Origin of the sequence: Methanocorpusculum petauri, assembly GCF_026891975.1 — an archaeon.
Lineage (GTDB): Archaea > Halobacteriota > Methanomicrobia > Methanomicrobiales > Methanocorpusculaceae > Methanocorpusculum > Methanocorpusculum petauri.
Genome location: NZ_JAPTGB010000004.1, coordinates 57,672 through 112,894 on the forward strand (window position 1 = coordinate 57,672; position 55,223 = coordinate 112,894).

At 50.9% G+C, this 55,223-nt stretch carries 63 protein-coding genes (1 of these 63 only partly in view); 33 read left to right on the top strand and 30 right to left on the bottom strand.

Going from position 1 to position 55,223, the window contains the following annotated elements:
* The 6 genes from pyrH to O0S10_RS02560 all read right to left on the bottom strand — a co-directional run.
* Positions 1 to 376: the 5' portion of a UMP kinase gene (gene pyrH, locus O0S10_RS02535; RefSeq protein ID WP_268924329.1), read on the bottom strand. It extends 329 nt beyond the left edge of the window; the window shows 376 of its 705 coding nt (coding positions 1–376); the start codon lies at positions 374 to 376; its stop codon lies off the left edge, out of view.
* A gap of 126 nt (positions 377 to 502) precedes the next feature.
* Positions 503 to 2,044 carry a sodium:solute symporter family protein gene (locus tag O0S10_RS02540; RefSeq protein WP_268924330.1) on the bottom strand — a complete coding sequence of 514 codons (1,542 nt, stop codon included), beginning with the start codon at positions 2,042 to 2,044 and terminating at the stop codon, positions 503 to 505.
* Between the two features lie 185 nt (positions 2,045 to 2,229).
* Positions 2,230 to 3,246 (bottom strand): DUF3089 domain-containing protein, encoded by a 1,017-nt coding sequence (locus O0S10_RS02545; RefSeq protein WP_268924331.1) that lies wholly within the window; start codon positions 3,244 to 3,246, stop codon positions 2,230 to 2,232.
* Between the two features lie 44 nt (positions 3,247 to 3,290).
* A complete protein-coding gene (locus tag O0S10_RS02550) occupies positions 3,291 to 4,115 on the bottom strand; it encodes a TatD family hydrolase (RefSeq protein WP_268924332.1) in 825 nt (274 codons plus the stop codon).
* A gap of 1 nt (position 4,116) precedes the next feature.
* Positions 4,117 to 4,440: a dihydroneopterin aldolase family protein gene (locus O0S10_RS02555; protein WP_268924333.1), complete on the bottom strand. Its 324-nt coding sequence runs from the start codon at positions 4,438 to 4,440 to the stop codon at positions 4,117 to 4,119.
* Positions 4,441 to 4,450: 10 nt separating this feature from the next.
* A complete protein-coding gene (locus tag O0S10_RS02560; RefSeq protein ID WP_268924334.1) occupies positions 4,451 to 6,589 on the bottom strand; it encodes a minichromosome maintenance protein MCM in 2,139 nt (712 codons plus the stop codon).
* A 94-nt stretch (positions 6,590 to 6,683) separates the two neighbouring features.
* Here O0S10_RS02560 and O0S10_RS02565 point away from each other — a divergent pair, with 94 nt between their 5' ends.
* From O0S10_RS02565 to O0S10_RS02575, 3 genes are all read left to right on the top strand, one after another.
* Positions 6,684 to 7,121 carry a hypothetical protein gene (locus O0S10_RS02565; protein ID WP_268924335.1) on the top strand — a complete coding sequence of 146 codons (438 nt, stop codon included), beginning with the start codon at positions 6,684 to 6,686 and terminating at the stop codon, positions 7,119 to 7,121.
* Positions 7,122 to 7,166: 45 nt separating this feature from the next.
* Positions 7,167 to 7,622, top strand: a complete 456-nt coding sequence (locus O0S10_RS02570) for a hypothetical protein (RefSeq protein WP_268924336.1) — start codon at positions 7,167 to 7,169, stop codon at positions 7,620 to 7,622.
* A 63-nt stretch (positions 7,623 to 7,685) separates the two neighbouring features.
* The gene (locus O0S10_RS02575; RefSeq protein WP_268924337.1) at positions 7,686 to 9,200 is read left to right on the top strand and encodes a catalase; all 1,515 of its coding nucleotides are present in this window, start codon (positions 7,686 to 7,688) and stop codon (positions 9,198 to 9,200) included.
* A 180-nt stretch (positions 9,201 to 9,380) separates the two neighbouring features.
* On the opposite strand, the gene O0S10_RS02580 is transcribed toward O0S10_RS02575, so the two are convergent.
* Complete coding sequence (locus O0S10_RS02580) at positions 9,381 to 10,214, bottom strand: hypothetical protein (RefSeq protein WP_268924338.1); 834 nt, start codon at positions 10,212 to 10,214, stop codon at positions 9,381 to 9,383.
* Positions 10,215 to 10,398: 184 nt separating this feature from the next.
* On the opposite strand from O0S10_RS02580, the gene pdxS reads away from it, so the two are divergent.
* Entirely contained in the window at positions 10,399 to 11,274 is an 876-nt protein-coding gene (pdxS, locus tag O0S10_RS02585) for a pyridoxal 5'-phosphate synthase lyase subunit PdxS (protein ID WP_268924339.1), read from the top strand.
* Between the two features lie 6 nt (positions 11,275 to 11,280).
* Positions 11,281 to 11,847: a pyridoxal 5'-phosphate synthase glutaminase subunit PdxT gene (pdxT, locus tag O0S10_RS02590; protein WP_268924340.1), complete on the top strand. Its 567-nt coding sequence runs from the start codon at positions 11,281 to 11,283 to the stop codon at positions 11,845 to 11,847.
* A 175-nt stretch (positions 11,848 to 12,022) separates the two neighbouring features.
* Here the strand turns inward: pdxT and O0S10_RS02595 are convergent, their stop codons facing one another.
* Entirely contained in the window at positions 12,023 to 12,703 is a 681-nt protein-coding gene (locus O0S10_RS02595) for a hypothetical protein (RefSeq protein ID WP_268924341.1), read from the bottom strand.
* A 133-nt stretch (positions 12,704 to 12,836) separates the two neighbouring features.
* Between O0S10_RS02595 and O0S10_RS02600 the strand changes: the two genes are divergently transcribed.
* Positions 12,837 to 13,253: a PaaI family thioesterase gene (locus O0S10_RS02600; protein ID WP_268924342.1), complete on the top strand. Its 417-nt coding sequence runs from the start codon at positions 12,837 to 12,839 to the stop codon at positions 13,251 to 13,253.
* A 128-nt stretch (positions 13,254 to 13,381) separates the two neighbouring features.
* Here the strand turns inward: O0S10_RS02600 and O0S10_RS02605 are convergent, their stop codons facing one another.
* Positions 13,382 to 13,771, bottom strand: coding sequence for a hypothetical protein (locus tag O0S10_RS02605; RefSeq protein ID WP_268924343.1), 390 nt, complete (start codon positions 13,769 to 13,771; stop codon positions 13,382 to 13,384).
* A 403-nt stretch (positions 13,772 to 14,174) separates the two neighbouring features.
* Between O0S10_RS02605 and O0S10_RS02610 the strand changes: the two genes are divergently transcribed.
* The 4 genes from O0S10_RS02610 (at position 14,175) to O0S10_RS02625 (ending at position 18,233) form a co-directional block, all read left to right on the top strand.
* A complete protein-coding gene (locus tag O0S10_RS02610; RefSeq protein ID WP_268924344.1) occupies positions 14,175 to 15,164 on the top strand; it encodes a glycosyltransferase family 2 protein in 990 nt (329 codons plus the stop codon).
* On the top strand, positions 15,161 to 16,141 hold the full coding sequence (locus O0S10_RS02615; RefSeq protein ID WP_268924345.1) for a glycosyltransferase family 8 protein: 981 nt from the start codon (positions 15,161 to 15,163) through the stop codon (positions 16,139 to 16,141). Before O0S10_RS02610 ends, O0S10_RS02615 begins: the two co-directional genes overlap by 4 nt.
* Positions 16,142 to 16,152: 11 nt before the next feature.
* The gene (locus O0S10_RS02620; RefSeq protein WP_268924346.1) at positions 16,153 to 17,025 is read left to right on the top strand and encodes a LicD family protein; all 873 of its coding nucleotides are present in this window, start codon (positions 16,153 to 16,155) and stop codon (positions 17,023 to 17,025) included.
* 422 nt (positions 17,026 to 17,447) lie between these two features.
* Positions 17,448 to 18,233 carry a KilA-N domain-containing protein gene (locus tag O0S10_RS02625; protein WP_268924347.1) on the top strand — a complete coding sequence of 262 codons (786 nt, stop codon included), beginning with the start codon at positions 17,448 to 17,450 and terminating at the stop codon, positions 18,231 to 18,233.
* A gap of 70 nt (positions 18,234 to 18,303) precedes the next feature.
* Here O0S10_RS02625 and O0S10_RS02630 read toward each other — a convergent pair whose 3' ends face one another.
* Positions 18,304 to 18,786, bottom strand: coding sequence for a phosphopantetheine adenylyltransferase (locus O0S10_RS02630; protein ID WP_268924348.1), 483 nt, complete (start codon positions 18,784 to 18,786; stop codon positions 18,304 to 18,306).
* A gap of 257 nt (positions 18,787 to 19,043) precedes the next feature.
* Here O0S10_RS02630 and O0S10_RS02635 point away from each other — a divergent pair, with 257 nt between their 5' ends.
* The 6 genes from O0S10_RS02635 to O0S10_RS02660 all read left to right on the top strand — a co-directional run bounded on the left by O0S10_RS02635 (position 19,044) and on the right by O0S10_RS02660 (position 24,173).
* The gene (locus tag O0S10_RS02635) at positions 19,044 to 19,820 is read left to right on the top strand and encodes a substrate-binding periplasmic protein (RefSeq protein WP_268924349.1); all 777 of its coding nucleotides are present in this window, start codon (positions 19,044 to 19,046) and stop codon (positions 19,818 to 19,820) included.
* A gap of 90 nt (positions 19,821 to 19,910) precedes the next feature.
* Complete coding sequence (locus O0S10_RS02640) at positions 19,911 to 20,435, top strand: gamma carbonic anhydrase family protein (RefSeq protein WP_268924350.1); 525 nt, start codon at positions 19,911 to 19,913, stop codon at positions 20,433 to 20,435.
* Positions 20,422 to 21,717, top strand: a complete 1,296-nt coding sequence (locus tag O0S10_RS02645; protein ID WP_268924351.1) for a CoB--CoM heterodisulfide reductase iron-sulfur subunit A family protein — start codon at positions 20,422 to 20,424, stop codon at positions 21,715 to 21,717. The genes O0S10_RS02640 and O0S10_RS02645 overlap by 14 nt, the downstream gene beginning before the upstream one ends.
* A gap of 47 nt (positions 21,718 to 21,764) precedes the next feature.
* Complete coding sequence (mtnA, locus tag O0S10_RS02650; protein WP_425438306.1) at positions 21,765 to 22,739, top strand: S-methyl-5-thioribose-1-phosphate isomerase; 975 nt, start codon at positions 21,765 to 21,767, stop codon at positions 22,737 to 22,739.
* 3 nt (positions 22,740 to 22,742) lie between these two features.
* Positions 22,743 to 23,447, top strand: coding sequence for a DUF116 domain-containing protein (locus tag O0S10_RS02655; RefSeq protein WP_268924353.1), 705 nt, complete (start codon positions 22,743 to 22,745; stop codon positions 23,445 to 23,447).
* Complete coding sequence (locus tag O0S10_RS02660; protein ID WP_268924354.1) at positions 23,448 to 24,173, top strand: DUF116 domain-containing protein; 726 nt, start codon at positions 23,448 to 23,450, stop codon at positions 24,171 to 24,173. It begins immediately after the preceding gene.
* Between the two features lie 25 nt (positions 24,174 to 24,198).
* On the opposite strand, the gene O0S10_RS02665 is transcribed toward O0S10_RS02660, so the two are convergent.
* Complete coding sequence (locus O0S10_RS02665) at positions 24,199 to 24,363, bottom strand: hypothetical protein (RefSeq protein WP_268924355.1); 165 nt, start codon at positions 24,361 to 24,363, stop codon at positions 24,199 to 24,201.
* A 137-nt stretch (positions 24,364 to 24,500) separates the two neighbouring features.
* Between O0S10_RS02665 and O0S10_RS02670 the strand changes: the two genes are divergently transcribed.
* On the top strand, positions 24,501 to 25,712 hold the full coding sequence (locus O0S10_RS02670) for a hypothetical protein (protein WP_268924356.1): 1,212 nt from the start codon (positions 24,501 to 24,503) through the stop codon (positions 25,710 to 25,712).
* Positions 25,713 to 25,763: 51 nt separating this feature from the next.
* Positions 25,764 to 26,384: a hypothetical protein gene (locus tag O0S10_RS02675; protein ID WP_268924357.1), complete on the top strand. Its 621-nt coding sequence runs from the start codon at positions 25,764 to 25,766 to the stop codon at positions 26,382 to 26,384.
* 70 nt (positions 26,385 to 26,454) lie between these two features.
* Here O0S10_RS02675 and O0S10_RS02680 read toward each other — a convergent pair whose 3' ends face one another.
* Positions 26,455 to 27,210 (bottom strand): TrmB family transcriptional regulator, encoded by a 756-nt coding sequence (locus O0S10_RS02680; protein ID WP_268924358.1) that lies wholly within the window; start codon positions 27,208 to 27,210, stop codon positions 26,455 to 26,457.
* Between the two features lie 102 nt (positions 27,211 to 27,312).
* Here O0S10_RS02680 and O0S10_RS02685 point away from each other — a divergent pair, with 102 nt between their 5' ends.
* From O0S10_RS02685 to O0S10_RS02695, 3 genes are all read left to right on the top strand, one after another.
* A complete protein-coding gene (locus O0S10_RS02685) occupies positions 27,313 to 28,536 on the top strand; it encodes an MFS transporter (protein WP_268924359.1) in 1,224 nt (407 codons plus the stop codon).
* Positions 28,537 to 28,571: 35 nt separating this feature from the next.
* On the top strand, positions 28,572 to 28,805 hold the full coding sequence (locus O0S10_RS02690) for a hypothetical protein (protein WP_268924360.1): 234 nt from the start codon (positions 28,572 to 28,574) through the stop codon (positions 28,803 to 28,805).
* Between the two features lie 80 nt (positions 28,806 to 28,885).
* On the top strand, positions 28,886 to 30,883 hold the full coding sequence (locus tag O0S10_RS02695) for a thioredoxin domain-containing protein (protein WP_268924361.1): 1,998 nt from the start codon (positions 28,886 to 28,888) through the stop codon (positions 30,881 to 30,883).
* Between the two features lie 9 nt (positions 30,884 to 30,892).
* Here the strand turns inward: O0S10_RS02695 and O0S10_RS02700 are convergent, their stop codons facing one another.
* The 9 genes from O0S10_RS02700 to O0S10_RS02740 all read right to left on the bottom strand — a co-directional run bounded on the left by O0S10_RS02700 (position 30,893) and on the right by O0S10_RS02740 (position 38,000).
* On the bottom strand, positions 30,893 to 31,294 hold the full coding sequence (locus O0S10_RS02700) for a hypothetical protein (protein ID WP_268924362.1): 402 nt from the start codon (positions 31,292 to 31,294) through the stop codon (positions 30,893 to 30,895).
* A gap of 113 nt (positions 31,295 to 31,407) precedes the next feature.
* Complete coding sequence (locus O0S10_RS02705; RefSeq protein WP_268924363.1) at positions 31,408 to 31,860, bottom strand: hypothetical protein; 453 nt, start codon at positions 31,858 to 31,860, stop codon at positions 31,408 to 31,410.
* Between the two features lie 88 nt (positions 31,861 to 31,948).
* Positions 31,949 to 32,584 carry a hypothetical protein gene (locus O0S10_RS02710; RefSeq protein WP_268924364.1) on the bottom strand — a complete coding sequence of 212 codons (636 nt, stop codon included), beginning with the start codon at positions 32,582 to 32,584 and terminating at the stop codon, positions 31,949 to 31,951.
* A 92-nt stretch (positions 32,585 to 32,676) separates the two neighbouring features.
* The gene (locus tag O0S10_RS02715) at positions 32,677 to 33,600 is read right to left on the bottom strand and encodes a hypothetical protein (protein ID WP_268924365.1); all 924 of its coding nucleotides are present in this window, start codon (positions 33,598 to 33,600) and stop codon (positions 32,677 to 32,679) included.
* 100 nt (positions 33,601 to 33,700) lie between these two features.
* Entirely contained in the window at positions 33,701 to 34,321 is a 621-nt protein-coding gene (locus tag O0S10_RS02720; protein WP_268924366.1) for a hypothetical protein, read from the bottom strand.
* A gap of 96 nt (positions 34,322 to 34,417) precedes the next feature.
* Positions 34,418 to 35,068 (bottom strand): hypothetical protein, encoded by a 651-nt coding sequence (locus O0S10_RS02725; RefSeq protein WP_268924367.1) that lies wholly within the window; start codon positions 35,066 to 35,068, stop codon positions 34,418 to 34,420.
* A gap of 118 nt (positions 35,069 to 35,186) precedes the next feature.
* Positions 35,187 to 36,152, bottom strand: coding sequence for a hypothetical protein (locus tag O0S10_RS02730; protein ID WP_268924368.1), 966 nt, complete (start codon positions 36,150 to 36,152; stop codon positions 35,187 to 35,189).
* 90 nt (positions 36,153 to 36,242) lie between these two features.
* Positions 36,243 to 36,596, bottom strand: a complete 354-nt coding sequence (locus O0S10_RS02735) for a hypothetical protein (RefSeq protein WP_268924369.1) — start codon at positions 36,594 to 36,596, stop codon at positions 36,243 to 36,245.
* Positions 36,597 to 36,668: 72 nt separating this feature from the next.
* Positions 36,669 to 38,000: a zinc metalloprotease gene (locus tag O0S10_RS02740; RefSeq protein ID WP_268924370.1), complete on the bottom strand. Its 1,332-nt coding sequence runs from the start codon at positions 37,998 to 38,000 to the stop codon at positions 36,669 to 36,671.
* A gap of 220 nt (positions 38,001 to 38,220) precedes the next feature.
* Here O0S10_RS02740 and O0S10_RS02745 point away from each other — a divergent pair, with 220 nt between their 5' ends.
* The 4 genes from O0S10_RS02745 (at position 38,221) to O0S10_RS02760 (ending at position 41,832) form a co-directional block, all read left to right on the top strand.
* The gene (locus O0S10_RS02745) at positions 38,221 to 38,676 is read left to right on the top strand and encodes a hypothetical protein (RefSeq protein WP_268924371.1); all 456 of its coding nucleotides are present in this window, start codon (positions 38,221 to 38,223) and stop codon (positions 38,674 to 38,676) included.
* Complete coding sequence (locus tag O0S10_RS02750) at positions 38,673 to 39,548, top strand: winged helix-turn-helix transcriptional regulator (protein ID WP_268924372.1); 876 nt, start codon at positions 38,673 to 38,675, stop codon at positions 39,546 to 39,548. The genes O0S10_RS02745 and O0S10_RS02750 overlap by 4 nt, the downstream gene beginning before the upstream one ends.
* A gap of 153 nt (positions 39,549 to 39,701) precedes the next feature.
* On the top strand, positions 39,702 to 39,920 hold the full coding sequence (locus tag O0S10_RS02755) for a cation transporter (RefSeq protein ID WP_268924373.1): 219 nt from the start codon (positions 39,702 to 39,704) through the stop codon (positions 39,918 to 39,920).
* A gap of 31 nt (positions 39,921 to 39,951) precedes the next feature.
* Complete coding sequence (locus O0S10_RS02760; RefSeq protein ID WP_268924374.1) at positions 39,952 to 41,832, top strand: heavy metal translocating P-type ATPase; 1,881 nt, start codon at positions 39,952 to 39,954, stop codon at positions 41,830 to 41,832.
* A gap of 217 nt (positions 41,833 to 42,049) precedes the next feature.
* Here O0S10_RS02760 and purB read toward each other — a convergent pair whose 3' ends face one another.
* The 4 genes from purB to O0S10_RS02780 all read right to left on the bottom strand — a co-directional run bounded on the left by purB (position 42,050) and on the right by O0S10_RS02780 (position 44,499).
* Positions 42,050 to 43,393 (bottom strand): adenylosuccinate lyase, encoded by a 1,344-nt coding sequence (gene purB / locus O0S10_RS02765; RefSeq protein WP_268924375.1) that lies wholly within the window; start codon positions 43,391 to 43,393, stop codon positions 42,050 to 42,052.
* 77 nt (positions 43,394 to 43,470) lie between these two features.
* The gene (locus O0S10_RS02770) at positions 43,471 to 43,818 is read right to left on the bottom strand and encodes a HepT-like ribonuclease domain-containing protein (RefSeq protein WP_268924376.1); all 348 of its coding nucleotides are present in this window, start codon (positions 43,816 to 43,818) and stop codon (positions 43,471 to 43,473) included.
* 2 nt (positions 43,819 to 43,820) lie between these two features.
* The gene (locus O0S10_RS02775) at positions 43,821 to 44,144 is read right to left on the bottom strand and encodes a nucleotidyltransferase family protein (protein ID WP_268924377.1); all 324 of its coding nucleotides are present in this window, start codon (positions 44,142 to 44,144) and stop codon (positions 43,821 to 43,823) included.
* A gap of 82 nt (positions 44,145 to 44,226) precedes the next feature.
* The gene (locus O0S10_RS02780; protein ID WP_268924378.1) at positions 44,227 to 44,499 is read right to left on the bottom strand and encodes a hypothetical protein; all 273 of its coding nucleotides are present in this window, start codon (positions 44,497 to 44,499) and stop codon (positions 44,227 to 44,229) included.
* Positions 44,500 to 44,707: 208 nt separating this feature from the next.
* On the opposite strand from O0S10_RS02780, the gene O0S10_RS02785 reads away from it, so the two are divergent.
* The 4 genes from O0S10_RS02785 (at position 44,708) to O0S10_RS02800 (ending at position 48,115) form a co-directional block, all read left to right on the top strand.
* Positions 44,708 to 45,463, top strand: a complete 756-nt coding sequence (locus tag O0S10_RS02785; RefSeq protein ID WP_268924379.1) for a glycosyltransferase — start codon at positions 44,708 to 44,710, stop codon at positions 45,461 to 45,463.
* 14 nt (positions 45,464 to 45,477) lie between these two features.
* Entirely contained in the window at positions 45,478 to 46,998 is a 1,521-nt protein-coding gene (locus O0S10_RS02790; RefSeq protein ID WP_268924380.1) for a glycosyltransferase family 39 protein, read from the top strand.
* Positions 46,999 to 47,442: 444 nt separating this feature from the next.
* Positions 47,443 to 47,589 carry a hypothetical protein gene (locus tag O0S10_RS02795; RefSeq protein WP_268924381.1) on the top strand — a complete coding sequence of 49 codons (147 nt, stop codon included), beginning with the start codon at positions 47,443 to 47,445 and terminating at the stop codon, positions 47,587 to 47,589.
* 4 nt (positions 47,590 to 47,593) lie between these two features.
* Positions 47,594 to 48,115 carry a GNAT family N-acetyltransferase gene (locus O0S10_RS02800; RefSeq protein WP_268924382.1) on the top strand — a complete coding sequence of 174 codons (522 nt, stop codon included), beginning with the start codon at positions 47,594 to 47,596 and terminating at the stop codon, positions 48,113 to 48,115.
* A 121-nt stretch (positions 48,116 to 48,236) separates the two neighbouring features.
* Here O0S10_RS02800 and thiD read toward each other — a convergent pair whose 3' ends face one another.
* A complete protein-coding gene (gene thiD / locus O0S10_RS02805; RefSeq protein ID WP_268924383.1) occupies positions 48,237 to 49,073 on the bottom strand; it encodes a bifunctional hydroxymethylpyrimidine kinase/phosphomethylpyrimidine kinase in 837 nt (278 codons plus the stop codon).
* An 82-nt stretch (positions 49,074 to 49,155) separates the two neighbouring features.
* On the opposite strand from thiD, the gene O0S10_RS10560 reads away from it, so the two are divergent.
* Together O0S10_RS10560 and O0S10_RS10565 are read left to right on the top strand one after the other, a co-directional pair.
* Positions 49,156 to 49,881, top strand: a complete 726-nt coding sequence (locus O0S10_RS10560) for an AIR synthase related protein (protein WP_425438303.1) — start codon at positions 49,156 to 49,158, stop codon at positions 49,879 to 49,881.
* Positions 49,881 to 50,492: an AIR synthase-related protein gene (locus O0S10_RS10565; protein WP_425438304.1), complete on the top strand. Its 612-nt coding sequence runs from the start codon at positions 49,881 to 49,883 to the stop codon at positions 50,490 to 50,492. The genes O0S10_RS10560 and O0S10_RS10565 overlap by 1 nt, the downstream gene beginning before the upstream one ends.
* Positions 50,493 to 50,551: 59 nt before the next feature.
* On the opposite strand, the gene O0S10_RS02815 is transcribed toward O0S10_RS10565, so the two are convergent.
* The 4 genes from O0S10_RS02815 to O0S10_RS02830 all read right to left on the bottom strand — a co-directional run bounded on the left by O0S10_RS02815 (position 50,552) and on the right by O0S10_RS02830 (position 52,948).
* Positions 50,552 to 50,986, bottom strand: a complete 435-nt coding sequence (locus O0S10_RS02815) for a GyrI-like domain-containing protein (RefSeq protein ID WP_268924384.1) — start codon at positions 50,984 to 50,986, stop codon at positions 50,552 to 50,554.
* A 21-nt stretch (positions 50,987 to 51,007) separates the two neighbouring features.
* A complete protein-coding gene (locus O0S10_RS02820; RefSeq protein ID WP_268924385.1) occupies positions 51,008 to 52,048 on the bottom strand; it encodes a radical SAM protein in 1,041 nt (346 codons plus the stop codon).
* 158 nt (positions 52,049 to 52,206) lie between these two features.
* Complete coding sequence (locus O0S10_RS02825) at positions 52,207 to 52,374, bottom strand: hypothetical protein (protein WP_268924386.1); 168 nt, start codon at positions 52,372 to 52,374, stop codon at positions 52,207 to 52,209.
* Between the two features lie 25 nt (positions 52,375 to 52,399).
* A complete protein-coding gene (locus O0S10_RS02830) occupies positions 52,400 to 52,948 on the bottom strand; it encodes a methylated-DNA--[protein]-cysteine S-methyltransferase (protein ID WP_268924387.1) in 549 nt (182 codons plus the stop codon).
* 145 nt (positions 52,949 to 53,093) lie between these two features.
* Between O0S10_RS02830 and rbr the strand changes: the two genes are divergently transcribed.
* Both rbr and O0S10_RS02840 read left to right on the top strand, forming a co-directional pair.
* Positions 53,094 to 53,636, top strand: a complete 543-nt coding sequence (gene rbr, locus O0S10_RS02835) for a rubrerythrin (protein WP_268924388.1) — start codon at positions 53,094 to 53,096, stop codon at positions 53,634 to 53,636.
* Between the two features lie 20 nt (positions 53,637 to 53,656).
* Complete coding sequence (locus O0S10_RS02840) at positions 53,657 to 55,006, top strand: glutamate synthase-related protein (RefSeq protein ID WP_268924389.1); 1,350 nt, start codon at positions 53,657 to 53,659, stop codon at positions 55,004 to 55,006.
* The last annotated feature ends 217 nt before the right edge of the window (positions 55,007 to 55,223 follow it).

Here is a 55,223-nt window from a genome sequence, read left to right on the forward strand (position 1 = left end):
CGGCAACCGCGTCGGTGGTCTGGCCGGGCGTGACTCCGCCCATCACGACGATTTTTCCGGTCAGGGCGAACTCCTTTGCGTCCAGATAGGACTCGGCGACCCGCGGATATGCGTACTCGCCAAGGGCTGCAATCAGGAGTTTTGCGTTGATACGGGTGATGAGAATACCGAACTCGTCCGACGATGCTTCGTCAAGTCCGATATCGCGGCACACAGTGATATACCTGCGGGCTTCCCCTCCCCCGCCGACCACGGCAAATACCTGATGTCCGGCTTTGACCAGCGTTTTCAGTGCATCCGCCCACTCCATCAGCCGATGAGTGTCAAGTGTTGGTACAAGAACCGATCCTCCCACAGAGATTACAACCCGCGTCATGAAAATTCCTTATCTATTTGTTCGGTCTTTGCATATATGTTCTATTGGGTTACCGTTTATCTTCCCGCCAAACGGACGCGGGATCGGACAAAGAATGTTTTCGGAAAAAAAAGAATTTTTTAAGGATTATTTGCTGAGTTCTTTGGGATGCAGGTATGGGCCGGTATAAGTTTCCTCCAGTGCCGCATCCGAATTCTTCTGGGTCAGGAGACTCACCACCACCATTGCGATGATGGCAAGCGCCAGCGCATAGATCGAAAAGTGCATCGGAAGTTTTTCGACGAACTGATAGTAGTAGCCAAACCCGATCGAAGCGATTAACCCGACCGCCATACTCGCAATTGCGCCGGCAGCGGTTGCACGCCGCCAATACAGGCCGGCAATTAACGGGACGGCAAATGAACAGAGCATGAGGCCGATACCCAGCCAGATCAGGAAGGCCAGCATCTCCGGCGGGTTGATAGCGAGAATCAGTGAAATGACGGCTGCAATCAGCACACAGATCTGACTGATCCGGACGACCTGCCGTTCGCTTGCGTTCGGACGAAGCATGGTCTTGAAGATGTTCCACGAAAATTCTGTACCCACCGTAAGCATCAGCCGGTCGGTGGTGGACATGACCGCAGACAGCACAATGACCGCAAACAGTCCTGTGATGAAGATGCCGGGAGCTGCCGCCTGAATGCCGTACATTAGTGCGAAGTCGGGAGCATTTGTTGCCGCGATGGCATCAAGTTTCCCCTCTTCTGCCATGACGCGAACACCCATGCCGGAGATCTTGACCAGCAGCATAATCACCAGATAGATTCCGAATGCAACGAGCGGGGCCCATTTGAAGTAGGAGATCTTCTTCGCCGCAAAAACATTGGACATGACGTGCGGCGCACAGGCAAGTCCGATTATCAGGAGAATGCCGAACGAGAAGAGGAACTCGGGCGTACAGTAGGCATACGCTGCATAGGCGTTCGGGAATGCAGGCATGACAAGGTTCGGATCAATCGAGGCGAGAACCGTATTAATGTGCTCAATGCCCCCTGCGTAGCTGAGAATGAACGGCGAGACAAGCAGAACGCCGAAGATGAGAATCAGTCCCTGCACAAGTCCTGTCCAGGATACGGCATACAGACCGCCGATCACGGTGTATGCCGTTATGATAATTCCTGAGATCAGGAGCGCCTGCCAGTGTTCCAGGCCAAACACCCAGATAAGAACAATACTGATTGCCGTGTACTGACCGACGAGATAGACCAGGCTGACCGCAATGCTTGCCAGAGCAGAGAGGGCACGAAGTTCTTTGTTGTTCTCGTATCTGAGGGCGAAGTAGTCCTCAAGGGTCATGCATCCTTTTTCCCGCCCGATTTTGTTGAGTTTGGAGCCGAAGAAAATAATACAGAATGCGGCTGCAAGGGGCACGAAGATCTGTTCCCAGATTCCCGGCCAGCCTGATGCATAGCCAAACCCGCTGGTACCAACGAGCGTCATACCGCTGCAGATGGAACAGACGATCAAAAGCGTGAACAGCCAGAATCCGAGACTTCTGCCGGCAAGCATGTAGTCTTCTGAGTTTTTGATCTTTTTCGATGCCCACACACCGATACCGAGCAGTACCACAAAGTAAATGATGATGAGTGCGAGAGTGACCAGCGTACTTCCTTCACTAAGTCCCATTGATTACTCCTCCACCACCTTGGGGAAGGTGAGACCCCAGAGGATGAGAAGGATGAACACAATGACAATCGTGCCGCCCACTGTCAGCACGGTGATGTCAGGTAATCCAAGTATCATACCATAAGAGTGTTAGGTGTTGTCATATAACATATTCGGTTTGATACGGGATTGTGAAAAAAGATGTGTCAGGCTGCTGACATTTCCGCAAAGTATGCCGCGGTTCGTTCAGCAACGTTTTCTTTGAGATTTTCGTAGAAGAAGTAGTAGTCATAGACATGGTACACGCCTTCGGCGAACAGTTCCGGCAGGGAGTACTCGGTCGGGTCGGGGGAGTCGGCAATGAGGACAACAGATCCGTTGACCTCCGCGAGGTATGCTCCGGTAAAGTCCGGGATCTCTGCTGATACTGTACCGTTATTGTAGAAAAATACAGCTCCTTCGTTTTCAGAAGCATTCGCGTAGGTTTCATCGGTTTTCCAGTTCAGCGGGTTTATGCCGATTGCCCCGGGCATGGCAATCGTGTTTTTACCGGAGGTGGTTCTTCCCTGCGTGTTGTAGGTAACGATCACGCCGGTATCGGTTTCTCCGGCGGCTGCTTTGAGCTGAGGATACTGGGCAAGTTCAAACTCTGCGATGGTGTAGCCGATAGGGTATGCGGCGATGAGTTTGTTTTGGAGTTCCGGATCCACGAAGAGATCGATCATCAGCTGTTTGATCCGGTATGATCCCTGCGAGTGGCCGGCAAGGATGAACGGTTTTCCGTTGTTGTAGTTTTCCAGATAATACCGGAATGCGGTTTTCACATCCTCGTAGGCACGTTTTTCAGCGATATACTGATCGTGTGTCCAGGTACCGTTTCCAAGCATTGAGTACAGACCGGTCTGCCGGTAGAAGGGGGCGTAGATGTTTGCTGTATCGGCAAAGACACCTTTCTTCATCAGAACGTCGGTGATCGCCCCGTTCCGGAGATCGGGGTCGCTGGTGTTCATCGCATCGACGTAGAGTGTTTTGAACAGCGTCGGGTAGAGGTAGAAAACATCGACCGGTTTTTCTTCGGAGGTATCCGGCAGGTACGCCCAGTTTTCTGCCAGAGCGTAGTCAAGCGGCTGAAGAGGATCTTCTTCTGCGGGCGGTGCAGTGATACAGCCTGCGGTGATGACAACGAGAACGAGTACCGGTATAAGGAGCAGACGGGTGTTCATCAGAAAAGGATAGGTCGTATGGTGGGATAAGGGCTGCTTACCCGTCACACCACAAACGGTACACCGTAAATCTTCTCCGGCACGGCGGAGTGTACCCGCCACATATCCTCGGAGGTCACGGATCCTTCCTGGAGCATCCGCTGCATTCTGCGGGGAACGGACCGCGGTCCGTTCACCGCCCCCGGCCGTGCGAGATCATCCATGTAGTCGCTTTCCAGGGTGAACTCGCGCTTTTCTGCGAACCAGTCAGCAAGGAAGGGTTCGCGAACCGTGACGGACGGGTGAAGCGGCGTTTCGCAGGTGGCAAAGTGTTTGACGACGCGGGCCGGATTCATGCCGGCAACTTTTGCGAGTTCAACCACGTCCGCACAGGCACCGCTTTCGGCGTGAATCTGCAGTGCACAGTCCAGCTCACCCGCAAGGGTGAGAGCATGGGAGAGCACGCGGTTGGAGGCGTCCCAGACCTCCGGTTCTACCGGATAATGGGGACGGCCTGACTTGAGGCCGATGGCATGCCCTTCGGCGACGTACGCTGCGGCAAGGTCCAGTGCCCCGCACATGAGAGCCTCGGCCTCGCCGAGGCTCATGCGGGTGCAGAGCTTTCCAATCTCTGCCGGATGCACCCCGCAGATCGGATAACAGATACAGCCTTCGGCACGGACGGCGTTTGCGGTTTCAAGCAGCTCGTCAAACACAGGCCGGAACTCCGCAGGCCGTGTCGGAAATATCTCGTGCGACCAGGAGGGAAGCGACACGAGAACGATGTGCGTCCCGCCCGAACGCATGAACTCCTTCACCACTCCGGGTCCCACGCCCGTCCGGCGATTGATGTGGAAATGGTCGTCGAGGATAGGAAAGGATACCTGCATCTTACTCAAGAATTTTCATCATGGGATAGCCGTTCTCAAACTTCAGCTGGGCGCGGCAGGTTGCATCGCCGAACTTCGTTTCAATCACCGCATGGTACATCGCGCCGGTCAGTTCGGAGTAGCCGAACGGATTCTCGTTCATGAGAGAGCGGTCAAGATGCACTTCGATGTAGGTTACATAGGGCTGAAGCGAGACGGCGCTTTCAATTGCTGCCTCGACTATGTCGGCGGTTGATCTGCTGATGGGTGTTCCCACAAACTGGTGGTAGAGTGCACCGAGTTTAATCGCTGCTTCAAACACTGCATTTTCTCTGTCGGTTGCCATGGGTTGTTCCTCAAAGTAGTTTTACGGTATCATTTCTGGGCGTAATAATATCGCCCTGACGCTTCATTTTGTCCAGAAGTTTTTCGACCTCGTCTTTGCCGTAATGGTGCTGGCTGACCATCGTGTCGATCACTTTGTCCAGTTTGGCGGAACCCCCGCCTTCGGCAAGAACCTTGATGGTCTCGCGAAGGACGCGGGTCATGTCGCGGCTGGATTTACTGATGCCGGTTGCGACTTTGTCGATGTCGATCTGACCGGTTGCGGGGTCGTATGCCACCTGTCGGAGACAGGTGTCCACGATCTTGACCACCCGTTTTGCGTCATCGACATCAATTTCATCCGCAAGCCGGACGCGGGCGCTGGCCTCGGCAAGGCGGACGAGTGCTTCCAGCTGGCGGGCGGTGACCGGTACGGGTTTGTCGGAATCAATTGCAACACCGCGAAGGCTCTGGTAATACTGTACAAGAATCTCTTTTGCATCATCGGTGAGCATCGGAAAACAGTTCCGCTTTGCGTAGGCGAGATACTTACGGAGCAGCACTGCATCGATCTCGGGCATCACGGGGGCGAGTTCGCGTTTGAAGTACTCGTCGTCCGCTCCCGGGATCGGATGTTTTTTGTGGTGCATAATCTTTTCTCCCGCCATGTGGGACTTTAAGATGTGGTTTGCAATGTTTAAGTCGCGAACCGCATCAGGTTTGTCCTTCATGATGAAGATGAGATCAAACCGGGAGAGCAGCGACGGCGGCATATTGACCTGTTCTGAGATGTTGGTGAACTCGTCGAACCGTCCCATTTTCGGGTTGGCTGCACCGAGAAGCGAGCAGCGGGTACGGAGAGTTGCGTTGATGCCGGCTTTGGCGACTGAGATGGACTGCTGTTCCATTGCTTCGTGGAGCGAGGAGCGGTCGTCTCTTTGCATCTTGTCCATCTCATCAACGGCGGCGATTCCTTTGTCGGCAAGCACGAGTGCTCCGGCTTCCAGGGTCCACCGCCCGTCGCCGAGGTCGTCTTTGACGGCGGCGGCGGTGAGACCTGCGGAGGATGCGGATTTGCCGGAGGTGTAGATGCCGCGGGGGGCAAGTTTGATGACGTAGCGGAGAAGCTGGGATTTTGCAATACCCGGGTCACCAACGAGAAGAACATGAATGTCGCCCCGGAGACTGCTGCCGTCCGGCATTTCCTTGGCAATGCCGCCAAACATCTGCAGTGCAATTGCTTCCTTGACTTCGTCGTTTCCGTAAATGGTCGGGGCAATGGATCGGGCGATTTTGCCGTACACGGCCGGGTCGGTTGCCATCTCTTTGATGGTTTCCTCGTCTTCTTCGCTGATGTTGACCTCTTCAAACTCTTTGATGGAGATTTCGATGGAGTTGCATTCCACAAAGAGATCAAAGACGGTGCTTTTCTGGCCGCCGGTGATTCTCTGGACACTCCTGAGAATGCCGTTGACGATGACACGGTCGCCGGGAGAGACGATACCGCAGAGGTCGTCAACAACATCGATGTCGATGTTCTGCGGCTGTTCGCCGCCGCGGAGTCCTTCAGGGGTTTCCTGAATACGGAGTTTCTGGGAGTCGATGAAGGTGGATTTGTTCTGGACGAGTTCGAGTTTTTTCTGGGTACATTCGGCGTTGCCGCAGACGTCGGGTTCTGTGTAGGTGCCGTAGTCCTGGGCTTTGTAGGTGAAGTGTCCTGCGGCGCAGCGGAATGCGCCGATAACGAGCCGGGGCCGAACTTCGGTTACGCGGCGGATGATGCCGTCAACGCTGATGAATTTGTTGATGTGTTCGGCACGAATGTCCCGGATCTGGGTTTTTCGCGGGAGACGGATGAACCGGATGTTGATGCCCGAGATAACATCTTCTGAGGTGTCGTTTCCTTCGCGGTCTTTGCGGCTGATGAGGTGGGCGGTGCGGATGGCGTCACGGATGTCTTCGAGGGTTTTTCCGGGACGTTCCAGCAGTTCGTCGGCGAGAATTGTTCCGGTTTTGCCGTAGCCTTCGAGGACGTCGTAGCCGATGGTGAGGGATTTGGTGTACGGGTATTCCCGGGCGAGTTTGTTGAGTTCGGTTTTGTATTTCTTTTTCAGAAACACCGCCCATTCTTCGGAACGATCAATGATTTCGAGTTCTGCCAGATATCTCACCTCGTGGTTATGTGGTTTGGTGCGTGAGGTTATGAGGATTTGGAATGTCCCGGCTGTACAAATGTTTATCCATGCGTTCGTCCTAAAATCCCGTATGAAGTACGGGGTGCTGACTGTTCTTGTTCTGCTTCTGACTGTGGGGGTGCTGTCGGCAGGTTGTGTGGGATTGGACTCTCCGGTCACAGAACCGCTTGCCGGAGATCCGGTTCTGGGAGAATGGATCGGAAACAAACAGACCACCCAGATCGATTCCGGTACTGGTGATATTTTGAAGATTTCCGAGAATTATAAAGTCCGGGTTCAGGCGGACGGCAGAGGTACTCTTACCTATCATTATGATAAGCGGGGCAGTTCCTCTTTTGATTATTCTTTCTGGGGGGATGTTACCGTTTCCAAAGAGGACAACGTCTATACGATTGGCGGATCTTCAGAGGGAGCGTATGTGATGACACTTTCTGCGGACGGTTCTGCGATGATGATGATGATGATACCGGACGGTTCGGAGATTTTTCTTCAGAAAGATGCGTCCTGAAATATCTGTGCAAACGTTTATTGCTGTTCTGATCCTAGATCCCATATGAGATATTTTTCCCAGATTGCCTGTGTTCTGTTCCTCATAGCCGTAGTGTTTGCCGCCGGCTGTATTGAAACGAACACACCCGGAACGCCGACACCGACACCTGCCTCCAATCCGCTTGCCGGAGATCCCGTGGTCGGTGTGTGGACCGCGAGCGAACAGGTAACGCAGAGTGATTCTGGTACGGGTAAGACCACGGAAATCACCACGGACTATACCATCACCATTTTGTCGGACGGCAGCTGCACGGTTGTCTCTGATTGCAATAAGAAGAAAGGTTTCTCCTCCGTCTCCAATCTCGTCTCGACGGACGGAACCGTTTCCAAAAATGAAAACGTCTATACGATTGAAGCCCAGCTGCAGAGGAAGTTTGTGGTGACGCTTTCTGCGGATGGTTCTGCTGTTCTGACGACGCCTGACGGTTCGGAACTTCCTCTGCAAAAGAGTGAAGTCTGATCCTTCCCTCATTTTTCCTTCACCCGAACCTATAATAACCTGCAGTTCCTATTTTCCCATACGATGAATCCATCCGAACACAAGAAACTCACCAACGAAGTCGGTGCTCCGGTTGCCGAAAACGAGCATTCGATAACGGCGGGGGAACGCGGTCCGGTCATGCTTCAGGATGTGTGGCTGCTGGAAAAGCTCGCCCACTTTGACCGCGAGGTCATTCCCGAGCGCAGAATGCATGCGAAAGGATCAGGGGCATATGGTACCTTTACGGTTACGCACGACATCTCGCAGTACACAAAAGCAAAAGTTTTCCAGCCCGGCACAACGACCGAGGTCTTTGTGCGGTTCTCCACCGTTGCCGGCGAGCGGGGAGCAGCCGATGCGGAGCGGGATATTCGCGGGGCTGCCTGTAAGTTTTACACCGAAGACGGCAACTGGGATATGGTCGGCAATAATACGCCGGTGTTCTTCATCCGCGATGCTCACAACTTCCCGGATCTGAACCGTGCGGTGAAACGCGATCCGAAAACAAATCTGCGGTCAGCCCAGAACAACTGGGATTTCTGGACACTGCTGCCGGAGTGTTTCCATCAGATAACGGTCGTGATGTCCGACCGCGGTATTCCTGCAAGCTACCGCCACATGCATCTTTTTGGCAGTCATACCTTCAGCTTCTACAATACGGAGAACAAGCGGGTCTGGTGCAAGTTCCATTTCAAGACGCAGCAGGGAATCAAGAACCTGACGGATGCGGAGGCGGAAGCCCTCATTGCAAAGGACCGCGAGAGTCACGGCCGGGATTTGTTTGAGGCTATTGAACGCGGCGAGTATCCGCGCTGGACGCTGTATGTGCAGATCATGACCGAGGAGCAGGCGAAGAATCATTCTGAGAATCCGTTTGACATTACGAAGGTCTGGCGACACGCGGAGTATCCGCTGATTGAAGTGGGTGTTCTTGAACTCAACCGCAATCCGGAGAATTATTTTGCGGAGGTTGAGCAGGCGGCGTTTTCTCCGGCCCATGTGGTGCCGGGTATCGGGTTCAGTCCTGATATTCTTTTGCAGGGAAGGTTGTTTGCATATGGTGACGCCCAGCGGTACCGGCTCGGCGTGAACTATAATCAGATCCCGGTTAACCGTGCGAAGGTTGCGGTTCATGATTATCACCGTGACGGAAAAATGCGGGTTGACGGGAATTACGGCGGGACTCCGGCATATACGCCGAACAGCGGAGGGTTCTGGACTGCGCAGCCTGAGGTGATGGAGCCTGCGCTGGATATTTCGGGTGCTGTGTACGCATTTGATCCGGCTCAGGACCCCACCGACGACTGTTTCCGTGCGGGCGGAAATCTCTGGCGGATTCTTGCCGAGGATAAGAAGCAGCTTCTGATCGAGAACACGGCAAGAAATATTGCGCCGTGTACGGAGAACATCAAGTACCGCCATGCGGTTCATTGTGTCTGGGCGGATGCCGAGTACGGTGAGCGGATGACGAAGGCACTGGGGCTGGATGCGGCACGGGTCGCCGAGCTTGCGAAGGGGGATCATGCGTCCCTTGTTGCGGCAACGATTCCTGCGTGAAATTTTTTTCAAATTTTTTTCTCCGGAGAAGATTTGTTCGAGCAAAAATTTTCCGAATAAAAAATATGCTGACTTTGATTGGCTGCGTGCATGGTTACGTGAAGAACCAAAGCCAAGGGCTCTCAAAAAATATTTGGACTTTTGGATCAAAGCCCTGCCCACGCAAACTAAAATTTTTTCTCAATATTCCGGGAACTCGTCGATGATGCGGTAGACCTCGCGTCCGGTCTGTTTGTTGATGGTCATGACAACATTAATTGCGGCAAGTTCTTTGATGAACGCACCGTCCTGGTCGGTACAGTGCAGAAGTTCCTTCATGGGTTCGGCAAGATGGGCGTGCCAGTCGTCCATCATGTTCCGGAAGGTGGTAAGGGCGGATGCAGAAAGGTCAGAGCTTTCCCGCACCTGTTCCGGACAGCGCGGGTTGCCTTCTGCTTCATAGCGGTAGAGTACTTTGCCGGAAGCCGCATCGAAGACTTCCAGAAACAGCCGCAGTTCTTTCTGCACAAATCCGATTCCCGCTCCGCAGGGAATTTTTGGATCGGTCTCGGCGTTCCAGAGTTCTGCGGGGATGCCGTTTGGAAATGCCGGACATGTCCGCCATCCGCTTCTGCCGAAGTGATGAACGCATACGCCGCAGATACGGCTTAGAAGAATGGTGTCGTTTTTCTGCGGGACAGGATCGATCTGTTCGGCCAGCGTTTCCGCCCAGGCGAATCGGGAGAAGTCAAAGACGCCGCGGCGGATGGGGATGCAGTGGATTTCTGCAAGCAGGTCTGCGGTGAGGAGGGCAGGAGCGTCCGCAGGTGTTTCAGTGAGAATGGTAAGGTTCCCGTCTGCAAAGAGGGTTCTTGTGAGCAGGAGGCAGGTCAGGCCTCCGGTCCCGTCGTAGTAACAGTAGGCGAGAAAACTGTTGGCGGCAGAGTCGGGGGCGTTGCGATGCCCCGGGACGGGGCCGTCGAAGAGGAGGTACTGTTTGTGAAGTGTGGCAAACCGGAATCTGGCAAACTGCATCTGAGATACAGATTGGTTGTGGAAAATGATAAATGCGGGGCTTGTTTTCGGTTGGAAATCGTCCGGATTTCAAGAAAATATCTGGCACTTCCGGAAGTCTCATATTATCTCAGCAAAATAAATGTAATCCATTCTACGGCGGAATACGTTCAGCCGTCTGAACACAATATTTGAAGTGATATTTATGACAGAAAACCGTCCGAAACTGAACAAAGAACTCGCACAAATGCTGAAAGGCGGAGTCATTATGGATGTGACGACTCCGGAGCAGGCAAAGATCGCAGAGGACGCCGGAGCATGTGCGGTTATGGCGCTGGAGCGTATTCCTGCGGATATCCGTGCGGCAGGCGGCGTGTCCCGGATGAGCGATCCGAAGATGATCAAGGGCATTCAGGCTGCTGTGTCTATTCCGGTGATGGCAAAGGTTCGTATCGGCCATTTTGTGGAGGCACAGATTCTTGAGGCAATTGAGATCGATTACATTGATGAGAGTGAAGTCCTGTCCCCCGCAGATGATGTGTACCACATCGATAAGACGCAGTTTCAGGTGCCGTTTGTGTGCGGTGCAAGAAATCTCGGCGAGGCGCTCCGTCGCGTTGCGGAGGGTGCGACGATGATCCGAACGAAGGGCGAGGCGGGAACCGGCGATGTGGTGCAGGCTGTGCGTCACATGCGTACGATGCAGAGCGAGATCCGTCAGGTTGTGGGGATGCGCAGCGATGAGTTGTATGAGGCGGCAAAGCAGTTCCAGGTTCCGTATGATCTGATCCGGTTTGTGCATGAGAACGGGAAACTGCCGGTGGTGAATTTTGCGGCGGGCGGTGTTGCAACTCCTGCGGATGCGGCGCTGATGATGCAGCTTGGCGCGGAAGGTGTGTTTGTGGGTTCGGGTATCTTTAAGTCGGGTAATCCGGCAAAGCGTGCGGCGGCTATTGTGAAGGCCGTGACGAACTATAATAATCCGCAGATGCTGGCTGAGCTTTCCGAGGATCTCGGTGAGGCGATGGTCGGTATTAATGCGGAAGAGATTGCGGTTCTGATGGCGGAGCGGGGCCAGTAAGGTTCTATGCGGATTGGTGTTCTTGCTCTTCAGGGGGCGTTTGCTGAGCATGCGGCGCGGCTTTCGTCCCTGGGGGCGGAGACGTTTGAGATCCGGAAGGCTGCGGATCTTGACGGGCGGTTTGATGGTCTGGTGATTCCGGGCGGCGAGAGCACGACGATGACGAAGCTTCTGCATGATCTCGGATTGTTTGAGATTCTGCGGGAGCGAATTTCCGGCGGTCTTCCGGTGATGGGTACGTGTGCGGGTCTGATCGTTCTTGCAAGACGCGTTGAGGGAGGTGTTCCCTGTCTTGCGACGATGGATATTACGGCGGTGCGCAATGCCTACGGGAGACAGCTGGGAAGTTTTGAGACGGTCGCACCGTTTGCGGGTGTGGGCGAGGTGCCGATGACGTTTATCCGGGCGCCCTGTGTCCGTGATCCGGGAGAAGGCGTTGCGGTTCTTGCCGAGGTGGACGGCCGTATTGTTGCGGTGCGGGAAGGAAATCAGCTGGCACTTGCGTTTCATCCGGAGCTTGATGCGGATACGCGGATTCATGAGTTCTTTCTGGCAATGGTTGCGGGGAACTGATTTCGTTTTTTTTTGTTTTTGCTTTTTTTGGAGATTTTTTTGTGAATCATTTTTGTTGGGGTAATCCACGAAAAACATATGCTGAGTTTTTCTGGAACGTATGTGAGGTGAATTGCGGGCATCCGCAGCATGGGTCCGGATACGGTATCAGCAAAAAAGAAAAAAATGAATGTGTTTAGTCTCTGCGGAGCAGGACAACAGCACCGACTGCACCCAGCAGACCGACAAGTGCAAGTCCCATCGGGGATTTGGTCGGGGTTGGTGCCGGAGTCAGGGTGACTTCAACAACTGAGGTCTCGCCGCTTCCGGGCATCATGACCGGTTCGGTTGCTGTGTTGTAGCCGCTTGCAGATACTCTGACCTGCGTGATCGGGGTTGCGGTGGAGTACACCGGGAACTCTGCCTGACCGTCTTTGATTGTTCCGGTATAGGCAACTGTGCCGGAGACGGAGATAAGTTCAACGGTTGCTCCTTCAACACTGCATTTTACCTGAATCACACCGCGATCGCCGCCGACCGACTGAGCCGGGACAAGGTTCACGGTAACTTCACTGGTTTCGCCTTTTGCGGGCATGGTGACTGCAGCGGTTGCGGTTTCATAACCGTCTGCGGAAACCTTTACTTCTTTGTACGGGGTTGCGGTCGTGTACACGGAGAACTCTGCCTGACCATTGGTTACGGTCTGCGGTTCGCTTTCATCGCCGTTAATTGAAACTAATACTGCGGTTGCGCCGTCAACGTTGCATTTCAGCTGAATGACGCCACGGTCACCGCCGACTGAATCATTTGCCGAGGCGGCACCGATAAAGAGTGCCAGAACAACTGCGGCAATAAGAACCATCATTACTTTTTTCATTGGATTTTCCTCCACAGTCCAGGTACTGGCTGGTTGGGTAGGTTTACTATATTCTTCGATAGCATGTAAATGTTTCTCCTTCGAAAGAAATAACGGGAAATCCTTTTTGTTCTATCCCGCACATACGATTTGTATGCATCCCTATGTGGAAAAAATAGCATCCATAGGATCCAAGGCAAATCCTACGTTTCAGACACTTGGAATTGAACCTGTTTCCTGGGGAGAGGGAAAAGCTGTTCTGAAGATGACGGTAACACCCGCTCTGCATAACGGGGTCGGGTTTTTGCAGGGAGGATTTTATGTGATTCTGGCGGATGAGGCGATTGCTCTGGCGATTCTTGCGGTTGCGGGAGATGAGGAGGGAACTGCAACTATTTCGGAGACGACGAGTTTCCTTCGCGGGGTGTGCGAGGGGGAGATTTATGGTGTGGCGACTATCATTCGGAAAGGCCGGAGGATTGTGTTTGCGGAGGGGGAGGTGCGGAAAGGGTCGCCGGATGGAGAGCTTCTGTCACGGACGGTTGTGTCGTATACGATGACGAAGGCGTGAGATAATTTCCGGTTTTTTTTTCGTTTTTTTTGGAAGGCCTCTGCGGGGGTATTGAAAATAGTGCCGCGAAATTTTTTTCGGGAGTGTGATCCGGAATAAAAAATGATGATGAGGGGGGCCCGGCCGGGTTATTCTGATTTGTCATCGAGGGAGGTTTTGATCAGGAGTTTGATGGTGTGTTCGTTGCTTTCGATGATTCTGAGGAGGAGTTCGCGTTCCTTTTGGATCTGGTCGAGGGTTGCGGCGATCTGTGTTTCAAGATGCCGGAAGTTTTCTTTCATGCTGCGGAGTTCGTCTTCAAGGCCGGTGATGGTCTGCTGCAGCTGTTCTATTTTCTGAAAGGTTGTTTCATCAGTTGCGGCACTGCCGCCGATTTCTATCCAGTGTTTGCAGGCTCCGTTTATTTCGGAGGTCCGGTCATGGTTGTTTTCCGCAGCAAGCCGGTCAATGTTTTTCCGGATACTGTCCGGCATGCGGAAGTTTATGGAGGTTGAGGATTCCTGAGAGGTGCGGGCCATGTAGTACTACTCTGCATCCCGGTGTGTATTAGTTTGAGCAAAATAATGCAACACAGTAATTGTGATGAATACATATTATTGTAAAGTAATATTTTATTAAAAATAATATAATATTAAAATTAATATGATATTAAAATCTGGTGTATCTGTCTGGTACAAGGAAACACACGAATGGTTTTCAGGAACTGCATCCTGCGATTTTGTTGCATGATGGTTATACGGGAGGGACAGGAGAAGATCGACGATAATTCTCAACAAGTTGTTTGAAAGAACAGGAGCTGCCGGCCCCATAGCGTGGCCAAACTGTCTGTGAGGTCCGGCTCTGTTTTTTTCGCTGTGGCGATATATGAAATTTTCTTTCGCGGGGAGCGTGAGCTTTCGCGTTTTTGTCTGGAATCAAGGTATGAGTTCTGCAAAGTCAGTTGAGGTTGAGCGGTTGAGTACGGAGACAGCACCCCTGTTTTCGGTAATTATGCCGGTGTACAATAAGGAACCGTATATCCGGGATACGATTGCGTCAGTGCTTGCGCAGACGTGTTTGTCGTATGAGGTGGTGATGATCGGCGGGGTGTCTTCGGACAATACGGATGGGATCTGCCGGGAGTTTGCGGCGGCAGAGCCGGAGAGGTTCCGGTTTGTGGTGCAGTCGGGGAAGGGCGCGGCGAATGCGAGAAACGATGGTATCCTTGCGGCCCGCGGGAGGTATGTGGCGTTTCTGGATGCGGATGATCTCTGGGTACCGGAGTATCTGGAAGTGATGGAGCGGCTTATTGCAGATTTTCCGGAGGCGATCTTTTACGCGGGCGGACATCGGTGGCAGTATCCCGACGGGTTTGGTACGAACAGGATTATGCCATGTCCGCGTGGCTACATAGATTACTTCCAGCTGAGTATGGATTATGACGGCCTTGGGATTCTCACGTCGTGGATTGTGTACGAGCGAAAGGCGGTGATCGATGTTGGTCTCTTTAAGACGGACTATATTATTGGGGAGGATGCCGATCTCGCAACCCGCATGGCTCTTTTTGGAAAAGTTGCCTATGAGCCGAAACTTCTCGGAACCTACATGGCGGAACTGCCGGGTTCTCTGTGTAAGTACAGTAAGGGATTTTCTGTTCCGGTACCGGGCGAGCCGGAACTGTTTGAGGCGGAACGAACACCGCAGATTGTGGAGTATCACGAGAGATGGATTTTGTCAACGGTTTTGCAGAATCTGGATCGCGGGTATCCGAAAGAGGCGCGTTCACAGCTTGACCGGGTTACGGTCGGGTGGGCAAAGAAGAAACGAATGCTTAGGATGCTTTCCTATCTGCCGACGCCGCTCTGCGTGTGGGTTCATCAGTGCTACAACAAGTATGTGTGGCGGAGAAAGTGGGAGGGGGATAAGCAGTGAATCTCGATCGGCTGCATGTGATGTTTGGCATGTGGGATTTGGCCGATCCGTACAATCAGCACATCGGCGTTACGATAACCTCTCTTGTGATGAACTGTTCCCTGCCGGTAACGGTACATCTGTTGTACGATGAAAATCTGCATAAGGACTCTCCCGAGTATCAGGAAAATCAGCTGAAATATCAGCAGATGGAAGAGATGTTCGGGGTTGAGATTTGCTATCATCACATTGAGCTGCCTGCATATGTTCTCAATCATCCCGGAACAAAAAGGTGGAACCCGGCTACATACCTGAGACTCTTTGCTCCCGATCTTTTACCTGATCTTGACTGGGTTCTCTATCTTGATGGTGATATTGTCGTCACCTGTGACCTGGCAGAGATTTGGAATCAGAAATTATGGAATGAAAATTTTGCCGTCGCCGCAGTTCGTGACAGTTGCATGTTTGACTGGAGTAAATCAATTTGGAAACGTCATGAAAACATGAACGTTCCTCATGAAAATTATTTCAACGCAGGTTTTCTCCTCATGAATTTGAAAAAAATCCGGACAGCATATAATTTTCAAGAAACGGTGGAAATTATTTTGAAAAAATACCCAGCCCTTCCCTTTCCAGATCAGGATTTATTAAACATCGTCTTTTCTCACGATGTCAAGATTCTGCCGGAAACATACAACAACTGTGTTTTATTCCATCCGGATAATGATTACACAAACTGTGTTATCCATTATATTGGAGAGAAACCCTGGAGAAATATCGGACATTCGGTGTCTTGGGAGTACTGGCGCTACCTCTTTCGTTCTCCGTGGGGAAATGCACCTGAGAAATATATGCCATCCGTACGATTGCTGGTGTCTCGTGCCCCGCTTGATGAAGTGGTACTTACGGGGCGTATCATCTCGCTTCGGAAATTTGTGTGTAATCTCCTCCGCCGCGGATGGAATGAAGTACGCGGCGTGAAGAAATTCAGGTGGTAGGTGGATGTTGGATGAATAATCAGTTAAGAAAATTGCAGCTTGTGCAGTTAATAATTCTTCTTGAAGTCAATCGAATCTGTGAAAAACATTCGATCCGGTATATTCTCATGGGTGGCACTCTTTTAGGCGCTGTACGCCATCAGGGCTTCATCCCATGGGATGATGATATTGACATCGCAATGCCGAGAGAAGAGTATGAAAGATTTCTTTCTGCTTGTCATACGGAACTTATACCCCCATTTCACTTACAAAATTCATTTACGGAACGAGATTATGTCTATCCATTTCTGAAAATTTGTTTGGATGACACACTTGCGTTAGAAGAGGGTAAAAGTGATCTTGCAATCCATCATGGAATTTGGATTGACATTTTTCCCTATGATAATTTTCCCGATGGAAAAATATCGGCCTCGGTATATCTTTTCCTGAGAAAATATTTCCTTGCTGCAATGAGCGTTCTCCGGAATTATTTCCCCACAACCTCTCCATTCAGAAAATTATATCGCTATTGTGCGACGCTGCCTGTTCGTTATCTTTCCGATAACCGGTTCGTATTGATCCGGGAACAGGTCTATCAACACTACAACACCAGACAAACGAAAAAGAAAATAGCAGCAGCATTCTCCGCAAAAACCGACATCATGGATGCCGATATTTTTGATGATGTCACGTCTCTTCCTTTTGAAGAATTTTTCTTTCCTGTTCCCGTGAAATACCATGATGTCCTTACCAATTTGTACGGGGATTACATGACGCTTCCTCCGGAAGACAAGCGGCAGAATCACGGACTTCTGGAAATTGATCTGGGGATGTATGGGGATATGACGAAAATTCATCGGTTATTATCTGCGTACAAAGAAACTCACCTCCTAAAAAATCCATAAAAATGATAAAAACATCAAATGAAAGGGAGTGGCCGGACTGCCAGAAGATATTTGCTCATGTACAGCACAGAAATAATTCCGCGGACAAAGGTACACACAAAACAACGATAAGATTTTTCACGAAAAACGGATTACTCGGTTGTCAGAAACTCTTCTTCTGCAACCGGTTGTGAAGAAAGAAAACCCGTCGAATTCGACGGGTTTAACTCATACGATATACCGGTCAATCATAACCATAAAACCCGTCGAATTCGACGGGTTTAATACAACCAATTAACCAAACTCTGTTCCGGGTATCCGACATACTTATATTTTTTAACCGGATATATTTCCCTATCGGGAATATTTCATGACATCCAGAATATTCAAAGATACCATACATGCCAATGGAGTACATATAACTGTTCTCTCCAGCGGTACTGTTGACGACTATATCTCTCACTGACATTGCAAAATACCGAACTGATGAACTTGCTGATGTCATAAAAAACTGGATGAGAAACCGCGACACCATTGAATTTCTCGGCTTATGGGAAACACTGAACAATCCGGATTTTATTGTCGATGAATTTAATGCCCTGAGACTTGAATCCGGAAGAAACACCTTCGTGTTATCCCCCAAAAAATGGATCGAAAAGACGAATGCCATAGGCATTCTCTCCAAAGCAGGGATAGGCGGAGGTACATTTGCCCACAAAGACGTTGCCTTTGAATTTGCTTCATGGATATCTGCCGAGTTTAAACTTTACATTATCAAGGATTACCAGCGGTTAAAATCTGATGAAAACAGCCGTTTATCTCTGGATTGGAATCTCACCCGGACTCTCGCAAAAATTAACTATAAAATCCATACCGATGCAGTTCAGGAAACACAGATTCCGGAAAATGTATCCAAAACGCATCAGGCAATGACATATGCATCAGAAGCAGATGTTCTCAATGTCGCCCTGTTTGGCAGTACTGCAAAAGAATGGCGGGCGGCAAATCCCGGTGTGTCAGGAAATATACGCGATCATGCCACAATATCCCAGCTTGTTGTTCTTTCTAATCTTGAAAATCTCAATGCGGAGTTCATGAAGGAAAATATTTCCCAACAGGAACGACTTGGCCGGCTAAATGAAATTGCGATCCGTCAGTTGAGATCTCTTTCCCAAAATGCTTCGATGGAAAAACTTCGAACATGGGATAAGGAGATCGCAAACAGATAATCCAATCAGGTTTCGTCTGAAAATTCACTCCCGTCTTGGAAAGGGATACGTTGTGTAAATAGCAACAGGATTATTCGGTTGTCAGAAACTCTTCTTCTGCAACCGGCTCGCCGTAGCGGTTGATCTCCCCGCGATAAATCCGCGTTGAAGAAACCGCCTTGCCATCCTCGGCAAGCACACACTGGATCTGATAGAGATCCACCATTGCCTTTCCCTGCTCCTTTCGTTTGCGGTTGATCTCATTTCCCACCGGAAATGTTTCGTAACTGACCACCAGCGCATCAAAGTCCTGGGTCAGGGCACTGCCGTACTGATCGTATAAGGGTTCGATCTCGTACGTTGCCGCAAAGTTCTGGCTGTCGATCCATGCGGTCAGTTCTGCAAACCGGACGTCGTAACTTCGGACCGGGTGCTGTTTTCGTGCGGCAAACGGATCGGCGGAGAGACCGATCACCACATGGCCGCCGTTTCCTGCGGTCATGAAGGCACGCCGCAGCAGCAGCTGGTGTCCGATGTGGAGGGGATCAAACGTCCCGCCGACCATGACTTTCATCTGGGGTTGTATTGATCGGATGCAGGGAAAAAAGGTTTGGTATATCGGGCGGGGAGGGAGTGATGTGGTTTTCAGGGTGTTTTTTTGTGTTCCGGATCAAAGACGTTCTTGTAGATAGAGTCCGGGACCGGGAGGTTGTGCATGCCGTATGTTTTTTTGGAAGTTGCCGCAGGTATGAAGATACGTGAAAACTGAATCTCTCTTAACCCCGTATTCAGGAATATTTTTTATGTGCCCGCGTCGTAATTGGTATCATTATGAAAAAGTATGGTGTGTGCGGGATTCTGTGTCTCTGCCTCGTCGCCGCAGTGGTGATCGCCGGCTGTGTCGGAACTCCGCCGGCTGAGAACAAAACACTTATTGTGGGCATTGGCGAAAATTTCCCGCCGTACGGCTATCCTGAGGAAAACGGTACATATACGGGATTTGATGTCGAGTCCATGCGGTGGATTGCCGACCGGAACGGCCTTGACGTTTCCTTCAAACCATTGCCCTGGCAGGACATTGTCAAAAATGTCGCTGACGGGACAGTGGATATTGTCTACTGCGGTCTGACTATCACGCCGGAACGTGCGGAGATTGTTGATTTCAGTAACTCCTACATGACAGTGAACACGGCAATTGCTGTCCGGCCTGACTCATCCTTCACCGAAAAGGATGTACTTTCCGGTAATGTGTCCATTGCAACCCAGAGCGGTGGAACCTCGCATCTCTGGATCGAGAAAAACCTCAACGAAACCGGCATCCTTGCCGCCGGAAATCTCCGGCCGCAACCGACCATTGAAGATGCATTTTCCATGCTTGCTGCCGGAACCTGTGATGCGGTCATCTATGATGACATCACCGTGAACGCATATGTCGCCAAAGGGGTTGCAAAAAAAATCGGTACCATTGAAACGAACGAACAGTATGGTGTTGCCGTTCGCAAAGGAGATACGGCAACAATGCAGCTGATCAACAACGGCATTGTGGATCTGAAAGCATCCCCTGCGTGGCAGGAACTGCTGGGCAAATACGCCATCACGCTTTCCTGAACAATTGATACCGGAAACTTTCTCCTTTTTTTCCAAACGCCGCCTCATCCGAAATCCTGATAACCCCCCGCATTGAACTATAATACTATTATGGATATCAGCGAAGGTCTCCCGAAGCTTACCTGCGGCGGGAAAAAGGGAGAGCGGACCTTCGTCGCTCCGAACGCGACGATTGCAGGGGATGTCACACTTGGGGATGACGTCACCGTTCTGTTCGGTGCAGTTCTGCGGGCGGACATGGCGCCGATCACCATCGGCAGCCGGTCCAATGTACAGGACAACGTAGTCATTCACGCAAGCATCGGTCATCCGGTCACCATCGGAAAAAACGTCTCCCTCGGTCACGGGGCAATCATTCACGGCTGCACCATCGAAGATGACTGCCTGATCGGTATGGGAGCAATTGTCCTGAACGGTGCGGTGATCGGCAGGGGTTCTCTCATTGCCGCAGGAGCTTTGGTATCAGAACGAAAGGTCATTCCGGAAAACTCGCTCGTTATGGGAGTTCCCGGAAAAGTTGTCCGTGAACTCACCGCCGAAGAAACAGCGGGAAACCGCAAAAACGCTGACACGTATGTCGATGTGGGCAGGAGATACCGGAATGAATGGGCATGATGTTGTGGTAATCGGTGCCGGCGTTGCCGGTATTCAGGCGGCAATGGATATCGCAAACCACAATATCCATGTCTGGCTTGTGGAACGGGAACCAACAATCGGCGGTCACATGGGAATGCTCGACAAAACCTTCCCCACCAATGACTGTTCCATGTGCATCCTCTCCCCGAAAATGGCGGAGGTCGGCAGACACCCGAATATTACCCTGCTGACCCTTTCCGAAGTGGAAAAGATCGAAGGTACTGCTGGAGACTTCACCGTCACCGTTACCAAATATCCCCGCTACATCCGCGAAGCTGACTGTACCGGATGCGGCGACTGTGTAAACATCTGCCCCGTTGAAGTCTACAATAAATTCGACGCAGGACTCGGTGTTCGAAAAGCCATCTACAAACCGCACGCACAGGTAGTCCCGAACTGGGTGGTCAAAGACAATCTGCACTGTATTGAATGCGGTCTCTGCTATGACGTCTGTGGAAAGAATGCGGTGCTGCATATTGATGAGGATCGCGTCCAGACACTGACCATTCCGGCAGCCGCGGTCGTGATTGCGACGGGCTACACGCTCTTTGATGCACAGAAGAAGGGACAGTTCGGATATCTGCGGTATCCTGATGTTATCACGAGCATTGAGTTTGAGCGGATGATCAATGCCGGAGGCCCCACCTTTGGCGAAGTGCGGCGGCTTTCGACCGGCGAAACTCCGAAGTCGGTCGTGTTTGTGCAGTGCGTCGGCAGTCGTGATATTTCTGTGGGACGGAACCTTTGTTCCTGCGTCTGCTGCATGTATGCCCTCAAGAACTCGATGCTGATCAAGGAACATTATCCGGACACCGAGGTCACAATATTATACAACGATCTCCGTGCCTACGGAAAAGGCTACGAGGAGTACGCGGAACGGGCAAAACAGATGGGCGTCAACATCATCCGGGCATTCCCGGGTGAAGTACAGCAGGCAAAGGACAAACTTGTTCTTCCCCTCGAAGACACCGAGACCGGCGAGTTCAAAAATCTGGAAGCCGACCTCGTCGTTCTCTCGGTCGGTATGGAGCCGGAGCCGGACACCGTCCGGCTCGCAAAATCCCTCGGCCTGCCGCTGGACGCCCACAACTTCCTTTCACCCGCTGACATGAAACTCGATCCCGCCGGAACAATCCGGCCGGGTATCTACATTGCCGGTGCCGCCGTTGCGCCGAAGGATATTCCGGACTCCGTCATCTCGGGCGGGGCTGCGGCCATGAAGGCGACGATTGATTCCTACGCATCAGAGGCGAAACAGTGACGGATGAGACGAAGACGATCTGGTGGAACGATGAGAACAACTCGGTCATGCTGATCGATCAGACGAAGCTTCCGGTTGAGTTTTCTGTGATTGAGGTAACGACCGTTGAGCGGCTGGCCGAAGCTATCCGCCGCCTTGAGGTTCGGGGAGCGCCTGCTCTCGGTGTTGCCGGAGCGTTTGGTGTTGCGCTGTCTGCGCTGTCCTGTGTTTCTGACGCGGAGTTTGCCGAAACTGTTGCCGCGGATGCGGAGCTTCTGCGGAGCACCCGCCCGACGGCGGTAAATCTTGCGTGGGGTATTGACAAGGTTCTCCGGTCGATGGAGAATCTGCCACCGGAGATGGCGAAGTTTCTTGCGATCACTGCGGCGAAGAACATCGCCGCCGAGGATGAGAAGTGCTGTATGCTTCTCGGCCATAACGGTGCTTCCCTTCTTCCGCAGATCGGAACGGTTCTCACGCACTGCAACGCAGGAGCGCTCGCCTGTTCCACATGGGGAACTGCTCTCGGGGTGATTCGTTCCGCACACAAGATGGGAAAGAAGATCTCGGTCATCTCCTGTGAGACACGGCCGCTTCTTCAGGGAGCACGGCTGACCGCGTGGGAACTTTCGCATGATGCTATTCCGGTAACGTCGATCATTGATGCGGAAGCTGCGTATCTGATGCGTCAGGGAAAGATCGACTGCGTTGTGGTGGGTGCTGACCGCATAACCCGCGATGCGGTTTTCAACAAAATCGGTACCTACATGCATGCGGTTTGTGCGAAGCATCACAACATTCCGTTCTATGTGGCAGCGCCCGCATCCACGTTTGACGTGGATGCGGCTGAGGCCGATATTGTGGTTGAGGAGCGGAACCGCGACGAGGTTGCGTCCTTCTGGGGCAAACCGACCGTGCCGGAGGGTGTGCCGGTCATTAACTATGCGTTTGACGCAACGCCTCTTGATCTCGTCTCGGCCATCATCACCGAAAAGGGTGTTTTCTATCCGCCGTACGATTTTTCTTCCCTGAGGCAGATGTAACCAATGTCGGTAACACTGCCTGTATCCCTCTTCAACAGTCCGTTCTGGGATTCGATTGCGCTGATGCTCGGCCATCTGGCACTGCTGGTATTTTTTGTCTGGCTGATTCTTCTGGTGATCACCGTTGCACTGTTTGTGCTGTCGGTCAGGAAGAAGCATCTGTACTGCCCCTGGCTTCTGCGTCCTGCGTATCTTCTGCTGAAGGGTGCGGTGCGGACCGGCTGCCGGATGTTCGGCATTGATGACACGGAGATCATCACGGTTCTGATCCGGCTGGAAAACGATGTGAACCGGGATGCGTTTGCGGCAGTCCCTGTCGGGGAACGTGCGGTTTTTCTGCCGCACTGTCTGCGGTCGGCGAAGTGTCCGGCACATCTGACGCCGCTTGGCATCAAGTGTCTTGATTGCGGGAAGTGCGGTCTGGGGATGGCAACAAATGCCCTGATGGATGCCGGGTATCTGGTGTTTATTATTCCGGGGTCAACCTACATCAAACGGCTGCTGAAGCGGTTTCATCCCCGAGCTATGATAGGCGTCGGGTGTCTGATGGAGATCAAACAGTTTCAGGAGCTTGCACGAAAGATCGATATGACGGCGATGGGGGTTGTGATGAAGTCGGACGGGTGTGTGGAGACAACTATTGCCTGGGAGGATCTGTTTGCGGTTGCGTCAATTGGTCTTGAGAAAAAGATTGGGGAGGATGCATAGATGCCGGTTACGCTTCCGTTTGAGGTGACACTGTTCGGTAGTCCGTTCTGGGATAATCTGGCGCTTCTGATCGGACAGATTCTTTTGATTCTGATTCTTGTCTGGGTTGTGTTCGTGCTGGTGATGGTTGTGCTGATTGTACTTTCGATCAAACGCAAGCATCTCTACTTCCCGATGCTGCTCCGGCCGGTGCTTGCGTTTACGGAAGGGGCGGTTGCAACCGGGTGTCAGGTTCTCGGGGTGGACAGCGGGCAGCTGATGGAGTTTTTGATCCGGATTGACAATGATATGAACACGACGATGTTTGCAGCAGTGCCGGTGGAGAGCAGGGCTGTCTTTTTCCCGCATTGTCTGCGGTCGGCGAAGTGTCCGGCACGCCTGACGCCCGATGGTCTGAAATGCATCTCCTGCGGCAGGTGCGGTCTCGGTTCGGTGATTCCTCCATTGGAAGATGCAGGATATCTGACGTTTCTGATTCCTGGTTCCACGTTTGTGAAGCGGATGGTGAAGAAGTACCGGCCGCAGGCGATGATCGGGGTGGGCTGTATTGTTGAGGTGAAGGAGGGGCTGGAACTGGGGAAACGTATCCATATGATTACGCTTGGGGTGGTGACGAAGACGGACGGCTGCGTGGAGACGACGATGGACTGGGATGAGCTGCTGGAGGTTGCATCGATCGGGCTTGCGGAGCCGATCGTCCGGCGGGAAGAGGAGAGAAAGGAGTAAAGACTGCGGTTTTGCGGTATTACGATCATTCTGCGGAGATATTTTTCATGAAAATTCCTGTGACGTGATAGAGAGAAATCCGCAGTTCACCGTGGTGACGCGCAGGCGACAGGAGGATGAGGATGGTCGCATCATTGAGTGAATCTCTTGGAGTTTGGAGAGTATCAGCAATAGCATTGTCAATGTACACCAAGTGATTTTTGTAGATATCTGTGATAATACTATTCTTTGACCAATAGATTTATACCATCTCATACTAAGAAGATCAATTGTAAATCCATCGTCAACAATGAGAAACATGTCGTATGGGTTTGCAGGAGTTGTCTTATGATAGTTAGTAAGAAAAGATCTATTTCTCAAATTGTATTGGCAGTATTAATTATATTGATATTTATCATGCCAGTTAGTGCCGAGTTCTCCCTTGGGGATTCAAATAATCAGTATTGGAGTGCCCCCCCATTATCGGAACTTAATCTTAGTATTGATGATTCTCGTAAGGATATAGAGTATATTCAGTATGTAGGTGTTATCATTCCGCAGACTGAATTTGTTGCTGTAAAATCAACATCTAATGGAACAACAACAGTGGTTGTACCACAAGATATAATAACTATACTAAATGTACCAAGCAGTAGTGAAGTATCTATCCCCTCTCAACTTATTCGTAATGCAAATGTTGCTCAAGAAACTGGCATTGTGATCCTATGGGCACCTATGGCCCTTCTAGACTATTCTGTTAAAAATAATACTGCAATTATTTCAGCAAAGAACTCATTATATATGGAATTTAGTTCTCTGGAGAATGCGCTATCTGTATCAAAGATCGAATATGTTTCGAATATGGATCTACAAGCCGCAGCTAGTAAGTTATCGTCTGATCTTCAAACCAGAAGCAGTACTACACTTTACCAAGAAAGATCCCTATATGATACATATAAGACGCAATATCAACTCACTGGAATGACGGGAACACTTGGTAAATTTACCTATTCTAATAGCGGCAATGAAGGATATACCATTTATCATGAAAATGAGATATATCTCGAAAATTATGATTGCATTGAGTTTATTTGCGGTTTAAATAATGCGGAATTGAATAATATTCAAGAGTATTTTGTGATTGCTATAGATAATCAGGATAGCGGGAGATTACTTGTCAGTGTGACAAATGGTAATGTCCCTTATATGGAGTATTACTGCTATATTGAAAATACTGGTTATTATGTACACTTAAAGGATCCGATAACTGGAACGTGGTACAATGGAAATTATGCAGATCCCACTCGAAGTAGTCGGATTGACTATATTCAGTTATCATCTGAATATTACATGGCATCATTATACCCAACCTTATACGTAGCAAACACTATTGTCGAGGATTGGACTCGTACGAGAGATAATAACTGGTATGCACCACAGACAACAATGTTCCACAAAACAAGTGAGGATACGCGGGATATTTATGTATCCGTCAATCCGTCTTGGACATCTGATAATAAGCTCAGTTCACTTCATGCAAGTGGAACTACTGTTTCCTAAGATGATATCAGGATGATATCTCACTACATACAAAAACATAGGGTGATACGTATGAAATCTCATATTATTTTTCCCGTACTGATATGTGTTCTTGTTGTTTTCTCATCAGGATGTATTCAGATGGCTGGTCCACACGGGAATGTTACCGCGACTCAAAGCGAAGAACACTATTGGACGGTTGGTTTCTTTGACAAAGGGGTGTATCGGCATTCCAATGAAATAGCTGATGCGCAACGTATGGCATATATGTTGGAATGGCAGTTTGATCTGGAGAATTCCACCGGATTTGTAATGGCAGAAAAACGAAATTCCACGGAAAACCGTGTACCTGTGTTTATCCTGAAACCTGGTACTACCGGCAGTATTTCCCTCAAAGTTGTAGCACCGCAGGAAAATGATCTTACCATCTCCGTATCTCCCGAAACAGATCTGCCGGAGGGGGTAACAATTGTTCTGGAAAATACCTCTGTAACCATACCGGCAGGCAGGACCTTGCTCACCTCACTGCACCTTTCCATGGAGAAAGATGTAACAAGGAATGACAGGAATATGTCCTGCATTTGGCTTGAAACAACGCAGGGTATGGGGCTTGGGAGATGGTGCCAGATATTGACGAGTGCTGATCCCCATATTCCGGAAATTGATGCCGGTGAGCGAGTTTATGTTGTGTGAGGGGGATATAAGGTCTAGGTGGCGAGTTGAGTAGTTGGTTGTGTGATCGAAACCCAATTCCCGATTTCGATCACAGAGTATTCAGGTGCCGGAGAATGCTTCGCTGAAAGTATTTTCCAAAAATTCCGTTCGTGACCATGATGCCGCCAATGGCATCTCCGGATCGAACGACCGAGAGTGTTTCTTTTTCGTCGGAGAAGATCATCAGATCCGGGACGCGTTCGGTTACACCGTCCGGGGCTTTTGTTCCGAGAAATATGGCGCCGATATCCTGATCGCCGGTATAGAGCTTCAGCGGGAAATCCGAAAACCGTGCGGGATCGTCAACAACTATGTAGAGTTGTACCCGCCTGGCCAGTTTTTTGAAGTCTGATTCGTATTTTTTTGTGGTTTCGGGATTTGTACACACCACCACCATTTCGGTACGACAGCGGCGGAAGATGGATTGAATCTGGTTTTCCAGTGCCCATTCGGTGTGCAGCTCATATGACTGGGAGGTGAAGGTTTTTGCGGTGACTTTCTGTTCGATCTTGATGAGATCGGCGGCGAGGCGGTCACACATCCGGGCGTAGTCTCTTTTCAGCCGGTCGAAGGTTTCCTGTACGTCGGTTGCGGAGTAGAGGGTCGGTGTTCCTTTGGTAACGCCGGCGTAGCCTTTCTGTACCAGACCTTCCAGCACATCATAGACGCGGCCCCGGGGGATTCCGGTCAGCTCCTGAATGTCACGGGCACTGCCGACCCGAATGGCGATGAGGTTCACATATACCCGGGCTTCGTACTGGGTGAAGCCGAACTTGACCAGCTGATCGCTGAGCTTTTCCGTCATGCATTCCAGTATTTGTTGTCCGTCCTATACACAGTTTTTTGTCTTTGCAACTCTGTTCAGGGACACCATATTCATATGATTTCAACGTGAATCTGATACCACATGTCTGGTTCCGATAAACCATTTGTTGCGGGAAAGAGAACGATGATCGTTCTGCTGCTTGCGGCAATGCCGGCACTGCTCGGTACGGCAGCAGTGGCTCCGGCACTCCCCTTAATCAGTGAGGCGTTTCCTGATGCGTCGGAGACGCTGATTTCACTGATAATCACTCTGCCGCCGCTTGCAACAGCATTGTCGGGATTTCTTATCGGCGCTATCTCGGATCGGTACGGCAGAAAACGCGTGCTGATCATAAGTCTTGCGCTGTTTGGTCTTGCGGGGTCTTCAGGATTTTTCCTTGACTCCGTGACATCGATTATCTTCTGGCGGTTGTGGCTTGGTGTGGGTCTTGCGGGTCTCCTGCCAACGGTGACAACGCTTCTGACTGAGTACTATGACGGCCCGACCCGTGCCCGGTATATGGGATATCTTTCGGCAGCGATGGGGATCGGCGGCCTGGTACTCCAGACCGGCTGCGGTATTCTGGCAGAGATCTCGTGGCGTGAGCCGTTTCTGATCTATCTGTTCGGCGTTCTGGTGATTCCGCTGGTCCTCATCTATGTGAAGGAACCAAAACGGGTTGAGGAGACGGAGGAGTTCAGCGATGGTCTGGAGATGCCGAGTTCCCGGATAAAGAAGCTGGATACCAAACCGGTTCTTCTGGTGTACGTGACTTTGTTTGTGTCTTTGATTATGATGTATCTGATCTCGTCGAAGATTGCATATCTCCTGACACAGACGGCGGATGTTTCGACGACTATCTGCGGTCTGATTCTCGGAATGGCGGGTCTGTTCAGTGCGGTATCGAGTTATTCGTTCTGGCGGTTTGCCCGTTGGTTTACGCCGATTCAGATGTTTTCGCTGATGTTTTTCCTGGAGGGTGCGGGTCTCTTTATTGTGGGGACGGCGATCAATGTACCGGTAATTGCTTTTGGTGCGGCACTGGTGGGTTTTGGTCTGGGTCTGGGGACGCCGACCGGTTCAATGTGGCTGTCGGCAATTACACCGCAAAAGTATCTGGGTCGTATTATGGGCGGGCAGACGGTTGCGGTGTACTTCGGTGTGTTTGCTTCCTCGTTTGTGGGCGCAGAGCTTCTTGCGATGACCGGCAGCTATCAGGGTCTGTTCCTGACGATCGGTGTCGTGGGTATTCTGGTTGGTGTGGTGTACTGGACTGCGGCAATGTTGTCCAAACGATCAAAACGGATGAAGGCCGGGACAGTCTGATACTTTGATATTTGTTCAGGAACAATAGATCTGCTATGCAGCTGACAAAATTTGCGGCGGTCGTTTTGATCGTGGCCGCGGTATGTCTTGCGGTAACGGCCGGATGTGCGGTCGCGGCTCCTGCGGATGTTCCGCAGCCGAGCGTTGCGCCGCATTACCATGCGTATCTGTCCTGTCCCTACTATGATGCAGGGCAGTGTCCGGGAGACTGCGGATGGAACCAGCCGCGGTATGCGGAGTCCCATTACCGGCATCACGGCAGATGCTGATACATTTTTTTTCTTTTTTGTCGGATCTTTTTCCGGTATCTCTATATTGATTAGGCAGTGCGGTACATATTGTCGTACGAATGTCGGCGAATCATCTGATCCACGAGAAGTCGTTGTATCTTCTGCAGCATGCACAGAATCCTGTTGACTGGTATCCGTGGGGCGAGGAGGCGTTTGCGAAGGCCCGGGCGGAGGATAAGCCGATCTTTCTGAGCATCGGCTACTCAACCTGCCACTGGTGTCATGTGATGGAGCGGGAGTCGTTTTCGGATGATGAGGTTGCTGTTCTGCTGAATGAGCGGTATGTTTCGGTGAAGGTGGATCGGGAGGAGCGGCCTGATATTGATGCGGTGTACATGCAGGTCTGTCAGGCGATGACCGGGTCGGGCGGCTGGCCGCTGACGATTCTGATGACTGCGGATCAGAAGCCGTTTTATGCGGGAACGTATCTGCCGAAGGTGCCGAAGTTCGGGAAGCCGGGTCTTGTGGATCTGCTGACCGGTGTCGGGGATCTCTGGAAAGAACGGCGGGATGAGCTGCTGGCGGCTGCGGAGGAGGTTGCGGCGTTTTCTGCGCAGGATCGGTCGCGGTTGTCCACCAGACCGGAGAAGGGTCTTCTCCGGTCGGCGGTGCAGTTGTTCCGGCAGGGTTTTGATCCGGGCAACGGGGGGTTTTCGCCTGCGCCGAAGTTTCCGATGCCGCATAATCTGTTGTTTCTGCTGCGATATTCTGAGCTGGAACGGGATGCGTTTGCACGGAAGATGGCGGAGACGACGCTTGTACAAATGGCACGCGGCGGTATTTTTGATCAGTTGGGCGGGGGGTTTTCGCGGTATTCGACGGATGCGGTCTGGCTGGTTCCGCATTTTGAGAAGATGCTGTATGATAATGCGCTGTTGTCTTTTGCGTATCTGGAGGCGTTTTCGGTTACGGGAAATGTGTATTTCCGGACGGTTGCGGAGCGGACGCTTTCGTATGTTTTGCGGGAGCTGCATGATGGGTCGGGAGGTTTTTATGCAGGACAGGATGCGGACAGCGAGGGGGTTGAGGGGAGGTTTTATGTTTTTTCCCGTGCGGAGGTTCTGAATGTGCTGGGGGAGGAGGACGGGGCGGTGTTCTGCGACTGGTTCGGGATTTCTGGGATGAGTGTGCCGAATCTTTTGCAGCAGACGGATTTTGCTTCACCGGATCCCCGGATTGCGGGGTTGTGTGAGCGGATGTATGCGTACCGGAAGGCCCGGGCGGAGCTGTTGACGGACGATAAGATGCTGACTGCGTGGAATGCGCTGATGCTTGCGGCGTGTGCGAAGGCGTTCCGGGTTCTGGGTGATGAGCGGTATCTGGCGGCTGCACAGGGGTGCCGGAGGTTTGTTGCGGAGCATCTGACGGATGATCGGGGGAGGCTGCTGGTGCGGTTCCGGGACGGGGAGGCGAAGGGTATGGGTCAGCTTGCGGATTATGCATTTTATTCCTGGGCACTTCTTGAGTTGTATGCGGCGGATTTTGATCCGTCCTGTCTGGCGGAGGCATGCCGGATGGCGGATCTGATGCGGGATTTGTTCTATGATGAGGTTCGCGGAGGTTTTTTCCTGTATGCGTCTGATGCGGAGCGGTTGATCGGGAGGCCGAAGGAGGTGTATGACGGGGCGATGCCGTCCGGGAATTCGATGGCGGCGCAGGTTCTGGTGCGGCTCGCACGGCTGACGGCGGAGCCGGAGCGGATGCGGCAGGCGGAGGAGCAGCTTGCGTTTGTTGCGGGAAATGCGGGGACGTATCCTGCGGGTTATAGTCTTGGTCTTCTGGCAATGGCGGAGATGCTGTATCCGACGGGGGAGGTGGTGTGCTGTTCGGCGGAGGATGTGGTGCCGCCGGAGTTTTTGGATCTGCTGGAGCGGTCACATGCGGCTGCGGTGGTGAAGAGTCCGAAAACAGCTGCGGAGCTTTCGCGTGCGGCTCCGTTTACTGCGGCGTATCCGGTTCCTGATACGGGTTCGGTGTTGTATTTCTGCCGGGACGGGAGGTGTGCGGAACCGGTCGGGAGTGTGGCGGAGCTTGCGGAGCTGATGCGGAAGTGGTGAGGGAGTGGTTCAGGTGACGATCAATGCAGTATTATAATACCGGTCATCTGCGAGAATGTAGCCGTTCCCTCTTCCCAGTCCGTATTTTCCCAGAAGTTCTCCTGCTTCCTGTCCGCTCACAACAGAGGCTCCCTGTTTCATGCGGACGAACGGGTTGTCGGAGATGGGGAAGCTTGCGCCGGGATGCTGGAGCAGTGCTTTCAGATGCGGATACTGCTGGTAGTCCTGTTCTGTCGGGATGAGAAGTACGGCGTCCTCCGGGGGAGGCGAGGTACTGGTATAGTGGGAAGGCTGAAGAGTGAGCCATCCGTCCGGCGAGGCGAACAGATAGAGACAACCGGCCACTGCGATGCAGATCAGGCCGAGTACGGCGACTGCCGTGATATATTTTCTGCGGTGTGCGGGATTCATGGATGTGTTTCCGGATTTTTTTTCAGTACGAGTAGGGGGGCTGTCTGTTGAGGGGGATTGTGATCCAGCCTGATTCTGTATCAGCCGTGATGGCGATCCTGCAAGTACGGTTTTCAGATTTGGTTTGCGGGGGTGTCGTAGAGCCGGGAAGTATGGCTGTGATAATTCAGCCGATCAACTCTTGTCTGCTCGGCATCCATTCTGACAAATGCATCAAACTGATCCTCGGTGAGGTCGATGATATTTTTTACGGCATGGAGGAAGTCACTGTTGTTTTGCACACGATAGTAGTCTCCTGATTCTTTTGTCCACGTGGTTTCGAGATACCTGTTGAGAGCTGCGGTGTGTTCGGCGAGTGTTTCATTTGTGAGATTCCAGCCCATTTTTTCATTCCAGTAAGAAAGGTACTGGTGTGTGTCGCGAATGCGGAATGTGGTATCTTCTGACGGCTGCGGGGCGGTAGGTAGGGGGGTTGGATGCGGGTCTGGTATCTGCGGCTGGATGCAGCCTGCGGTTGCGAGGGCGAGAACCGCAAGGAGGAAGAGAAGCGGGATAAGGGGTTTCATTATGGATGTGTCCTGAATGATTGAGCATTTGTCGCGGGGACTATATAATAAATGTGGACAAAGTCTCGTCAGGAAAAATAAATTCCGATCAGATTACTGATCTGTCAAGATGATACAATGTTTCGTTCCAGGAGACATAGGCTTTGCGGGAGTTTCCGGCATACCAGTACGGGTCAAGCTGCCACTCTTCGGACGGGAGAACTTTGACGTCATAGCCGGGGGTGTCGAGGAGGTATGCCCGAAGAACGGTGGATTTTTCCGCATCTTCGCGGGTAATGTTGATTACGGGCAGATTCGGGTCAGGATCAGATACCGGATAGAGACCGAAGGAGATGTACTGGTAATCGTGGTTTAATGAATACCGGTATCCGGCAATGTCATACCGTTCCAGAAATTCAATGAAGCTCATGTTGAGGGTGAGGTTGCGGTATTTGCTGTATCCGTAGGGGTAGGCAGAGACGAGATAGTCAAAGTAGGTGGCGTTGTCTGTTTGGTTCATGAACGTTTTGTATTCGAGGTATTCGCGATCCTGCATCTTTTCCAGAATTTCTATTTCGGTGAAATGAGCTGCCTGTGCCCCGGCTTCCCGTACGGGATCGCGTTCGACTGCGGAGATGTTGAATCCGGTTTCGTTTTCGGTGAGGGGAGCGGGCGGCTGGATGCAGCCTGCGGTTGCGAGGACGAGGACTGCGAGGAGGAAGAGAAGCGGGATAAGGGGTTTCATGTTGGTCATGTCCAGAATGGCTGAGCATTTGTCGCGGGGACTATATAATAAATGTGGACAAAGGCTCGTCAGGAAAAAAAGGAGATTTGTTTTCAGGCTATCCAGTCAGTGAACCGGTACACGGTTCCGTTCCATTCGATATACCCCACCGCGGGGTATGCGAACCCCGCGGGGTATGCGAAACGCAGCTGATATGCTTCCGTCTCTGAGATGAAGGGCTGCGGATTGTCGGGGTCGTTTACATCTCTGACAATCCATGCGGCGAGGGATGGATCTTTTCCGCCGAATAATATCTCAAGTGCGGGATGCTGTGCAAAATCCTCTTCGTTGAGATGGATCACCTGCGGGTCGTCAGCTGGGATGGTGGTGTCCGGAGTGAACCAGAGGTAACTTGCATTTCTCGGGCGCTCCTCGATGGGTAGTGCGATCCATCCTGATTCTGTATCAGCCGGGATCACGGCGATCGCAGACAGGCTATAGATTCCCCGCATGTTGTTTGGCTGCATCAGCAAATCTTCGTATTTGGATGATGTCTGAAACGAGACATCAATGACAATCTGTTCCTGTTCCTGAGTCGTCAGGCCGGGGAAGTGGATCAATGCAGTCCGCGTTGATCTGTTTTCCGTGGAGAAGTGCAGCTGTGCCGCGTTTGTTACCTGTACATCAAATGCGGAGGGAAAGTGCTGCCAGATGGACAGGTCAGGGTTGCGGAGTACGGGTTCCGTGGAGGTGAGAGAAAGCATCTGCCCGTGTTCGGTTTCCACGAATGAGAGATTCCATCCGTTCGTCGTTGCCGGAAGTTTTTCTTCGGGAAGTGCGGACGTGTCACGGATGAGGGGCAGCGGTACAAGAATTGTTACCGGTTCACTGACCGTGCGGTTCTCAAGGCCGGTTATGGAGACGTCGTAGTATATGCTTGCATCACTTATGTTGACATACAGGGTGAAGATGAGCGGGGCAAGCAGTACGGCGAGGAGAACCAGAAGGATTGAGAGAATGATCCATTTTTTCTGCATTGTTTTTCTCCTTTGATCAGGAGGTTGTTTTGTTGCGGTGAGTATATAAGAAGTGTGGACAAACTCTCGTCAGGAAAAAAGAGGATGTTGTCCCGAACGTCTATGCGATAGATCGGATCTGTGTATAGAGTGTTCCGTTCCATTCGAGGTAGGCGTAACGGAAGGGATCAAGCATACACTCTTCTTCGCGGAGAACTTTGATTGGATATCCGGGTGCTTCAATGAAGTAGGAAGAGAGAATGGGGTTTTCACGGATCCCCTCTTCGGTCAGAGTAATGACGGTGTTGTTGTGGTCGCGGTACTCGTTATAGACCAGTCCAAGCCGGTAGGGGACATACGTTTGATCATGGTTGAGGGTGTACGGGTAGCCGGTATCATAGCGTTCCAGAAATGCAATGAAGCTCATGTTGAGAGAAAAATTGCGATACTGTGCATAGGCTGCCGGATGAGTATAAACAAGATAGTCGAAGTACGTTTTGTTTTCCGAGTTGTTCATGAAGGCATAATACTGGGGAAACGGGGGAAGGGTCTTCCGAAGTTCATCAGCATCCGGCGGGAACTCTGCTGTAAATGCCCCGGCTTCCCGTACGGGGTCGCGTTCGACTGCGGAGATGTTGAATCCGGTTTCGTTTTCAGTGAGGGGAGCAGGCGGCTGGATGCAGCCTGCGGTTGCGAGGGCGAGAACCGCGAGGAGAAGAATGAGAGGCAACAGGGATTTCATGGTATGCGTCCTAATTGGTTGAGCATTTGTCGCAGGGAGTATATATTGAGTATGGCCAAACTCTCGTTTTGAAAAAAAGGTGATACGGAAAATTTGTTAGGCAATTGCCCGGTTCATCCAGTAGTAGGTATTGTTCCATTCGAGGTACGCTTTACGGATGGTATCTTGTGCATCTTTGTACGGAACAAGCTGCCATTCCTCCTCAGGAAGGACTTTCAGTCCGGCGTGGTTTGTGTCGATGAAGTAGAATCTGAGGAGCGGTGTCGAATTAACTGTTTCGTTGGTGAGATGGATTATCGGAAGAGATGTATCAATTTCCGATCCGGATATTTCATGGAATTTCAGAGGAACATAGCTTGTTGCATGGTTAAGGTCGTATGGATAGGTTGTCAGACAACGTTCGAGAAACTCAATGTAGCTCATGTTGAGTGAGAGATTTTGATAATACCTGTAGCTGTCCGGGTAGTAAGTAACCAGGAATCCATAGTAGTCAGCGTTGGGTGTTTCCTTCATGTACTGATAATATGCCTGATTTTCCGGAAGCATCAGGTCAAGGTCATCAAGTTCTGTGATGTTTTTCGGGAAGTGAACTGCCTCTGCCGCCGCTTCGCGAACATGATCACGTTCTACTGCGGAGATGTTGAATCCGGTTTCGTTTTCAGTGAGGGGAGCGGGCGGCTGGATGCAGCCTGCGGTTGCGAGGGCGAGAACCGCGAGGAGGAAGAGAAGCGGGATAAGGGGTTTCATGGCGGGTATCTCCTGAATGGTTGAGCATTTGTCTCGGGGAGTATATAATAAATGTGGACAAACTCTCGTCAGTTCCCGGAGGGTCAGATTTTGAAAAAAAGATGACGGTTTTTTTGGATCATCTGCGTCTGTGTGCCAGAGCTGCGGCTATGCCAAGTCCGCCGAGAACTCCTGCGAGCGGAAGGGGCGTTGCGGTTGGTTTCGGTATGGTTTCATTTCCGCCGCTGATTATTTTGATGTTGGCGAACTGGACAGGGATGGTTTTGTCAAATCCGTTCTGCTGTGCCAGGATCTGGATGAGGTTCCAGGCGTTTATCAGATCTGTTTTCCATGCGGGGTCACCGACGGAGATCTCAATGTAGTCGTGGGTCCGATAGGATGAACCCCAACCGTGCCCGGTAAAGGTAGTGTTCATGTTCTCAAGCAGTTCAGCTACGGTGATGTTGCGGATTATTATTTCACCGTCTGCGGTGTGATAGGGGAAGTCCGTCAGGGTGAGGTTACGGGTTTCTTCCGGAAGGTTTTCAGGCGTGTCTGTTTGCATGAGGTAGTCGATGACTGTGTCATAGACCGAGGACTGCATGAATGCTTCGGCGGTTTTTTTGTCCGGCTGGATGGTGTCAATCGTTGTGTCTCCCGTGAAGACGACGCCTGATTCCGGCGGATGGATGAGGGTGTTTTCTCCCGGTAGACGTGCAGTAAATTCGGTTGCCCGTTCGGAGTACGGGTACTTCACATCATCGGAGTACACGCGGACAAAATAGGCCGTTGGAAGAAGGTTACTTGTGTTTACGATATACCTCCATACACCTCCTGTCTCGCCGGTTCCCTTTTCGATGAGGGTTTCTCCCCACACCATTTCTTTGGAAGGTCCGGATGAGATAGAAATGCCCACGGCATCTACCGGCACAATATGAATATGCAGAACTGTTCCTGCGGGAAGGTCGGCACTGCCGGTAAGTGTGAAGGGTTCGCCGATCGTCTGCGGACCGACAGCATCGATGTAAATCAGCTCATCAGCTATTGCTACTCCGCAGAAGAAAACGGAGAGGAAGAGGAAGAGAAGCGGGATGAGGGGTTTCATGTTGGTCATTTCCTGAATGGCTGAGCATTTGTCGCGGGGAGTATATAATGAGTGTGGACAAAGTCTCGTTTTGAAAAAAGTGGTGGGTGTTCAGGTTATCCAGCCGGTGAGCCGGTAAACGGTCCTGTTCCACTCGACATACCTCATGGAATACGCAGAATATATGCGGGATCCGTCCGGTTCTACGATGAAGGGCTGCGGATTGTTGGGATTGTTTCCATCTCTGACGAACCATGCGGCGAGGGCCGGGTTTTCTCCGCTGAGCATCATCTCAAGTGCAGGGTGCTGCGTAAAATCCTGCTCGGTGAGATGGATTACCCGCGGGTCGTCAGCGGATGTGGTGTTGTCCGGCATGAACTCAATGTAGCCGATGGTGTTCGGCTGGGACAGGTGAGTATTTAGGACAATGCCAAGGAAAATCCCTCCGATGATAAGGAGTATCACGATAGGGATTGCAAGGAGGTATTTTTTGTGGATGTTATCACCTACCGAGATGCAAATAATCTATTGTGTCACTCATGTGTATGCACTGACTTTGTGTTTTGCAGCTCTGATGACCTTGGCATTATCGTACCAAACCGTTCCATGGTATGCTGGAGAAGAAAATTCATGTAACTGTCCTAAGGGTTCGCCCTGATAAGAGCTTTTCATTACTGTAAATTTATAAAGAAATGGAAAATATTCCCAGTCATACGCTCTCTCATGTACTGCATCAAATATATGCCCTATCTCGTGGATAAGAGTATAACTTCGTGAAAATTCTGACCCGTCATAGAAATTCAATGGTATTCCTGGCATACGAACCCAACAATATCGACCCTGAGCAACTCCAATGTAATTACTATTGGAACCGGTTATCCCATATCCACCAAGATATACACAGAAATCATCTCCTAAGGAATGTAACACTTCTGATGAATAATATGCTTTTAATGCTTCCAATGGATGTTCGGGACGTGAGGGGTGTGAGTTCAAATCATACATTCTGGAATGATCATACTTTGGGATTAATATGACCTTTATGTCGTCTCTTTGAAATTGTTCATTTGCATTTGCAAAATAATGAGCTGCATCATTTTGCCAATTTCCACTGTCAGAATAAAATTGACTGTCGGTAACAACACGAACAGTTACATATGCCCAATCATATTCTCCTCGTTCAGCGATACTTTTGGAAGAAATAAGAGATTCAACAGTGTTGGATACGGAGTCAATCGACTCAGTTCCACAGAGTGCGACTACATTTCCATCGGGATAAATAAGGTTGTTACTTGAGTAAACTATGTGCAGAGGATTGGATGTTTGTGATGCGTATTGTCTATTCTGTATCGGATAGACACTAATAGATTCATCCGGCAGTTTGATAGATACATGAAGGGAATTTCCATCCCCCACCGTAACGATAACTGTAGAGTCATCAAGGCCTGATATAGTACCTCTGTAAGAGTCAATTCCGTCGTCGACCACATCAAAATTCATTTTTTCCAATGTGACATTATAGGCTGTTTCATATAATATAATCGGTAGTGTCACAACATTGGATCGAATCGGGATCGGGTCGTTAAATGTAACGAGAGCATAGCGTGGTTCGCTTGCGTCATCTGATAATGATACCATCTTATCTGATGATGAAGACGCCAGTAGCCCTTGAGGAATGTTCAGTGGCCCATAGTCCGTAGTACTCATGGTACTGATACCATCGTTTGGAAAAACCACGGTGGTTTTTCCGGGGATACTGAACAACAGAGTGTCCGTTGCACTTACCGGAACCACCATCACCATCGCTGCGAACAGCAGCACGAGTAGTGCCGTTTTTGGAGAAATAATCATTTTCCATTTCATTTTCATTCACGTTTCCTGCAAACCCTTCATACCACACACCTGCTTGTTCAGGAGTACGCCGGATTTACAAGCGAGTATATGCACGATGCCGGTATAAGAAAAGATTGGCCAAGAATTCGTTTTATGAAGTATCAGGAATAATCGTAGCAAGAAAAACCCGCCCTAAATTTTCAAAACGAATTCTTGGCCAATCTTTTCTTATAACATGATGGAGATAATATTGTTCATGAGGTCTCTTATCGCAGTCCTGCTTCTGCTGATGATTCTGTCAGTTGGATGTATCGTACCGGTTACCGCCGGAGAAATCGTGAGAACCGACATAGTGTTTGAAGTTCCGGGAACTGACGAGATGTCAGGCATTACAAAAGCTCCGCCGGTTGAAGGGTCCGTAGCGCAGGGAGAAACAGACTATTATACACATTACGTCTCCACAACTGATACAAAACTGGAACTCTCATTAACGTGGGATCGTTCAACCGGAAACGACCTTGATCTGATAATTGTACCTCCGAATGGTTCTGCAACCTATATTCATGATCAGAATGACGGAAGAACTGATGGAAAAATCGCCGTGAGAACCGGATTACAACAGGGCGCTGACACCCGGTGGAGAGTTGGGGTTGAAGGAGCAGCAGTTACCGGAAATCAGCAGTACACCCTCATCATAAACAGTTACGCATGAAAAAGCGGGAGCGATACAAAGACCTTGGCATCATCATCCTTTTGCTGTTCATAGTCTTTGCTCCTGGTATCCTTCTCTTTTTTGCAGACGACGGGCAGATCACAGGAATCAATGAAGATCCGCACAATCCGGGAAATGCCTTAAACCACGACATTGGCGGATATGTCTTTGAACCGGTCGAAGAAACTATAACTCCCCTCTACGACGACACCGAGGTTGTTCAGACCGAACTCTGGCAGATGTCACTTCGGGATGCTCTCCTCTTTATCGGGCTCGCTCCTTTCACGTACATTCCCCCTTCCGTCTCCAAGATTATTTCCATCCTCTATCTCATATCCGGCCTTGCCTTCCTCATCCTCTACGCAAAAATCTCCGAAAAAAACCGTGACCCGGACTCCACCCGTGAACAGATTTATCGCTGGATATGTACTCATCCCGGAAAATCCCAGCAGCAGATCGCTGACTCTATGAAAATCTCCCGCGGCAGTCTTAAGTATCATCTGAATAAACTACTGAAACAAAAAGAAATTCATCAGATAACCTCTGGAACCTATCCGCAGTACTTCTCCAGTTCCAAAAAGTTCTCGGATGAAATGGGGATGCTGCTTACCTTCGTTGCCCGGGACAAGGATCACCAGATTATCCAGAATCTCTTTGAACACCCGGGGCTCTCCAGAACCCAGCTTGTCGCAGACCTGCATCTCTCTCCTGCCACCATCACATGGAGAATGAAACGGTTTGCAAAAAAGAACCTTATCATCAGCCATACTCACGGCAAAGAACTGATCTACGAACTGACACCAGAAACAATCGAAAACTATCAGAAAATTCTCACATGGTCTGAACACGATCCAAACGTTCCTACCACCTGACTCTCCCTCTTTTCAAAAAAAATTTCATCGCACAACCGAATTTTGGATCGCATTTTTCCCCGGTATCTCCGGAGAAACTATCTCTCCTTCGCGTCACTTTTTCTCTTATATCCTCACAAACCCAACAGAGATACAACACAAGGAGAACCAGCCATGAAAAAAACCTACCAGCTCGAAAACCTCGACTGTGCCCACTGCGCCGCCCTCATGGAAACCGGCATCAAAAAAATCAGCGGCGTCACCGACGCCTCCGTCAATTTCATGACCCAGAAGCTTATCATCACCGCCGACGACGAACGGTTTGACGAAATCATGCAGGAAGTCAGAAAAACCTGCAAAAAAATCGAACCGGACTGCATCATCCTCGACTAACCCCGGCCGGACACCCAGGGAGGAAAAACAATTGGCAATCGCACTCACCAGAAAACAGAACAGGACCCTGTGGCGAATCATCATCGCCTTTGTCCTCTTCCTCTGCGTCTTCCTCGTACAGCAGACCGGCCGTATCCCGACCCCTGCCCTGCTGACCGCACTCTACCTCATCCCCTACCTCATAATCGGACATGACGTCCTCCTCCGTGCCGGAAGAAACATCCTGCACGGAAAAATCTTCGACGAAAACTTCCTCATGACCATCGCCACGATCGGTGCCTTCTGTCTCGGTGAACTCCCCGAAGCAGTCGCCGTCATGCTCTTCTATCAGGTAGGCGAACTCTTCCAGAGCTACGCCGTAAGCAAATCCCGGAAATCCATCACCGCCCTCATGGACATCCGCCCCGACCATGCCACCATCGAGAAGAACGGACAACTCATCGAAGTTGATCCCGAAGAACTCACCACAGGCGATGAGATCATCATCAAACCCGGAGACCGCGTACCCCTTGACGGCATCGTCCTCTCCGGCACCTCCGCACTCGACACCGCCTCCCTCACCGGAGAATCCCTCCCCCGTACCATCACCGAAGGAGACAAAATCATCAGCGGCTGCATCAACCTCTCCGGACTCCTCCGCGTCAGAGTTCTCGCACCCTACAAAGAATCAACCGTCGCAAGAATCCTTGACCTCGTCGAAAACGCCGCCGCCAAAAAAGCAAAAACCGAGAACTTCATCACCACCTTCGCCCGGTACTACACCCCGGCCGTCGTCGGCATCGCCGCAGCCCTTGCCGTACTTCCTCCCCTCCTCCTCGGCGAACCCTTCACCGACTGGATAAGCCGTGCCCTCATCTTCCTCGTCGTCTCCTGCCCGTGTGCTCTCGTCATCTCCATCCCCTTAAGCTTCTACGGAGGCATTGGCGGAGCATCACGAAACGGCATCCTCATCAAAGGAGGAAACTACCTCGAAACCCTGGCCGCAACCGGAACAGTAGTCTTCGACAAAACCGGTACCCTCACCACAGGAACCTTCCGGGTTACGGAAATTCTTCCGGCGGACGGCTTCACCGCCGACCAGCTCCTCACCTGGGCGGCATCCGCCGAAAGCTCCAGCACCCATCCGCTTGCCCGCTCCATCCTCGAAGCCTTCGGACAACCCGTTGACCGGACGAAGGTGACCGGCATCATGGAAACAGCAGGCCGGGGCGTAGCAGCAAACGTAAACGGCGTACCTGTTCTTGCCGGAAACACCAAACTTCTCGCGGGCGCAGGAATCGCCGTCCCCGCCGAAATGCCCGTAGGAACTGTGATTCACATCGCCGCTGCCGGCAGATATGCCGGCAGCATTCGGTTTGCCGACACCCTCAAACCGCATGCAAAGGACGCCGTTACCGCCCTCAGGCGGAACGGCGTCCGCAGCATCACCATGCTCACGGGGGACACAGATGCCGCCGCAGGCAGGATCGCCGCCGAACTCGGCCTTACCTCCTACCGTGCCGGACTCCTCCCGCAGGATAAAGTCGCCGGTCTTGAAGCGATCATCGCAGAAAATACCGGAACCGGCTCGGTCATCTATGTCGGTGACGGCATCAACGACGCCCCCGTCCTCTCCCGTGCGGATGTCGGAATTGCCATGGGATCTCTTGGCTCCGACGCCGCAATAGAAGCAGCCGACGTCGTCCTCATGGACGACGACCCGGCAAAAGTTGCGACCGCCATACAAATCTCCCGCAAAACCTACTGGATCGTCCGGCAGAACATCATCTTCGCACTTGGTGTGAAGTTCATCGTTCTCGCCCTCGCTGCCGCAGGATTTGCAACCATGTGGGAAGCGGTCTTCGCAGATGTCGGTGTTGCCGTCATTGCCATTCTCAACGCCATGCGGACGCTGCGGTTCGTTGAAAAATAATTTTTTTTGGATGCGGAACGTTATGATGCCGAGAAAAAATTTCATTGGTTTTTTTAGAAAAAAAATTTCTGGAAAAATCTGATGGCGGTTTTTTTCATCCGGCCCATTCGCCACTCACCCATCAACAGTTTCCAGAAAAAAATCCGACTAAATCATTTCATCCCATCACACCGCGAAGTACTTCCGCAGCATCCGCTCCTCCGGAAAAAAAGAAAAGTTACAGAGTGCAGTAGGTCACCAGCTTGCGGATCAGATTATCCACCTGAACCTCGGCAAGGCCAATGTATGCATCCGGATTCAGCAGATTCACCAGCTCCTCCGCGGACACATACTTCACCACATCCTGTTTTGCCGAAAGAATTTCCGCCAGCGGTTTTCCTGCCGCAAGCGCCTCCATACTGCTCTCGCGGATAATCTCGTGGGCATCCTGCCGCGGCATACCGCGGCGGGTCAGCTCGATCATCACGGACTCCGCGAGATTGATGCCGTGCAGCATCAGAAGATTCCGGCGGACATTCTCCTCTTTGATCACCAGATTTTCCAGAACATTTGTCATCAGCTTCAGACAGTGATCGCAGAGAATTGTTGCCTCGGGGAACGTGATTCTTTCGCAGGAAGAGTTCGTCAGATCCCGCTCGTCCCAGAGCGTGTTGTTCAGCAGTGCCGGTTCCACCATCGCCCGGACAATCCGGGAAAGACCGCCGACCTGTTCACTCTTGATCGGATTTCTCTTATGCGGCATCGTGGATGATCCCACCTGTTTCTTCCCGAACGCTTCCTCCACTTCGCCGATCTCGGTTCGCTGCAGCGACCGGATTTCAATACCAATCTTATCCAGTGTGGTTGCAATGTTTGCCAGCATGAAGATGTACTCCGCATACCGGTCACGGGCGATGACCTGACTGGATACATCGACCGATCCGATCTCCAGATACTTCATCATCGCGGCCTGTACTTCGATGCCGTGGTCGCCCATTGCGGCCATGGTACCGACAGCTCCTGTCATCTGGCCGACCACCACGCGGGGACGAATCTCCCGCAGACGGTCAATGTGGCGGGCGACTTCCGATGCCCAGATTGCAAACCGCAGACCATAGGTTGTAGGAACTCCCTGCTGGCCGTGGGTTCGTGAAGCACAGACGAGGCTCTTTGTCGCACCCGCACGATCCAGCAGAACGGTAACGAGGGCAACCAGTTTCTTTTCCAGCGTGTCAAATGCATCCTTCAGTTGCAGGCCGGTTGCGGTGTCCAGAATATCATTCGAGGTTGCACCGTAGTGAATCCAGCGTCCGGCATCACCGCAGACTTCGGAGATTGCTTTGATCATCGCCATGGTGTCATGGTTGATCTCGGCTTCGATCTCTTTTGCCCGCACGAGGGATGCGGAGAGAGCGTTCTGCTCAATGACTTTTGCATCGTCAGCTGGGATCATCCCGATCTCTGCCTCAGCATGGGCAAGTGCAATCTCTGCACGGACAAGACAGGTAAAACGATGCTCTTCACTCCAGATGCTGCGCATCTCCGGAGTGCCATACCGGTAATCGATCGGATGAATAGCCATAACTGAGAAAAGTATTGGTGCTGGGGAGATATGAAAGGTCTTACTTGAACAGTGTTATGACCCTGGGAGATGCGGTGTCATTTCTTCTCCGAACTTTCGGAAATTATCTTCAGAAGGGAATATGCAGGTGGTATATCGTTTGTTGCAGTAACCCAGACTGTCTCCAGATCAACCCGGTAGTATTGGTGCGCAAGAAGGTTTCGCATACCTTTCATATTTGCAATTGGAATGTCAGGGTGGTTTTGCAGGAATTCGCCGGATAAGTTTCCGGCAGCTTCTCCGATGACTTCAAGAGGTCTGATTATTGCATCCTGATATGTAGTACTGTTTTCGAATTCCCCGTAAGAGATGGAGGTGGTGAGTTTGAGAATCTTCTCACATTCATAGAGGATGTGACTGACGAGAACTGCATCCGGAAGTTTCATGCTCAGGTCTCCGCTGATCCGCAGATAATCGCATCCGCACGAATGTACGGTTCAAGAAATGGAGATATATATTTCATGGAGACCATATCTACCTTTCGTCCCAGCAGATTTTCAAGATACTGCATGAGGGGGATAATGTCATTCATGCCGCCGCGTCCTTTCTCAAACAAGTATAAGATATCAATATCCGAATCCGGGCGGTCCTCGCTCCGAGAAACTGATCCAAAAATACCTATTTTTTCGATACCGAAACGTTTCCGTATCTCAGGCAGATTTTCCTCCAGTTTTTGGAGGACGGTGTCCTTGATACTGGTGTATTCCGGCATTGGTTCTCTTGGTACTATTCTTGTCTTGTGAGACTATTAGATTTTTGCCGGAAGTACAGAAATGCCTATGTCCTCTTACCCTTTAAGGGGATTCATCTATCTGTGTGTTCCTGTCTTTCAGGAGTGTTTTGATGATGGCATCCTGCTGTTCGATGCGTTCCTGCAGGAGCCGGATGCGGGCGTCTTTTTCTTCGATAAGTCTGTTGAGATCATTCAGACGTTCGTCGGAGTGTTTCTGGGATGAGCGCAGCATCTCCAGCTGTTGTTGGAGTTCGCTGGGTTTTCCTTCGACCGACATCCAGTAATCCAGTGCATCCCGGACGAAGTCAATTTTTTTGCCGCCGTGTTCATCCATATATTTGTAAAAATTCAGAATATATTCTGATCCCAGACGGAAGTTCAGTTTTTCAGGCGGATATTTCTTACGAGTTTCCCCTTCCATCATTTGATCATGTACTCATTTAGAACAGGAATCTATATCTCTGTGGGTATCTAATAGATGATCTATTTGGGGGTCAAAATACACTTATTAGACACCCAAATTGATTTAGTGATGTATCAATATGGCGGGTAATATTTTGGAATTAAGAAATAACCCTGTTCTCAGTGTAGTTATTCCTGTATATAATGATGCAAATGGACTGAGAAGTGCTATTCTGGCATCTCTTACAGTACTGGAAAGTATTGGCATTCCATTTGAAATTCTCATTGTAGCGGATGCAAGTACTGATGATACCCGGAAAGTTGCAGAAGAGTTTGTTCTTGTTGATTCCCGAATCATTCTGGATCACAGCGATGTCAGGAGAGGAAAGGGAGGTGCTTTGATGGATGCACTTTGTAAATCACATGGGGAGATTTTTTGTTTTTATGATGTGGATCTGTCCACAGATTTAGCGCATTTATGTGACTTTATCGAAAAAGTCTATACAGGTGCTGATATTGTAATTGGGTCACGTACGCTCCCCGGTAGTTCAGTTATGCGTTGCAGAGATCGTGATCTTACCAGCAAGGGATTCAATGGTTTAGTTCGTCTACTTTTGGGAAGTCAAATTCAGGACCATCAGTGCGGTTTCAAATCATTTCGGAAAGATCGGTTAATGGAACTGGCACCTTACATTCATACCCGTGACTGGCTTTGGGATACGGAAGTTTTGGTACTTGCACAACAATGTGGATATCGTATTTTTGAGTTCCCTGTTACCTGGAGGCAAGGGGATAATACCTGTCTAAAGATAAGCGACATTTTTTCGATGGGGTTAGGGATTATCCAGCTGACTTGGCGTATTCGTGTAATGCATGACTATCCAAACTTTGCGTAATATTGGTGGAAATTATGAACAACTTAATTGATGAATTAAAACAAATAACGCATTTGCAGAAATATACAATCATTTACTATGTTCTTTTGCCGGTAACTCTGTGCCTCTTATTTGGTTCACTTGCCTTCAGTGACGATCTTTGGCTTGATGAAATTTATACCATAACTGAAATCCATCTGGAATCCTGGGAAATATGGACTATTTTTGCAACAGAATCGCACCCCCCACTCTATATATATCTGTTAAAACTGTTTTGCACTGTATTCGGAGGTAGTATTCTGGCAATGAAATTTTTCTCTGTTTTGGGATGTCTTGCGACTATGTTACTTGGGGCATTTCCAATTAAAAGAGCATTTGGGGATAAAACAGCCTTATGGTTCATGTTTCTTTGCCTCACCATGCCCTTCATGCTGCACTATTCCATTGAAATTCGCATGTACTCATGGGCAATTTTCTTTGTCACTGCAACAATGATTTATGCAGTTCTCATACTTCAGACGAATAAACCTATAGACTGGGGTTTATACTTTGTTTTTGGGTTATTAGGGGCGTATACCCACTATTATGCACTTATGACCATTGCTATAATCCATCTTCTTCTTGGGTTTTACCTCTGGTTCACCTCTCGAAAAAATTGTATCCCCTGGCTCATAATTTCAGGACTCTTGATCATTAGCTACCTTCCATGGGTTATGAATCTCTTATCTCAAGTTTCACGGGTAAGTGAGGGATTTTGGATTGCGCCTCTTTCATTCATGGACATTATCGTAATGCCTGCATCAATGTTTTATATGGGAAGTATCTTCCCAAGTATAGTTCTCCTTGCAATTCTGACAATATTTGGTTGTGCAATGCTCTATAGAATCCTTCGTACCTCACCAAAGGGATTCCCTGAAAAAATAGCACTGGCATGTATCATTGTGCCTTTAGTCGTTTATGCGATGTTCATCATATTTTCGATAACCATACAGCCAATCATCCAAACCAGATATCTTATGGTTATGGCAGGACTGGGTATGTTATTTCTTGCAATTTGCCTTTCAAGCATACAGTCAAAAAAACTTCTTACTGTATTTTGTGCCCTCATGATGGTTACAACTCTTATAACATATGGAATCACCTACAGTACTGAATACCCAACTGATGGTGACTCCTTGACCATAATGAGTAAAAAACTCTCACAAAATATTTCTGATGACTGTATCCTATTATATACAGAAGGACATGCATATGGGGTTTTATCATATTATCTGCCAAATATCACTCACTGGATGCTTGTAGATGATGAGGAAATAGCAGATATTCGTTCATCCCATACCGGAAAGTTCAATGGATTCATTGTTGGAGTTGATGATGTGTACGCAGTGTCAGATTCAGGGAAGGACATGCGTCTCATAACATTTGGGGCTACTGAACTTCCTGATCTGATCACTGATAATTTCAACGTCGTAGAAGAAAGGCGCTATACTTCAACCTCATCAATATATCCAGTCTGGTGTGTCTCCTCAATAGAAAGACTACCAGTCTCATCATAAAAAAGAGATCATCTCCTCAATCTTTTGGAACAATACAGCTGAACATATCTTACATTAAAAATCCCTTTTCCTTGAATGCAGTTGTCTTGAATGTCCTGATATTTTCAGCCGCCTTTACACCTTCTCCATCTCTCTCCCTGACATAAATCCCTATTACCAATGCATCCCAACAGATGAATTGCAAAAACCGAAAGTTTCCCGCGCCCTGCACACCATCATGACACCAGGATATATCTCAAAAATTGCCGACCATCTTCTCAAAAAATCCGTATCCTCTTCCTGAACAGTCCTCATTGAAGGATCGAAATGATGCGGAAAAACATGGAGACCGCAACATCGCATATGCATCCCTGAAATGACCGATCATTACTTAGGGTACAAGAACTGATAAATATCTATATACTCTTTCAAAATAGATCGGAAGAGAACGATTCGAGGTGAAAAATGGCCAAAAAAATAGACATCGGTCTGGATTTACACGGGCAGGATGCTCTTGACTTCTTTGAGTACATGGAACATCCCACATATACTCCTGCGGCTCATGAATGTATGAAAGCAGCTCTGGCTCTCCCGGGTCGAAAAACCGAATAATCTCATGGATCAGATTGATCTGTCTCGCCTGACTGTTAAACCTCTTCACGCCGGGATAGATAGAACGCATTTTTGTTGTTCTGAACAGTATCTCAATGACTATTTCAAAGAAGACGCCCTGAAAGATCATGAATATCTGTACTCCATCACCAAAGTGATGGAACATGAGGGGCATATCGTCGGATTTTTTACCTTGGTAACCGATACCATCAATCCTAATTCTGTAGAAACCAGTGTTGGAAAAAAGTATGAGTATACAAAACTCCCTGCGGTAAAAATTGCCCGGCTCGCCACGGATACACAGTATCTGGGAAAAGGAATTGGAACCGCAATGATGATTTGGATATTTCGTATCGTAGCGGACCTGACCTCTGATGTCGGCTGTCGGGTCATCACCGTGGACGCGAAGAGAGATGCGGTGGGTTTCTACCAGAAATTTGCATTCCATCCGGTGCAATCAAAAAAGGAAACTGATACCGTCCCCATGTACCTTGATATCAAACCCCTTCTTGACGCACATAGATAGAGCCCTGCTCTCATTCCGAAACCTATCTCACAAACAGGCAGAATTGAGATAATATCGGGAAACCGTACGAGCCATGGAGAAAATCCACAGCTCCAGATACCTGTTCAGGTCCATCGACGGTTCACCGTCGGGAACTGATCTTTGTGTAGGTTGTGTGGTCCCGCCACCCGGGATTCATCGTAAACCGTCTGGGTGCATACTCCACCGCATACCGGAGAGCCCCGTCCACAAACTCCTTCCCCCGCTCCACCGCCTCCGCGACCGGATACCCGAGCGCAATATACGAAGCAATCGCGGATGCAAAACAGCATCCCGAACCGTGCACATCAGGAAAAGGATACACATTCCCGGACAACAGCCGCACCCCGTTTCGATCCAGAAACACATCCACCCCTTTGCGGAACGCCGCATGCCCTCCCTTGAGAACCACCGCCGAAGCACCGCAGTCAAAGAACCAGCTGGCCGCATCCTCCATTGACGCCGCATCCGTAATCGCAATACCCGAAAGAGTCTCCGCCTCCGGAATATTCGGCGTCACCACCGTCGCCCGCGGGATAAGTTCCTCCACCAGCGCCTTCGCCCCTGAATCATCCGTCAGCCGGTACTCACGGGTCGCAATCAGAACTGGATCGATCACCAGTGCAACCCCGTCCGGCAGTGCCCCGGCAACCGCCCGGACCGTAGGGGCGTTCCCGAGCATCCCCGTTTTATAGCAGGCTATCGGAAAATCCTCCTGAAGTGTTTTGATCTGACTCTGCACAAATACAGGATCAACCTCCGCAATCGCCCGCACATGATTCGCATTCTGCGCGGTAAGTGCCGCAACAACCGTCATACCCCACACACCGCAGGCATTCATCGTCTTCAGATCAATCTGTAATCCGGCTCCCGCCGAAGGGTCTGAACCCGCGATGGACACCGCAAATGCCGTCCCTCTCTCCGCATCCGTCATTACCATAGTATAGGTACCACAGACTGATGAGGACTTGCATCCCTGCCAACCGGCTATCTTTATTGTCTGGCATCTCGCACATAATTGCATGGATGTTGAGGGCTATGTCCGCCGCAGTCTGCATAACGAGATCCCCGATGAGGAAATTCTGCAGCGGCTTCAGGAACGCATTCTGGAAATAAAAAATATTGACGAAACCTACGCCGCAGAGCTTGCCCGTGCAATCATCGACGAAGTAAAAACAACCGAGGGCCTTACCGGTGACCTGTTCACGTACGAACACGCCGGAGTTACCATGGGAGAGTTCGGCGTTGGTTCCCGCGGGTCGGGAGATTTTTACGCACACCGGAAAATAGCCGAGGTCATCGGCAAAACATCAGCGGACGTCGGCGTCGATCAGATGGATGACGGCGGCGTTGTCCGGGCAAACGGAACCTATGTCATCACCACCGTGGACGGCATGCACTCACGGCTTTCGGATTTTCCGTTTCTCGCAGGATTTCACGCAACACGGGCAACACTCCGCGACGTGTACGTCATGGGTGCCCGGCCGGTCGGACTTATCTCGGATGTCCACATCGCTGATGACGGCGACGTGGCAAAACTGTTCGACTACACCGCAGGCATTACTACCGTCTCGGACGCGCTGCACGTTCCTCTGATCGCCGGTTCCACGCTCCGTATCGGCGGTGACATGGTGCTCGGCGACCGGATGACCGGTTGTGTGGGCGTGGGGGGGGGGGGGGGGGGGGGGGGGGGGGCCCCCCCCACGTCACCGCCCGCAAAGCAACCGCCCCGGGCGATATTCTTCTGATGACCGAAGGTTCCGGTGGCGGAACAATTGCGACCGCCGCCCTCTACTCCGGCAATGCTGATGTGGTCGAAGAAACGATCAATCTCCACTTCCTCAAAGCCTGCGACGCCCTGATCAACTCGCCGGTCTTCCCGCACATCCACGCCATGACGGACGTAACAAACGGCGGTCTTCGCGGCGACGTCTTTGAGATGGCAGAGACCGCAAAGTGTACTGTCGTCGTCGATGACGCACCGCTTCGCGGACTTGTTGCCCCGAAAGTCCTCGCACTGCTGGACAAGCTCGGCATCGATTATCTCGGCGTGAGCCTTGACGCCCTTCTGGTGGTCGCCCCGCCAAAATATGCGGATGAGATCATTGCGGTCGTCGCAAAAGCGGGCGTCCGAATGGAGAAGATCGGATTCGTCCGCGAAGGTCCCGGCATCTCTCGTCTCATCCGGAACGGTATGGAGGGCGAGTTTATGCCGAAGTTCCGCGAAGCTCCCTACACGCCGCTGAAAAAAGTGGTTGACCGGCCGGGGCGGGACTTTGAAGAAATGAAACAGGGGATAGACCGTGCGGCAGCAGCCGCACGGGCAAAGAAGGATCGTATCCTTGCAAAACTCAGATAATTTTTTTTCAAAAATATTTTTCAGCGTTTTTGTACCGGAATCTGCACCTCGGTCAGCCACTATTCCGACTGTTCCCGATCCCACACACCGTGAATATACTGTTCACGCGGCGGGGCGGAAACCTCATAGCCATGCTCCGCAGCCCAGGCGAGAGCAAACCGGTATGCCTCACCAAGATTTGTATAATCCCCCCGATGGAGAACACAGACCGCAGAAACCGATTCCAGTTCCTTGAACCGGATCGTCTCTGTTTCGTATCCGGCTGCCTCAACAGCCTCCCCGTACTCAATAAAGACATTCTTCTCCGAGCAGACCTCCGGATACGCCGTGTAGCAGTAACCCGGCTCAACACAACGGAGATCCGGATTTTTCTCCCGGCACTCCGCAGCAGCCCGGAGAACAAATTCAGGAATGTCGGCAAGTGAGGGAACAATACCCTGTTTATAATAGACAAGACAGGCAGGCAGATATTTTACTTCAGCAGTATAGTTCATGATTCATAGTTCTCTGTTCGATCAGCACCAGGATGCAAGTTTCGTCTGACGAGTTCTTCCGAGTGACAAATACGGCAGCGCCCGTTTCATCACCACGCCGCAGCTGCGGAGGACAGACGTATCCCGCACACTCCCGGTTTTTCGCATCTGTACAATCGCCTCGGCACTAACAGCACCGATCCCGGGAACCCGGAGCAGCTCGGACTTGTCCGCAGTATCGGGATTGATGAGAGGAAGATTCTGTGCGAGGAGAACCTTGGGGTCAGTGTTCAAAAGCATTCCCTCTTCATCAAACGCAGGGGTTAGTTCCTTTCGGCTGTAGCCGTACAGCCGGAAGAGTGCATCCATCTGGTACCAGCGGTTCGCCCGCCAGACCGGCGTGTTCTCATGCGTCTCAAGGGGTGTGTTTGAAACCGCATAGAACGCCGAGTAGTACACCCTTGCAGGATGATACTTTTCATAGGAGGTTGCAACCGTCTCGAAGATATCCGCATCCGTCTCACCTGCCGCTCCTACCACAAACTGGGTGGAGTGACGCTCCGGCATAATCTCAGCCAGCCATTGATGGCGGGTCAGCAGATCAGACGTATAATTTTTCACCGTGGCAAGCTCCGCAAGATAGGAGGAGTTCGGAGCTTCCAGATTGATACTCAGGCGTGTTGCATACTTCGCAAGTTCGGTAATGTCGGATCGGGCGGCTCCCGGCAGCACTTTCAGATGCAGGTAGCCGCGATAGCCGGAAGAACGAATCAGCCGGGCGGTCTCGATCAGGTTTTCCATGCCGAGATCTACATCGCCGCGGGGAATCCCGGTACTGAGCAGAAGACCGCCTACGCGTCCCTCGTTATGCAGGGCGAGAAATCCGCGGGCAAGTTCCCGGGGTGTGAAACTGATACCGTTCTTTTTTGCACAGACACCGCAGTAGGCACAGTCAAAGGAACAGGTTCCTTCCAGAAGTATCCGCATAATTTTGCAGCATTTCCCCGAACCTTCGTTGCGGCCGGTCTGATCAAAGAACGTGGAACTTGTCGCCCGCTCGATCTTCTGCATCAACTCCGACATTACACATTATTGTCGGCAGGAGGACACTTAAACCCCCGACCGCGCGGTGTGAAAGTGCCCTGCCCAAGGTACGGGACGGCTCAGACACAAAAGAATGTGTTTGAATCCTCTGGCACCTCCGGTGTCCGGCTGGATTTCTCCATTTCGCAACACTCTCCTCATCTCTTTCCACGGGATGTACTGAGCAGTCTGCCGTTTGTGGATACACGGGAAAACCGTTCCGCAGAAATGAATCCGTCTGCCTTTACACGTTCCTCCCGCAGCAATGCAGGCATCCTCAGATACTCTTCCATTTTTCCTTCGGTGACCTCAAACAGAACATTCACGTCTCAACTGTCATATTTATTCCTCTCAGAGTGCGGTACCTTTCTTCGGCAGAAACAGAGCGGACACAGCAACACCCTCATGTTCCAGCAGCCAAATCTTTTTTTCAAGACCGCCTGCATACCCGGTCAGACTTCCGTTTGTTCCCACGACACGATGGCAGGGAATGATGATCGAGATCGGATTATGCCCTACCGCACCTCCGACTGCCTGACTCGACATCTTTTCTTTGTGCATACGTGTCGCAACTTCTTTGGCAATCTCCCTATAGGTTGTGATCTCCCCGTAGGGAATTTCGCAGAGAATTTCCCAGACGATCTGCCGGAACGTATTCCCGACGGGAGCCAGCGGGAGATCGGAGACGGCAGGTTTTTCTCCTGCAAAGTACCTGTCCAGCCAGTTTTCTGCCGCAGCAAAGACCGGCAGATCATTTATCTCTGTCATCTCTGCCGGGATAGTGTCGCCAAAGTATTTTTGTCCTTCCATCCACAACCCTGCAATATTTTTCCCGTCGCTTGCAAGCGTCAGTCCGCCGAGGGGGGATAAATAATGTGTTGAATAATATCTGTTGTTCATCGCGGATTCATTCTATTGTTGGTCTGAGATGGTTTAAATCTGTAGCCGCGTAGGATGAAAGTGCCCTGCCCCCGGACACTCGGCAAATTCATTACCCCGCACTCACTAACATAACAGGTATCAATCATTCCGAGGTTGTATCATTATGGCAAATCTGAAAGGATCTAAAACCGAGGCAAATCTCCAGACCGCATTTGCCGGCGAATCCCAGGCAAGAAACAAGTACACCTACTACGCGTCCAAAGCACGCAAAGATGGCTATGAGCAGATTGCCGAGCTCTTTGAAGAAACCGCAAACAACGAAAAAGAGCACGCAAAGATCTGGTTCAAACTCCTGCATGACGGAGGAGTTCCGGACACCCTGACCAATCTTGCCGACGCTGCCGCAGGCGAGAACTATGAGTGGACCGACATGTATGCAGGCTTTGCAAAGGAAGCACATGCAGAAGGTTTTGAGGACATTGCAAAACTCTTTGAAATGGTTGCCGCAATCGAAAAGCACCACGAGGAGCGGTACCTTAAACTTCTGGCCAACATCAAAGAGGGTATCGTCTTCTCCCGTGAAGGTGATGCAATCTGGCAGTGCGGCAACTGCGGCCACTTAGTCATCGGAAAGGCAGCTCCCGAAATCTGCCCGGTCTGTGACCACCCGAAGGCATACTTCCGGATTGAAGCCCGGAACTACTAATCTTTTTTGGAGAATTTTGTATGGCACAGTACATCTGCGGTGTCTGCGGCTACACATATGATGATGCGGCAGACACTTCGTTCAACGATCTGGCAGAGTCCTGGACATGTCCTGTCTGTTCTGCGGCAAAAGAGAATTTCACCTGCATCACGACTCCGGTTCCCGCCGAACCGGCAGGATATACCGGGACCCGTGTGATCGATGAGATTCACTATATGGCAGAGACCGGAAAGAGCATCACTGAACCCATGGAGACGCTGATGCCGGTTCCGTCATTTGATGAGATTCTACTGCTCGGCGCTCAGCTTGCCCGTCTGCCGCTGGACGATGATGCTCCGGTAAACGTGCGGACGGTGATCGGAAAGCGTGCGAAACAGCCAATGGTTCTGGAAACACCGGTATTTGTATCGCATATGAGTTTTGGTGCGTTGTCAAAGGAGGCAAAGACTGCCCTGTCCAAAGGTTCGGCAATGGCGAGGACAGCGATGTGCAGCGGGGAAGGCGGCATTCTTCCCGAGGAGCGGGAAGCCGCATACCGGTACATCTTTGAGTATGTGCCCAATCTCTACAGCGTAACCGATCAGAATCTTTCCCGGGCGGATGCAATTGAGATCAAGATCGGCCAGGGAACGAAACCGGGTATGGGCGGTCATCTGCCGGGTGCAAAGGTTACGGAGGAGATCGCCCGTATCCGGGGAAAACCGGTCGGCGAGGATGTTGTCAGTCCGTCCCACTTTCCCGGCATCACGACGCCTGCGGATCTGAAGAATCTGGTTGACGAACTGCGGACCCGCAGCGGAGGAAGACCGATCGGCGTGAAGATTGCGGCAGGCCGTATCGAAGAGGATCTGGCATTCATCATAGCAGCAGGACCGGATTTTGTGACGATTGACGGACGCGGCGGGGCAACGGGATCGTCGCCGAAGTTTTTGAAGGATGCATCAAGTGTTCCGACAGTGTATGCTCTTGCCCGTGCGGCAAAGTTCCTGCGGAGTCATGCTCCTGAAATCGATCTGGTGATTACGGGAGGATTCCGGACGAGCCGTGATATCGTTAAGGCACTTGCGATGGGGGCTGATGCGGTTGCTGTGGCATCTGCGGCACTGATGGCGCTCGGCTGCGACCGGTACCGTGTCTGCCACAACGGGAATTGTCCTGCGGGAATTGCAACGCAGGATCCCAAACTGCGGAGAAATCTTTCCATTGAGAATGGTGCCCGGCGTGTTGCGAATTATCTTGCGGTGACAACCGAGGAGCTGCGATCCTTTGGCCGTGTAACTGGTCATGCGGATATCCATGATCTCTCGGTGGAGGATCTGGTAACGACCAGCAGCGAGATATCCGGTCATACGGATATCCGGCACACCTGATTTTTTTTGTGTTGGACAAACGGGATATCCTTAATGTCTGATATATTCCCTGACTTGTACAGTCTGATGGAGAGGATGTGGTGGTGATGTACGAGCAGTATCTTTCCGGAGAAGAAAGGAACAGTATGTTTCGGGGAAGTTTTATGTTAAGGAGTTTGAGAATCTGACACCTTTCCCGAAAAAAGTTGGTGAATCATTTGGATACGTCGGTCAGACC

Bases quoted from the DNA above. Each gene is read 5' to 3' on its own strand.
- O0S10_RS02540 (WP_268924330.1), bottom strand. From the start codon at position 2,044: ATGGGACTTAGTGAAGGAAGTACGCTGGTCACTCTCGCACTCATCATC.
- O0S10_RS02545 (WP_268924331.1), bottom strand. From the start codon at position 3,246: ATGAACACCCGTCTGCTCCTTATACCGGTACTCGTTCTCGTTGTCATC.
- O0S10_RS02550 (WP_268924332.1), bottom strand. From the start codon at position 4,115: ATGCAGGTATCCTTTCCTATCCTCGACGACCATTTCCACATCAATCGC.
- O0S10_RS02555 (WP_268924333.1), bottom strand. From the start codon at position 4,440: ATGGCAACCGACAGAGAAAATGCAGTGTTTGAAGCAGCGATTAAACTC.
- O0S10_RS02565 (WP_268924335.1), top strand. From the start codon at position 6,684: ATGAAGTACGGGGTGCTGACTGTTCTTGTTCTGCTTCTGACTGTGGGG.
- O0S10_RS02570 (WP_268924336.1), top strand. From the start codon at position 7,167: ATGAGATATTTTTCCCAGATTGCCTGTGTTCTGTTCCTCATAGCCGTA.
- O0S10_RS02575 (WP_268924337.1), top strand. From the start codon at position 7,686: ATGAATCCATCCGAACACAAGAAACTCACCAACGAAGTCGGTGCTCCG.
- O0S10_RS02580 (WP_268924338.1), bottom strand. From the start codon at position 10,214: ATGCAGTTTGCCAGATTCCGGTTTGCCACACTTCACAAACAGTACCTC.
- pdxS (WP_268924339.1), top strand. From the start codon at position 10,399: ATGACAGAAAACCGTCCGAAACTGAACAAAGAACTCGCACAAATGCTG.
- pdxT (WP_268924340.1), top strand. From the start codon at position 11,281: ATGCGGATTGGTGTTCTTGCTCTTCAGGGGGCGTTTGCTGAGCATGCG.
- O0S10_RS02595 (WP_268924341.1), bottom strand. From the start codon at position 12,703: ATGAAAAAAGTAATGATGGTTCTTATTGCCGCAGTTGTTCTGGCACTC.
- O0S10_RS02600 (WP_268924342.1), top strand. From the start codon at position 12,837: ATGCATCCCTATGTGGAAAAAATAGCATCCATAGGATCCAAGGCAAAT.
- O0S10_RS02605 (WP_268924343.1), bottom strand. From the start codon at position 13,771: ATGGCCCGCACCTCTCAGGAATCCTCAACCTCCATAAACTTCCGCATG.
- O0S10_RS02610 (WP_268924344.1), top strand. From the start codon at position 14,175: ATGAGTTCTGCAAAGTCAGTTGAGGTTGAGCGGTTGAGTACGGAGACA.
- O0S10_RS02620 (WP_268924346.1), top strand. From the start codon at position 16,153: ATGAATAATCAGTTAAGAAAATTGCAGCTTGTGCAGTTAATAATTCTT.
- O0S10_RS02630 (WP_268924348.1), bottom strand. From the start codon at position 18,786: ATGAAAGTCATGGTCGGCGGGACGTTTGATCCCCTCCACATCGGACAC.
- O0S10_RS02635 (WP_268924349.1), top strand. From the start codon at position 19,044: ATGAAAAAGTATGGTGTGTGCGGGATTCTGTGTCTCTGCCTCGTCGCC.
- O0S10_RS02640 (WP_268924350.1), top strand. From the start codon at position 19,911: ATGGATATCAGCGAAGGTCTCCCGAAGCTTACCTGCGGCGGGAAAAAG.
- O0S10_RS02645 (WP_268924351.1), top strand. From the start codon at position 20,422: ATGAATGGGCATGATGTTGTGGTAATCGGTGCCGGCGTTGCCGGTATT.
- mtnA (WP_425438306.1), top strand. From the start codon at position 21,765: ATGCTGATCGATCAGACGAAGCTTCCGGTTGAGTTTTCTGTGATTGAG.
- O0S10_RS02655 (WP_268924353.1), top strand. From the start codon at position 22,743: ATGTCGGTAACACTGCCTGTATCCCTCTTCAACAGTCCGTTCTGGGAT.
- O0S10_RS02660 (WP_268924354.1), top strand. From the start codon at position 23,448: ATGCCGGTTACGCTTCCGTTTGAGGTGACACTGTTCGGTAGTCCGTTC.
- O0S10_RS02670 (WP_268924356.1), top strand. From the start codon at position 24,501: ATGATAGTTAGTAAGAAAAGATCTATTTCTCAAATTGTATTGGCAGTA.
- O0S10_RS02675 (WP_268924357.1), top strand. From the start codon at position 25,764: ATGAAATCTCATATTATTTTTCCCGTACTGATATGTGTTCTTGTTGTT.
- O0S10_RS02680 (WP_268924358.1), bottom strand. From the start codon at position 27,210: ATGACGGAAAAGCTCAGCGATCAGCTGGTCAAGTTCGGCTTCACCCAG.
- O0S10_RS02685 (WP_268924359.1), top strand. From the start codon at position 27,313: ATGTCTGGTTCCGATAAACCATTTGTTGCGGGAAAGAGAACGATGATC.
- O0S10_RS02690 (WP_268924360.1), top strand. From the start codon at position 28,572: ATGCAGCTGACAAAATTTGCGGCGGTCGTTTTGATCGTGGCCGCGGTA.
- O0S10_RS02695 (WP_268924361.1), top strand. From the start codon at position 28,886: ATGTCGGCGAATCATCTGATCCACGAGAAGTCGTTGTATCTTCTGCAG.
- O0S10_RS02700 (WP_268924362.1), bottom strand. From the start codon at position 31,294: ATGAATCCCGCACACCGCAGAAAATATATCACGGCAGTCGCCGTACTC.
- O0S10_RS02705 (WP_268924363.1), bottom strand. From the start codon at position 31,860: ATGAAACCCCTTATCCCGCTTCTCTTCCTCCTTGCGGTTCTCGCCCTC.
- O0S10_RS02710 (WP_268924364.1), bottom strand. From the start codon at position 32,584: ATGAAACCCCTTATCCCGCTTCTCTTCCTCCTCGCAGTCCTCGTCCTC.
- O0S10_RS02715 (WP_268924365.1), bottom strand. From the start codon at position 33,600: ATGCAGAAAAAATGGATCATTCTCTCAATCCTTCTGGTTCTCCTCGCC.
- O0S10_RS02720 (WP_268924366.1), bottom strand. From the start codon at position 34,321: ATGAAATCCCTGTTGCCTCTCATTCTTCTCCTCGCGGTTCTCGCCCTC.
- O0S10_RS02725 (WP_268924367.1), bottom strand. From the start codon at position 35,068: ATGAAACCCCTTATCCCGCTTCTCTTCCTCCTCGCGGTTCTCGCCCTC.
- O0S10_RS02730 (WP_268924368.1), bottom strand. From the start codon at position 36,152: ATGAAACCCCTCATCCCGCTTCTCTTCCTCTTCCTCTCCGTTTTCTTC.
- O0S10_RS02740 (WP_268924370.1), bottom strand. From the start codon at position 38,000: ATGAAAATGAAATGGAAAATGATTATTTCTCCAAAAACGGCACTACTC.
- O0S10_RS02745 (WP_268924371.1), top strand. From the start codon at position 38,221: ATGAGGTCTCTTATCGCAGTCCTGCTTCTGCTGATGATTCTGTCAGTT.
- O0S10_RS02750 (WP_268924372.1), top strand. From the start codon at position 38,673: ATGAAAAAGCGGGAGCGATACAAAGACCTTGGCATCATCATCCTTTTG.
- O0S10_RS02755 (WP_268924373.1), top strand. From the start codon at position 39,702: ATGAAAAAAACCTACCAGCTCGAAAACCTCGACTGTGCCCACTGCGCC.
- purB (WP_268924375.1), bottom strand. From the start codon at position 43,393: ATGGCTATTCATCCGATCGATTACCGGTATGGCACTCCGGAGATGCGC.
- O0S10_RS02770 (WP_268924376.1), bottom strand. From the start codon at position 43,818: ATGAAACTTCCGGATGCAGTTCTCGTCAGTCACATCCTCTATGAATGT.
- O0S10_RS02775 (WP_268924377.1), bottom strand. From the start codon at position 44,144: ATGCCGGAATACACCAGTATCAAGGACACCGTCCTCCAAAAACTGGAG.
- O0S10_RS02780 (WP_268924378.1), bottom strand. From the start codon at position 44,499: ATGGATGAACACGGCGGCAAAAAAATTGACTTCGTCCGGGATGCACTG.
- O0S10_RS02785 (WP_268924379.1), top strand. From the start codon at position 44,708: ATGGCGGGTAATATTTTGGAATTAAGAAATAACCCTGTTCTCAGTGTA.
- O0S10_RS02790 (WP_268924380.1), top strand. From the start codon at position 45,478: ATGAACAACTTAATTGATGAATTAAAACAAATAACGCATTTGCAGAAA.
- O0S10_RS02795 (WP_268924381.1), top strand. From the start codon at position 47,443: ATGGCCAAAAAAATAGACATCGGTCTGGATTTACACGGGCAGGATGCT.
- O0S10_RS02800 (WP_268924382.1), top strand. From the start codon at position 47,594: ATGGATCAGATTGATCTGTCTCGCCTGACTGTTAAACCTCTTCACGCC.
- thiD (WP_268924383.1), bottom strand. From the start codon at position 49,073: ATGGTAATGACGGATGCGGAGAGAGGGACGGCATTTGCGGTGTCCATC.
- O0S10_RS10560 (WP_425438303.1), top strand. From the start codon at position 49,156: ATGGATGTTGAGGGCTATGTCCGCCGCAGTCTGCATAACGAGATCCCC.
- O0S10_RS10565 (WP_425438304.1), top strand. From the start codon at position 49,881: ATGACCGAAGGTTCCGGTGGCGGAACAATTGCGACCGCCGCCCTCTAC.
- O0S10_RS02815 (WP_268924384.1), bottom strand. From the start codon at position 50,986: ATGAACTATACTGCTGAAGTAAAATATCTGCCTGCCTGTCTTGTCTAT.
- O0S10_RS02820 (WP_268924385.1), bottom strand. From the start codon at position 52,048: ATGTCGGAGTTGATGCAGAAGATCGAGCGGGCGACAAGTTCCACGTTC.
- O0S10_RS02830 (WP_268924387.1), bottom strand. From the start codon at position 52,948: ATGAACAACAGATATTATTCAACACATTATTTATCCCCCCTCGGCGGA.
- rbr (WP_268924388.1), top strand. From the start codon at position 53,094: ATGGCAAATCTGAAAGGATCTAAAACCGAGGCAAATCTCCAGACCGCA.
- O0S10_RS02840 (WP_268924389.1), top strand. From the start codon at position 53,657: ATGGCACAGTACATCTGCGGTGTCTGCGGCTACACATATGATGATGCG.